The organism is Sunxiuqinia dokdonensis (assembly GCF_001270965.1).
Classification (GTDB): Bacteria; Bacteroidota; Bacteroidia; order Bacteroidales; family Prolixibacteraceae; genus Sunxiuqinia; species Sunxiuqinia dokdonensis.
In genome coordinates, this window is the sequence record NZ_LGIA01000165.1 from 1 (window position 1) to 47,463 (window position 47,463).

General features: G+C 45.5%; 37 protein-coding genes and 1 other RNA gene. 18 read left to right on the plus strand and 20 right to left on the minus strand.

The features are described from left to right. Nucleotides 1-158 precede the first annotated feature (158 nt). From NC99_RS13105 to truA, 5 genes are all read right to left on the minus strand, one after another. A complete protein-coding gene (locus tag NC99_RS13105) occupies nucleotides 159-1,595 on the minus strand; it encodes an arylsulfatase (RefSeq protein WP_053184409.1) in 1,437 nt (478 codons plus the stop codon). A gap of 407 nt (nucleotides 1,596-2,002) precedes the next feature. Then, complete coding sequence (gene ilvD / locus NC99_RS13110) at nucleotides 2,003-3,679, minus strand: dihydroxy-acid dehydratase (protein WP_053184411.1); 1,677 nt, start codon at nucleotides 3,677-3,679, stop codon at nucleotides 2,003-2,005. An 81-nt stretch (nucleotides 3,680-3,760) separates the two neighbouring features. Beyond that, nucleotides 3,761-4,342 (minus strand): indolepyruvate oxidoreductase subunit beta, encoded by a 582-nt coding sequence (locus tag NC99_RS13115; RefSeq protein ID WP_053184413.1) that lies wholly within the window; start codon nucleotides 4,340-4,342, stop codon nucleotides 3,761-3,763. Nucleotides 4,343-4,354: 12 nt separating this feature from the next. Continuing rightward, a complete protein-coding gene (locus NC99_RS13120; protein ID WP_053184415.1) occupies nucleotides 4,355-5,965 on the minus strand; it encodes a thiamine pyrophosphate-dependent enzyme in 1,611 nt (536 codons plus the stop codon). Between the two features lie 492 nt (nucleotides 5,966-6,457). After that, entirely contained in the window at nucleotides 6,458-7,222 is a 765-nt protein-coding gene (gene truA, locus NC99_RS13125; RefSeq protein ID WP_053184417.1) for a tRNA pseudouridine(38-40) synthase TruA, read from the minus strand. A gap of 182 nt (nucleotides 7,223-7,404) precedes the next feature. Here truA and NC99_RS13130 point away from each other — a divergent pair, with 182 nt between their 5' ends. The 9 genes from NC99_RS13130 (at nucleotide 7,405) to NC99_RS13170 (ending at nucleotide 16,809) form a co-directional block, all read left to right on the plus strand. Then, a complete protein-coding gene (locus NC99_RS13130; protein WP_053184421.1) occupies nucleotides 7,405-8,400 on the plus strand; it encodes an AAA family ATPase in 996 nt (331 codons plus the stop codon). Nucleotides 8,401-8,482: 82 nt separating this feature from the next. Then, nucleotides 8,483-9,364 (plus strand): DUF58 domain-containing protein, encoded by an 882-nt coding sequence (locus NC99_RS13135; RefSeq protein ID WP_053184424.1) that lies wholly within the window; start codon nucleotides 8,483-8,485, stop codon nucleotides 9,362-9,364. Between the two features lie 5 nt (nucleotides 9,365-9,369). Continuing rightward, nucleotides 9,370-10,362: a hypothetical protein gene (locus NC99_RS13140; RefSeq protein ID WP_053184426.1), complete on the plus strand. Its 993-nt coding sequence runs from the start codon at nucleotides 9,370-9,372 to the stop codon at nucleotides 10,360-10,362. Nucleotides 10,363-10,369: 7 nt separating this feature from the next. After that, nucleotides 10,370-11,365 (plus strand): vWA domain-containing protein, encoded by a 996-nt coding sequence (locus NC99_RS13145; protein WP_239684453.1) that lies wholly within the window; start codon nucleotides 10,370-10,372, stop codon nucleotides 11,363-11,365. 12 nt (nucleotides 11,366-11,377) lie between these two features. Continuing rightward, on the plus strand, nucleotides 11,378-12,409 hold the full coding sequence (locus NC99_RS13150; protein WP_239684454.1) for a vWA domain-containing protein: 1,032 nt from the start codon (nucleotides 11,378-11,380) through the stop codon (nucleotides 12,407-12,409). After that, entirely contained in the window at nucleotides 12,406-13,218 is an 813-nt protein-coding gene (locus NC99_RS13155) for a tetratricopeptide repeat protein (protein WP_053184428.1), read from the plus strand. The genes NC99_RS13150 and NC99_RS13155 overlap by 4 nt, the downstream gene beginning before the upstream one ends. A gap of 55 nt (nucleotides 13,219-13,273) precedes the next feature. Continuing rightward, nucleotides 13,274-15,088: a BatD family protein gene (locus NC99_RS13160; protein ID WP_053184431.1), complete on the plus strand. Its 1,815-nt coding sequence runs from the start codon at nucleotides 13,274-13,276 to the stop codon at nucleotides 15,086-15,088. A gap of 11 nt (nucleotides 15,089-15,099) precedes the next feature. Continuing rightward, the gene (locus NC99_RS13165; RefSeq protein WP_053184433.1) at nucleotides 15,100-15,849 is read left to right on the plus strand and encodes a tetratricopeptide repeat protein; all 750 of its coding nucleotides are present in this window, start codon (nucleotides 15,100-15,102) and stop codon (nucleotides 15,847-15,849) included. A gap of 90 nt (nucleotides 15,850-15,939) precedes the next feature. Beyond that, entirely contained in the window at nucleotides 15,940-16,809 is an 870-nt protein-coding gene (locus tag NC99_RS13170; protein WP_053184435.1) for an enoyl-ACP reductase FabI, read from the plus strand. Between the two features lie 62 nt (nucleotides 16,810-16,871). On the opposite strand, the gene NC99_RS13175 is transcribed toward NC99_RS13170, so the two are convergent. Then, a complete protein-coding gene (locus NC99_RS13175; RefSeq protein ID WP_053184486.1) occupies nucleotides 16,872-17,348 on the minus strand; it encodes a hypothetical protein in 477 nt (158 codons plus the stop codon). A gap of 16 nt (nucleotides 17,349-17,364) precedes the next feature. Then, a complete protein-coding gene (locus tag NC99_RS13180; protein ID WP_053184437.1) occupies nucleotides 17,365-18,360 on the minus strand; it encodes a metallophosphoesterase family protein in 996 nt (331 codons plus the stop codon). Between the two features lie 139 nt (nucleotides 18,361-18,499). Here NC99_RS13180 and NC99_RS13185 point away from each other — a divergent pair, with 139 nt between their 5' ends. Continuing rightward, complete coding sequence (locus NC99_RS13185) at nucleotides 18,500-18,889, plus strand: VanZ family protein (RefSeq protein WP_053184438.1); 390 nt, start codon at nucleotides 18,500-18,502, stop codon at nucleotides 18,887-18,889. A 19-nt stretch (nucleotides 18,890-18,908) separates the two neighbouring features. On the opposite strand, the gene NC99_RS13190 is transcribed toward NC99_RS13185, so the two are convergent. After that, nucleotides 18,909-19,430, minus strand: coding sequence for a UpxY family transcription antiterminator (locus tag NC99_RS13190; protein ID WP_053184440.1), 522 nt, complete (start codon nucleotides 19,428-19,430; stop codon nucleotides 18,909-18,911). A gap of 338 nt (nucleotides 19,431-19,768) precedes the next feature. Here NC99_RS13190 and NC99_RS13200 point away from each other — a divergent pair, with 338 nt between their 5' ends. After that, nucleotides 19,769-20,938, plus strand: coding sequence for a glycosyltransferase family 4 protein (locus NC99_RS13200; protein ID WP_053184444.1), 1,170 nt, complete (start codon nucleotides 19,769-19,771; stop codon nucleotides 20,936-20,938). Nucleotides 20,939-20,945: 7 nt separating this feature from the next. On the opposite strand, the gene NC99_RS13205 is transcribed toward NC99_RS13200, so the two are convergent. The 3 genes from NC99_RS13205 to NC99_RS13210 all read right to left on the minus strand — a co-directional run bounded on the left by NC99_RS13205 (nucleotide 20,946) and on the right by NC99_RS13210 (nucleotide 23,926). Next, nucleotides 20,946-22,361, minus strand: a complete 1,416-nt coding sequence (locus tag NC99_RS13205) for a capsule assembly Wzi family protein (RefSeq protein WP_053184445.1) — start codon at nucleotides 22,359-22,361, stop codon at nucleotides 20,946-20,948. A 94-nt stretch (nucleotides 22,362-22,455) separates the two neighbouring features. Then, nucleotides 22,456-22,841: RNase P RNA component class A (rnpB, locus tag NC99_RS13295), an RNA gene on the minus strand. 44 nt (nucleotides 22,842-22,885) lie between these two features. Beyond that, the gene (locus NC99_RS13210) at nucleotides 22,886-23,926 is read right to left on the minus strand and encodes a Smr/MutS family protein (RefSeq protein WP_053184447.1); all 1,041 of its coding nucleotides are present in this window, start codon (nucleotides 23,924-23,926) and stop codon (nucleotides 22,886-22,888) included. Between the two features lie 71 nt (nucleotides 23,927-23,997). Between NC99_RS13210 and NC99_RS13215 the strand changes: the two genes are divergently transcribed. Continuing rightward, nucleotides 23,998-25,233, plus strand: a complete 1,236-nt coding sequence (locus NC99_RS13215) for an S-adenosylmethionine:tRNA ribosyltransferase-isomerase (protein WP_053184449.1) — start codon at nucleotides 23,998-24,000, stop codon at nucleotides 25,231-25,233. 459 nt (nucleotides 25,234-25,692) lie between these two features. On the opposite strand, the gene NC99_RS13220 is transcribed toward NC99_RS13215, so the two are convergent. The 3 genes from NC99_RS13220 to glyA form a co-directional block, all read right to left on the minus strand. Beyond that, entirely contained in the window at nucleotides 25,693-26,541 is an 849-nt protein-coding gene (locus tag NC99_RS13220; protein ID WP_053184451.1) for an SDR family oxidoreductase, read from the minus strand. A 34-nt stretch (nucleotides 26,542-26,575) separates the two neighbouring features. Next, a complete protein-coding gene (gene ygiD, locus NC99_RS13225) occupies nucleotides 26,576-27,388 on the minus strand; it encodes a 4,5-DOPA-extradiol-dioxygenase (protein ID WP_204374997.1) in 813 nt (270 codons plus the stop codon). Between the two features lie 325 nt (nucleotides 27,389-27,713). After that, nucleotides 27,714-28,994 (minus strand): serine hydroxymethyltransferase, encoded by a 1,281-nt coding sequence (gene glyA / locus NC99_RS13230; protein ID WP_053184455.1) that lies wholly within the window; start codon nucleotides 28,992-28,994, stop codon nucleotides 27,714-27,716. Between the two features lie 356 nt (nucleotides 28,995-29,350). Between glyA and NC99_RS13235 the strand changes: the two genes are divergently transcribed. The 3 genes from NC99_RS13235 to NC99_RS13245 all read left to right on the plus strand — a co-directional run bounded on the left by NC99_RS13235 (nucleotide 29,351) and on the right by NC99_RS13245 (nucleotide 34,794). Continuing rightward, nucleotides 29,351-29,824, plus strand: coding sequence for an aminoacyl-tRNA deacylase (locus NC99_RS13235; protein ID WP_053184457.1), 474 nt, complete (start codon nucleotides 29,351-29,353; stop codon nucleotides 29,822-29,824). Nucleotides 29,825-29,980: 156 nt separating this feature from the next. Further along, nucleotides 29,981-30,379: a hypothetical protein gene (locus NC99_RS13240; protein WP_157624888.1), complete on the plus strand. Its 399-nt coding sequence runs from the start codon at nucleotides 29,981-29,983 to the stop codon at nucleotides 30,377-30,379. A 266-nt stretch (nucleotides 30,380-30,645) separates the two neighbouring features. Further along, the gene (locus tag NC99_RS13245) at nucleotides 30,646-34,794 is read left to right on the plus strand and encodes a hypothetical protein (protein WP_053184462.1); all 4,149 of its coding nucleotides are present in this window, start codon (nucleotides 30,646-30,648) and stop codon (nucleotides 34,792-34,794) included. Nucleotides 34,795-34,815: 21 nt separating this feature from the next. On the opposite strand, the gene NC99_RS13250 is transcribed toward NC99_RS13245, so the two are convergent. The 3 genes from NC99_RS13250 to NC99_RS13260 are packed head-to-tail and all read right to left on the minus strand — an operon-like array spanning nucleotide 34,816 to nucleotide 40,813. Further along, a complete protein-coding gene (locus tag NC99_RS13250; RefSeq protein ID WP_204374998.1) occupies nucleotides 34,816-36,585 on the minus strand; it encodes a chloride channel protein in 1,770 nt (589 codons plus the stop codon). An 8-nt stretch (nucleotides 36,586-36,593) separates the two neighbouring features. Beyond that, entirely contained in the window at nucleotides 36,594-38,375 is a 1,782-nt protein-coding gene (locus NC99_RS13255; RefSeq protein WP_053184466.1) for a chloride channel protein, read from the minus strand. A gap of 44 nt (nucleotides 38,376-38,419) precedes the next feature. After that, entirely contained in the window at nucleotides 38,420-40,813 is a 2,394-nt protein-coding gene (locus NC99_RS13260) for a penicillin-binding protein 1A (RefSeq protein ID WP_053184468.1), read from the minus strand. Nucleotides 40,814-40,919: 106 nt separating this feature from the next. Here NC99_RS13260 and NC99_RS13265 point away from each other — a divergent pair, with 106 nt between their 5' ends. Further along, on the plus strand, nucleotides 40,920-41,807 hold the full coding sequence (locus tag NC99_RS13265) for a TIGR01777 family oxidoreductase (RefSeq protein ID WP_053184470.1): 888 nt from the start codon (nucleotides 40,920-40,922) through the stop codon (nucleotides 41,805-41,807). Between the two features lie 78 nt (nucleotides 41,808-41,885). Here NC99_RS13265 and pckA read toward each other — a convergent pair whose 3' ends face one another. Together pckA and xerD are read right to left on the minus strand one after the other, a co-directional pair. After that, nucleotides 41,886-43,487, minus strand: a complete 1,602-nt coding sequence (pckA, locus tag NC99_RS13270; RefSeq protein WP_053184472.1) for a phosphoenolpyruvate carboxykinase (ATP) — start codon at nucleotides 43,485-43,487, stop codon at nucleotides 41,886-41,888. A 252-nt stretch (nucleotides 43,488-43,739) separates the two neighbouring features. Continuing rightward, entirely contained in the window at nucleotides 43,740-44,639 is a 900-nt protein-coding gene (gene xerD, locus NC99_RS13275; protein WP_053184474.1) for a site-specific tyrosine recombinase XerD, read from the minus strand. Nucleotides 44,640-44,804: 165 nt separating this feature from the next. Here xerD and aroQ point away from each other — a divergent pair, with 165 nt between their 5' ends. Next, nucleotides 44,805-45,224, plus strand: coding sequence for a type II 3-dehydroquinate dehydratase (gene aroQ, locus NC99_RS13280; protein WP_053184476.1), 420 nt, complete (start codon nucleotides 44,805-44,807; stop codon nucleotides 45,222-45,224). A 92-nt stretch (nucleotides 45,225-45,316) separates the two neighbouring features. After that, nucleotides 45,317-46,738 (plus strand): pyruvate kinase, encoded by a 1,422-nt coding sequence (gene pyk, locus NC99_RS13285; RefSeq protein WP_053184478.1) that lies wholly within the window; start codon nucleotides 45,317-45,319, stop codon nucleotides 46,736-46,738. A gap of 40 nt (nucleotides 46,739-46,778) precedes the next feature. Here the strand turns inward: pyk and NC99_RS13290 are convergent, their stop codons facing one another. Further along, nucleotides 46,779-47,429 carry a LolA family protein gene (locus tag NC99_RS13290; protein ID WP_082326478.1) on the minus strand — a complete coding sequence of 217 codons (651 nt, stop codon included), beginning with the start codon at nucleotides 47,427-47,429 and terminating at the stop codon, nucleotides 46,779-46,781. Between the last annotated feature and the right edge of the window lie 34 nt (nucleotides 47,430-47,463).

A 47,463-nucleotide genomic window follows, 5' to 3' on the forward strand; every position in this document is an offset into this window, starting at 1 on the left:
TTGTTTTTAAGGATTGACTATTTATCGACCGAATTGGTTTTTCGGTAGCGAATTAAGCTAAACAAATTGAAAACTCCTACTATTTTTACATCAAAAATCAACAGGTTACAATTTATTAACAAACCGTTATAAATTCAGGAACCAGTCCCATGGCGTATCTATTGGTCACTAAAAGGAAAGGGCTCTGAAGGTATCCGGGCTTCGGACAGAAGCGCTTTCATTTCTTCAACAACCTCCGGATGCTCGCTGGCCACATTGTTTTCTTCGCCCAAATCAACCGACACATCATACAGCTCTTCAGTTTGTTTTTCAGGATTGAAGACCTGGTAAGTAACAAACTTCCAGTTTCCTTTCCGAATAGCCTGGCGTCCGCCCTGCTCATGAAACTCCCAATACAGCTGATCATGCTGCTCCTGGCCTTCTTCGCCAAGCAAGGCCGGCAGAAATGAAATGCCTTGAATATTTTGAGGCTTTTCAGCATCAACTATTTCAGCAAAAGTTGGCATGACGTCCCAAAAAGCGGAAACATGATCCGATACGCTCCCAGCAACAATATTGGCTGGCCAACGGGCAATCATGGGCACGCGGATTCCCCCTTCGTATAAATCGCGTTTATAACCTTTCAAGGGGCCATTGCTGTTGAAAAAATCCGGATCGGCACCGCCTTCCAGGTGCGGGCCATTGTCCGAAGTAAAAATGACAAGGGTATTGTCTTCAAGACCCAGCTCCGCGAGTTTTGCCATCACATCCCCCACTTGCTGATCCAACAGGGTGACCATGGCCGCAAATGCCGCATGCGATTCTTCCTGGTAGCCATACGATCCTTCACGAAAACGGCTGTCGCCGGGCTTGGCACCGTCATAAACACGTTCGGGTAAAAACTTATTCCTGAATTCGGCCATATACTCCTCCGGAATCAGCAATTCGGCATGCGGAATCACATTGGGATAAAATAAAAAGAACGACGTATCCTTATTATCTTCGATGAAACGCAGGGCCTGCTCATGAATCAAAGTGGGCGCATAGGTTTCAAACTGATCTTCCACATTGCCTTCCAGTTCAATTTTCTCCTGGTTGTGCCACAAATGCCCGGGATAGTAATTGTGCGCCAAACTCTGGCAGTTGTACCCGTAAAACTCATCAATGCCTTGCTTGTTCGGATCGCCTTCGGTACCAACAAAGCCAAGTCCCCACTTACCAAAAGCACCGGTAACATAGCCAGCTTCTTTCAGCATTTCGGGTACCGTGAATGATTCGGCAGGTAATGGCCACTGGCCTTCCGGCTCCCAACCTTTATTCCCGCGGATCGGTGTATGCCCGGTATCCAACCCGGTCATCAGCGATGAACGCGACGGAGCGCAAACCGTACTTCCGGCATAGTGCTGGGTAAACAGCATGCCCTGACTGGCCAGCCGATCGAGATGAGGTGTCTGAAACTTTTGCTGGCCGTAACAACTTAAGTCGCCATAGCCCAAGTCATCGGCCAGAATATAAACAATGTTGGGCTTTGGTGTTTGTTTTTCCTTTTCTGGTGCAGTTTGGCAGGCCGTAAATACAGACAACGCTGCCAACCCACTGAAAATCGATTTATTCATTTTTTTGAGATTGATTTGAGTAGTAGATCTATTTAGCAGGACCAAAATAAACAATAATGCCCCAACAACAAAGCTGCCGGGGCAATATACACCAAAATCTTCACTTGATCTGGACTTTGCTATATGAGTAGAAGACAAAACTCATGCATTAAAATAAGTTTGTTTTGTTTTCAATTCCAGAGGAATTTTATGTTTGTAGAAATTGAATTGGTATCATGAGTTCGACCCCGCGGGGTCGCATCTATACGCCATTATCAATTTCTATAACCATTTGAACCCGCTGGGTTCGTTTTTAAGAGCAAATAAATTCGTGATGATACGAAGTTATAATCGCGGTTCGGAAACCGCGACACCCAATGACTAAGCACGCTGGCGGTGGCTTTTCCTTCCCTTTTATGGCATGCCATTTAAACCGTCACACAGCCTTCAGAAGCAGTCCCTACCAACTGGACGTACTTCTTCAGCATTCCGCCAGTGGCTTTGCTTTCGGGCTTCACCCAGGCTTTTCGGCGTTCGGCAATTTCCGCTTCACTCAAATCAACCGACAACTGGTTTTTAGTGATGTCGATGGTGATTCTATCACCATTTCGAAGCAAGCCGATCAGCCCGCCTTCAACCGCCTCGGGGGTGATGTGCCCTACCACAAATCCGTGTGAGCCGCCTGAGAACCGGCCGTCGGTGATCAGTGCCACATCCTTGCCCAGGCCGGCACCAATCACCGCGCTGGTTGGCTTCAACATCTCCGGCATGCCCGGCCCGCCTTTGGGCCCCGAGTTGCGGATGACAATCACCTCGCCTTTCTGCACTTCAGATAAAATTCCCTTGATGGCTAAAAACTCATCGTCGTACACCCGCGCCGGGCCGGTGAATGATTCGCCTTCCTTACCCGTAATCTTGGCCACCGCGCCATCTTCGGCCAGGTTTCCATACAAGATTTGCAGGTGACCCGTCTTTTTGATGGGGTTGCTCAAGGGCCGGATAATTTTTTGATTCTGATCCAGGTCTCTCACCCGTTCGAGGTTTTCACCCAAAGTTTTCCCGGTTACCGTCAGACAGTTTCCATCCAGAAAACCTTCTTTCAGCATAAATTTCATCACTGCCGGCACACCACCCTGATCATGCAGGTCTTCCATCAGGTATTCGCCACTGGGTTTTAAATCAGCCAAAAACGGCGTTGAATTGCTGAGCCGCTGAAAATCATCAATCTTCAAATCCACTCCAACGGCTTTTGCCATCGCAACCAAATGAATCACCGCATTGGTCGATCCGCCCAAAATCATGATCAGGCGAATGGCATTCTCAAAAGCTTGCTTGGTCATGATATCGCGGGGTTTGATGTCTTTCCGCAGCAATTCGTTGATCGCTTCGCCCAGCTGAACGGTCTCTGATTTTTTCTCCTGGCTCAAAGCCGGATTGGAGGAGGTATAAGGCAAGCTCATGCCCATACATTCAATGGCAGCAGCCATGGTGTTGGCCGTGTACATGCCCCCGCAAGCACCGAACCCCGGAATACAATGCTGAATAATGCCTTTGTAATCGTCGTCGCTCATGTTGCCTTTGATGCGTTCGCCGTAGGCTTCAAAAGCCGACACAATATTCAAGTCCCGGTTTTTCCACCGTCCTTTTTTTACCGTGCCGCCGTACATCAGAATTCCCGGACGATTTAGCCGCCCCAAGGCAATCATGGCTCCGGGCATGTTTTTGTCGCAACCCACAATCGGGATCACGGCGTCGTAAAACTGGGCGCTCACAACGGTTTCTATCGAATCGGCAATGATTTCGCGCGAGGGAAGCGAATATTTCATTCCTTCGGTGCCATTGGTGATACCATCGCTCACGCCAATCGTATGAAAAACCAGTCCATACAACTCTTTCTGAGCATCGACTCCCCGCTTGACCGCGTCGGCCAAACCATTCAAATGCATGTTGCACGGGTTCCCCTGAAAGCCGGTACTTACAATTCCCACTTGGGCTTTCCGGAGATCATTCTCACTCATCCCGATGGCATAAAGCATGGCTTGCGACGCGGGAAGGCTCTCGTCTTGTGTAATTTTTTCGCTATATCGATTCAATTTCTTTTCCATAACAATTTCATTCAGGTCGTTAATACTGATTTGTTAACGTTTCCTGTTGAATATTGTTTGGAAGGATATAGTCGCTAAACCTTACTTGTTTTCCTCTGAGAACTGCCGGCCTGCGCGAATCGCTTTCAAGTTGATTTCCACAATCTGCTCCCCTTTTCGGGCAAATACCTCGCGGATCCCATCTTCCAGTTTCGCAAAATCGATGTCGATAAACGGGCTGGCAGCGCCAAGCATCACCATGTTTGAAGCACGCGCGTTGCCGGCTTCCTTGGCGATCCGGTCCGCATCAATCGCAATAAAGCGAGGAAGCTTATGGATTTCTTCCATCACCTTTTCGTATTCCGGATAATTCGGAATATTGACGAAAGGCGTGGTGTTGGTCACAAGGTAACCCTTTGCTGAAAGAAAAGGCAAGTAACGCAACGATTCCATGGGTTCAACCGACAAAATCAGGTCGGCAGTTCCCATCTGGATTAAATCCGAAGCGATGGGTTTGTCGGAAATACGCATGTGCGAAACCACCGCACCGCCGCGCTGGCTCATACCATGGGTTTCGGCTTGTTTTAGGTACAGGTTGTTTTCGAGGGCGGCGGTTCCCAAGGCGGCGGCAATGGATAAAATTCCTTGTCCGCCAACGCCGGCTAATATGATGTTTGATTTCATTGTTTCAGTTTTTTAATGATTGGCATGACGGCTGATATTTCTCTTGCGGCGGCTGGCCCGCTGAATACATTCGCGGCGCGGAATAATCACCGAAACACCTTCGTATTCGAGCTCTTCGCGGAACAGCTTCACCAATTCAGCATGATTCTTTTTCAAGGGAACAATCACATGAATGTGTGCCGGGTCAACGCCCAATCCTTCGCAAATGCTTTCAATTTTTCCATAGGCCGACGAATCCTGTCCACCGGTCATCGATACGGATTCATTATCAGAAATCACTACGGTGATGTTTGACTTTTCGTTCACTGCGTCGAGCAAGCCGGTAATTCCCGAGTGCGCAAAAGTGGAGTCGCCAATGACGGCCACTGCGGGGATCAAACCCGCGTCAGCCGCGCCCTTCGCCATGGTAATCGACGCCCCCATATCCACACACGAGTTGATCGTTTCGTAAGGCGGAAGCGCCCCCAAAGTATAGCAGCCAATATCCGAAAACACACGGCCCTTGCCATAGTCGGCCAGCACTTCGTTCATGGCTTCGTAAGCATCCTGGTGGCCGCAGCCCTGGCACAAAGCCGGTGGACGGTTAGCAACCACCGAAGGAACCTGAATGCCCACGTAAGTTTCCTTACCCAAAGCTTTCGCTACCAAATCCGGGTTCAACTCACCATCGCGTGGCAAAGTTCCATCGAGCCGCCCTTTGATTGGCGTTCCGCCCGCAAAATAGCCTTTCAGTTGCTCTTCAACCAGCGGATAGCCTTCTTCCAACACCAAAATCGAATCGCATTCCGCCTCCATCTTTTTCAATTGTTTTTCGGGAAGCGGGTATTGCGAAATCTTCAACACCGGATAAGGACAAGCTTCATCGGGATAATTCTCCATCAGGTAGTTGTACGAAATTCCGCAGCAAACAATGCCCATGCTTTTGTCGGCTGCATCGGTATATTGATTGTATTTCGATGCTTCGGAAAGTTTGACAAACGACGCTTGCTTGTCGAGCAAAGACTTATACCGGCGGCGCGCAATGGCCGGAAGCAGCACAAACTGACGTGGATCTTGCGGCATGCTCAGCTGGTTTTCATCCAACACCGGCTTGTACTCCACCCCGGCCCTGGAGTGAGCCAGGCGCGTGGTGATCCGTAACATCACCGGCACTCCGGTTTCTTCGGAAAGGGCAAAACCCTCTCGGGCCATATCGTAGGCTTCCTGCTGGTTTGATGGCTCCAGCACCGGAATCATGGCGAACTGTCCGTAATACCGCGAGTCCTGCTCATTCTGCGACGAATGCATGGACGGGTCGTCAGCAACAGTCAGCACAAAGCCACCATTCACCCCGGTAATAGCCGAATTGATAAAGGCGTCAGCCGCTACGTTCAGCCCCACGTGCTTCATACAGGCCATGGTTCGCTTTCCGGCGTAGCTCATGCCCAAAGCTGTTTCGTAGGCCGTTTTCTCATTGGCCGACCACTTGCTGTGCAGTTGGCGCTCAATAGCCAACTCATTCTCCTGAATATATTCGGTAATTTCTGTTGAAGGTGTTCCCGGATAGGCATATACGCCCGACATTCCTCCGTCGATCGCGCCCTGCCCAATCGCTTCCACTCCAAGTAATAAATGCTTATGCATAGTGTTGATTTATTGATTTCGTTTTGAGACTTCAAAATTAGCAGTCCACACCTTAGAACCAATATAAATTACAAAGCTCGGAAAATGATAAAACCACGGTTTCGATGTACGTCCGGAGCTGGCTAAAAAACATCTAGACTTTTTTGAAAAACATCCGGACTTTTTTTAGAAATATCTAGACTTTTTTGAAAAAGGTCTGGACCTTGCTGAAAAAACATCCAGACTTTTTTGAAAAAGATCAGGACCTTTTTCAAAAACATCGGTACCTTTTTTAAAAAGGTCCGGACATTTTTAGACAGTCGATCCTTCGCCTAAGGTTTGGATACTGGATTCTCGATACTGGATGCTTGATACTTGCAGCCCACTCCTTGGCTTTTCGCGACAAAACGATCGCTATCACTAAACCTGCAGCGTTCCTCAATTTGGAACTTGAAACTCGAAACCCGAAACTCGAAACTTGGAACTTGAAACTTAGAACTTGAAACCTGAAACTCAACCCTCCATCCGTTGAAAAACATTCTCAGGATAACTGATGTCGGCCAGAAACAAGCCCTCGGCAGGAGCTGATGCGCCGGCCAGACCGCGGTCTTTTGCTTCAATGATCTGCCGTACTTCGGAAATTGTCAGCTTACCGCGCCCCACTTCAACCAGCGTACCCACAATGGCCCGCACCATGTTGCGCAAAAAGCGGTCGGCCTTAATGGTAAACACCAACTGCTGACCCTTGCGAGCCCAACTGGCCTCGTAAATCGTACAATTGTTGGTTTTCACGTCAGTGTGCAGTTTGCTAAAGCTGGTAAAATCGATGTAGTCAAACAGAACCGCGCAGGCCGCATTCATTTCATCCACATCGAGCGGGCGGTTCAAATACCAGGAAGTTTCCTGTGCAAACGGATCTTTACGCTTGTTGATGAAATAATGGTAGGTACGCGAGGTAGCATCGAAGCGGGCATGCGCTTCGGAATTCACTTTACTGATGCGAAACAACACCAAATCGGCACCCAGAAAACTGTTCATTTTATAGCTGAAATCCGGATGATCGAGCGCCGTTTTCTCCGAATCGAAATGCGCCACAAAGTAGCTGGCATGTACACCGGTGTCGGTTCGTCCGGCACCAGTCACCGCAATCGGTTCGCGGCAAACCGTGCTCAGCGCTTTTTCCAGCGATTCCTGCACCGTTTTCGCATTGGGCTGAACCTGCCAACCATGAAAGCGGGTGCCATTATACGCTAACTCGATAAAATAACGTTGTTTCAAAATCAGTTAATTTTCGCAAATGTAAAAAAGATATCAGAAAAGGCTGAATGAACAGCTGAAATTGTTAATTTTACAGCTCTTTCAGCGGGAGGTTAACTTAACAACTTTTAACAAAGTTACATCCTTTTTAGTAGATGATTGAAGTATTTTCGTCAACCAAAATCGAAACAAATAATTAAAATATGGATCAAGCAGTTGATATTCGTGAATTGAATGAACGAATCCAAAAGGAAAGCTCTTTTGTGGATTTGATCAGTTTGGAAATGAACAAGGTCATTGTTGGCCAAAAACATTTGGTAGAAAGTTTATTAATTGGCTTGCTTTCCGGCGGTCACATTCTGCTGGAAGGGGTGCCCGGACTGGCAAAAACCCTGGCCATTAACACGCTGGCTCAAACCATCAGTGCCGATTTTGCCCGCATTCAGTTCACCCCCGACTTGTTACCCGCCGACTTGCTGGGTACGTTGATTTACAGTCAGAAAAACGAAGAATTCATCGTTAAGAAAGGGCCCATCTTTACCAACTTTGTATTGGCCGACGAGATTAACCGGGCACCGGCTAAAGTGCAATCCGCCTTGCTGGAAGCCATGCAGGAACGCCAGATCACCATTGGCGACGAAACCTTCAAATTGCAGGAACCTTTCCTGGTGATGGCTACCCAAAACCCGATTGAGCAGGAAGGAACTTACCCACTGCCCGAAGCACAGGTTGACCGTTTCATGCTGAAAGTGGTGATTGACTATCCGAAAAAGGCGGAGGAAAAACTGATCATTCAGCAAAATCTGCTGAAGCAGTTTCCGAAGGCAACTACCATCTTGCAACCACAAGATATTTTGAACGCCCGCGAAGTCGTCAAAGATGTTTACCTGGATGAGAAAATCAGCCAGTACATTGTCGACATTGTGTTTGCCACCCGCGAGCCTGCCGAGTACAAGCTCGAAAAATACGCCGACATGATTTCATACGGAGGTTCGCCCCGGGCAAGTATCAGCCTGGCGCAGGCCGCCAAAGCCTATGCGTTTATTAAACGACGCGGGTATGTTGTGCCGGAAGACGTGCGTGCCGTGTGCTACGACGTGCTGCGCCACCGGATCGGACTAAGCTATGAAGCCGAGGCCAACAACATCACATCCGAAGAAATTATTACCGATATTTTGAACACGGTTGAAGTTCCGTAAAACGAGTTTTGAGTTACGGGTTATGAGTTGCGAGTTGGGCAACTTGAAACTTTAAACTTTGAACTTTTACAAACTTGTAAGTATGGAACACACGGAGTTACTAAAGAAGGTACGGAAGATTGAAATTAAAACGCGGGGTTTGAGCCGGAATATTTTTGCCGGCGAATACCACTCAGCGTTCAAGGGGCGCGGAATGGCCTTCAGCGAAGTGCGCGAATACCAGTTTGGCGACGACATCCGAAACATCGACTGGAATGTGACTGCCCGCTACCACAAGCCGTACATCAAAATATTTGAGGAAGAACGTGAACTGACGGTCATGTTGCTGATTGACGTGAGTGGTTCGCGCGAATTTGGTTCGCTCGAAAAATTCAAAAAAAATGTGATCACCGAGATTTCGGCCATTCTATCGTTTTCTGCTATTCAAAACAACGATAAAATTGGGGTGATTTTCTTTTCTGAAAAGATTGAAAAATTTATCCCGCCAAAAAAAGGAAAATCCCACATCCTGCGGATCATCCGTGAGTTGATTGACTTTGAACCGGAAAACAAAGGCACGAACATTACCGAAGCCATTCGTTACCTGACCAACGCCATTAAAAAGCGATGCACCAGTTTCATTATTTCCGACTTCATTCAAAATGAACCGGATTTTGACAAGGCGCTTTCCATTGCCAACAATAAGCACGACATTGTGGCCCTGCGCATATACGACGAACGAGAAACCGAACTGCCTCCAATTGGTATGGTTAAGCTGAAGGATGCCGAAACCAATGAATACGTTTGGGTGGACAGCAGTAGCAAAAAGGTTCGGGAAAACTATGCCCGCTGGTGGCGCGAAACCAATCAGAAGCTGGACACGGCCTTCAAAAAAAGTGGCGTGGATTATGCCAACATCAACACCAACGAAGACTATGTGAGATCGCTGATGACATTGTTCAAAAAGCGGGGGTTAAAAGCATAAAAAGCATGAGAGGATTTAAAAACATAGCGGTTGTGATCGGACTGATCCTGATTCAGACAACAGCCGTTCAGGCACAACGCATACAGGCCCGGGCCGTCATTGATTCAACCAATGTTTTAATTGGCGATCAATTTAACCTGCGGATTGAGCTGGACCAGCCCAACAATGTGAACATTGAATTTCCGTTGATTGGCGATTCGCTGTCACCGACCGTTGAAGTGATTGAGCAATCGCCGCTGGACACCTTCGAGTTGGATGAAGCCAACCAAATTAAGATCATCCAAAACCTGACCATCACCTCCTTCGACAGCGGAAAACAGGTAGTCCCATCGCTTCAGTTTCGCCTGCAGTACGATGAGTTGGCTGACACCATCGAAACCCTGCCAGCCGAGTTTTTTGTCCACAGTATGCCCATTGACACCACCAAGGGGCCAGTTGACATCAAAAAACCTTACGAGGCGCCGGTGACGCTGAAAGAAGTAACACCCTATATTTTGGGTGCGATTTTAATTGGAGCTTTGCTCTTTTTCTTGTTCTACTACCTGCAGCGGAGACGCAAGAACAAGCCTATTTTTGTAAAGCCGGCCAAGCCCAAAGAACCGCCGCACATTGTTGCGCTTCGTGAGCTGGATCGGATCAAGGAAGAAAAGCTTTGGCAAACCGAAGACATCAAAACCTACTACAGTTTGGTGTCCGACACCCTGCGTACCTACATTGAAGACCGGTTCAATATTCAGGCGATGGAATACACCTCTCACGAAACCATCCGGGCTTTTGAAGAACGCAAAAACCTGATTTCGCAAAAATCATTGGAAGAACTGAAAAACATTCTGAGCCTGTCGGACTTGGTGAAGTTCGCCAAATACAAGCCACTCCCTGACGATCATAACCTGACGCTGATGAACGCTTACTTTTTTGTGAACCAGACCAAGCAAGAAGACAAAAAAGCCAGCCAGCCAAAAGATGAACGCGAAGGCGAAGATGTTGATTTAAAATAACAGAAAGATGATGAACGGAATAACATATAAGAATCCGGAGTTTTTTTACCTCTTGCTGGTATTGATTCCCATGATCGTGTGGTACTTGTTTCAGTATCGCAAGGCGGGAGCCAGCATCCGGTATTCGAGCGTGAAAGGATTTGCCGGCTTATCGAAAAGCTGGAAACACTACTTGCGACACCTACCCTTTTTACTGCAACTGGCTGGCATCGGACTACTCACCGTGGCGCTGGCCCGTCCACAGTCGTCCAACAGCTGGCAGGATGTGACCACCGAAGGAATTGACATTGTGATTGCGCTCGATATTTCCAGCTCCATGCTGGCCCGCGACTTTCAGCCCAACCGGCTGGTGGCCGCCAAAAATGTAGCAACCGAATTTATCTCGGGCCGCCGCGACGACAAAATGGGCCTGGTTGTGTTCGCCGGCGAAAGTTTTACGCAATGTCCGCTAACCACCGACCATGCCGTACTGATCAATCTGTTTAAGGATATTGAAAGTGGCATGATTGAAGATGGGACAGCCATTGGGAACGGATTGGCCACTTCGGTAGCACGGCTAAAAGAAAGCGACGCCATCAGTAAAGTCATTATTTTACTCACCGATGGTGAAAACAACCGGGGCGAAATCGCGCCGGAAACGGCTGCCGAGCTGGCCAGAACCTTTGGTATTCGCGTGTACACGGTTGGCGTGGGAACGATCGGAACAGCGCCCTACCCTGTTCAAACCCCCTTCGGCATACAAATGCAGGATGTGGAAGTGAAGATTGATGAAGAAACCTTGCAGAAAATAGCCGACATTACCGATGGTCAGTACTTCCGCGCCACCAATAACGACAAGCTGGTTCAGATTTACGAAGAAATTGACCAATTGGAAAAATCTAAAATGGATGTGAAAGAATACAGTCGGAAAGATGAAGAGTTTAGCCGCTATGCCTTGCTTGCCGGATTCATTTTACTGACAGGACTATTTCTGAAAACCACCTTATTTAGAAACATTCCTTAAATGGAGCAGACTATGGAAATGTTCAGATTTGCACATATCGAATACTTATACGCACTGGCCATCATCCCCGTGCTCATCATCCTTTTTTGGATGACGCGGAGACAGCGCCGCAAGGCTTTAGAGCGTTTTGGACAAAAGGAAATCATCAGCCAGCTGATGCCCAATGTAAGCCAATCACGCCCGGTTGTTAAGTTTATCATTTGGTTGCTGGCCATCAGCGCCATTATTGTGGGCATCGCCCAGCCCCAATTCGGCAGCAAGCTCAAAACCGTTAAACGCGAAGGCGTTGAACTAATCATCGCGCTGGATGTCTCCAACTCCATGCTGGCTGAAGATATTCAGCCCAACAGGTTGGAACGCTCCAAGCGAGCCATTTCACGTCTGGTCGACAACCTGACGGATGACAAAATCGGGCTGATTGTATTTGCCGGCGATGCCTACACGCAATTACCCATCACCTCGGATTACCCATCGGCGAAATTGTTTCTGAATGCGGTTAGTACAGATATCGTACCCCGCCAGGGAACCGCCATTGGCGCAGCGATTGAAATGGCCTCGGTCTCCTTCAGCCCCCAATTTGAGGGTAATAAAGCCATCATTGTCATTACCGACGGGGAAAACCACGAGGACGATGCCATTGGGGCAGCCACAGCCGCTGCTGAAAACGGAATCATCGTGCATACCATTGGGATGGGATTGCCACAAGGCGGTCCGATTCCCGTTGTCAACAATGGTCAACGTGATTACCGCAGAGACAAAGAAGGCAACGTTGTGGTTACTAAACTGAACGAGGAAATGCTGCAGCAAATCTCTGCGGCCGGAAATGGCATTTACGTGCGGGCCAACAACGCGCAAGTGGGTTTAAATACCCTATTTAATGAGATCAACAAAATGGAAGAAGCAGAAATGGAGTCACTGGTTTATTCCGATTACGAAGACCAATTTCAGTGGTTCCTGGGATTTGCCATCTTGATGCTGCTGTTTGACTTTTTGATTTTAGATCGAAAAAACAAATATTTGAAAAACATCAAATTATTTGGATGATGATGAAAAAGTTAATGACACATACCGGAATAATCCTTCTCCTGCTGGTAATGGGAATAACTGCCCAGGCACAAAACGAACGCAAATTTGTGCGGCAGGGAAACGAAATTTTTGAGCAAGCGCTACAAGACAGCACTAAGCTGGACACCACGGCTTTTAGCCAGGCTGAAACGGCGTACCGTAGAGCATTGGAAAAACGACCCGATGATTTGAAGTGGAACTTTAACCTCGGCGATGCGCTGTACAAGCAAATGAAGTTTGAAGAGGCAACCTCCAAGTTTGAAGAAATTGCCGAAAAGAGTGAGGACAAAATTGAAAAGTCGCGGGCTTATCACAACCTCGGCAATTCGATGATGATGCAGGACAAGCTCGATGAAAGCATTGAAGCTTATAAAAAAGCCTTACGCAACAACCCGGAAGACCTGGAAAGCAAATACAACCTGGTTTACGCCATGAACCTGAAAAAGCAGCAAGAACAGCAACAGCAGCAAAATCAGGATCAGAATAAAGATCAGGACAAAGATCAACAAGATCAAAATCAGGACCAACAGCAAAATCAGGATCAACAAGATCAGAACAAAGATCAGGATCAAAAGGACAAGGACCAGCAGAAACAGGATCAGCAAAATCAAGATCAGAATAAACAAGACCAGCAGCAAAAACAACAACCTCAGGAACAAAAAATTTCGAAGGAAAACGCGGAACGGTTGTTGCAGGCCTTGCAAAACGATGAAGAAAAAATTCAGGAAAAAGTAAAAAAAGCACAAGCAGCCAAAGCACAACAGCGCCAAACCGACAAAGACTGGTAGTGGTTTAATTTCTTACTTTTGCACGAAAATTAAAATTACAGCATAACTGAGTAAAATGGTTAAAAGACTCCTATTTACACTTTTGCTTCTCATTCCGGCCTTTTTTGCCGAGGCCGACGCCGTGAAGTTCACCATGTCGGGCCCAAATGCGGTTTCCGTTGGCGAACAGTTTCGTTTGTCATTCGTCTCAAACGAACGTGGAACAGACCTGAAACTGCCAGACATCTCAAACTTTGATGTATTGATGGGCCCGTCTTCATCCACAAGTTTCAGCAGTCAAACAATCAATGGTGTGGTCACACAGTCTTACACCTATTCCTACATTTATATTCTGCGGGCCAAAGAGGAAGGAACCTTTACCATTCGACCAGCGTCCATCACCATTGACGGCAAAGTTTACGAGTCCAATGAGCTGACCATCGAAGTGGTCAAGGAACAGCGTTCGCAAGGCGCTACAGGCAGCCAGCAACAACAGCAGTCGGCAACGCCAAGTGGAACGATTAGCAAAGAGGACTTGTTTGTGAAAGTCGAACTCGACAAAAGCAACGTTTTTAGGGGAGAGCAAATCATAGCTACCGTTAAAATCTATGTTTCTCCCGAGGTTCCCATCACCAGCTTTGATGATGTCAAAATTCCTTCCTACGCTGGTTTTTGGACACAGGAAATTCAAATTCCCAACCAGATTAGCTTCTCCAGGGAAGTGTACAACAACAAAATTTACCAGGTTGGTGTGCTGAAAAAGACCATCCTCTTTCCGCAGCAAACTGGTCGGATTACCGTCGATCCCTTTGAAATTACCTGCATGGTGCGGCAGCAAATCCGCCAGCAACGCAGCTTTTTCGACGACTTTTTCGACAACTACCGAACCATTCAGGCCAAGGTGGTCAGCGATCCGGTAAACATTAACGTGAAAGAATTGCCATCGCGGCCCGATGGATTTTATGGCGGTGTTGGCAATCTGAATTTTGCGGCCACAATCGATAAGCAGCAGCTCAAATCAAATGAAGCAGCAACCCTGAAAATTACCGTTTCGGGCAGCGGAAACCTTCGTTTAATTGACGCGCCCGAAATCGAATTCCCGGTCGATTTTGAGGTTTACGACCCCAAAACAAACGAGAGCTTAAATGCCACCAACAATGGCTTGAACGGAACAAAAACCTTCGAATACCTCTTTATACCAAGGTTTGCAGGCGACTACACCATTCCACCAATCAAGTTTGCCAGCTTTAATCCGGCCACGGGCCAGTTCAAACAACAGCAATCGCAGGAGTTTGTCCTATCGGTCGAAAAAGGCAGCGACGAACAAAGCGCTACGGTCACCAGCGCCTACTCCAAAGAAAATCTTCGGCTGATTGGTCAGGATATTCGATACATCAAACAAGGCAAATACAAATTGAAGGAGAAAGAAGCCCTTTTCTTCGGAAGCACCGCTTTCTACTTAATTTATCTTGGTGCGTTACTGGCCTTTGCCATCATTGTACTGGTTTACCGTAAGAAACTAAAAGAAAACGCCAATGTACAACTTCTTCGAAATAAAAAAGCCAACAAGGTAGCACGCAAACGCCTGAAAGTGGCTGCCACACACCTGAAAAACAACAAGAAAGAAGAGTTTTACGAGGCTGTTTTAAAAGCTTTCTGGGGCTATTTAAGCGACAAGCTGAGTATTCCGGTAGCCGACCTAAATCGTGTCAATGCCACCGAAGCACTCAAAAAACGCCAGGTTGAAACCGAAGCCATTGAAGAGTTTATTCACATTGTAGATAATTGTGAATACGCCCGTTACGCGCCAAGTGCTGTTGAAGGAACCATTGAGGAGATTTACCAAAAGGCCGTCAAATTGATGGGGAAACTGGAAAAACAAATTCGTTAAAAACTGGAAAAATGAAAACGAGCTTTCAAATCCTATTCATCCTGCTTCTTTCATTGAGTGCGCCGGCACAAGATGCCCTGTTGGAAAAAGCCAACGAGCATTACGCCAATCAGCAATACGAAGAAGCCATTACCGCTTACCAGGAGGTTTTAAACAGCAACCGGGAGTCGGCTGAAGTGTACTACAACCTGGGAAACGCCTACTACAAAAATGGCCAAATTACGCCAGCTATCATCAATTACGAACGGGCCAAACTTCTGGCACCCAACGATGAAGACATTGAGTTTAATCTCGAGCTGGCCAACCAGCATGTGATTGATGCCATTGAACCTTTGCCGCAAGTTTTTTTTGTGCGCTGGTGGAACAACCTGGCCAACAAGTACCCGGCTGACGGCTGGGCAAAGATCAGTGTCATATCCTTTATTCTGTTTCTTGTTTTGGCCGGCTTGTTCTTTTTTACCCGTACAACGGCAGTCAAACGGCTTTCGTTTTGGGTGGGAATTTTAATTGTAGCCATTTCCATATTTAGTTTTAACTTTGCCGCGCGGCAGAAAAAACAGATGATCAGCCATAATTTTGCCATTATTGTTCAACCTAGCGTAACGGTAAAGAGTTCGCCGGCAGAAAGTGGAACCGATCTCTTTTTAATTCATGAAGGACTAAAGGTTGAAATAAAAGATAGCCTGGGAAGTTGGAGACAAATCCGTTTGGCTGATGGAAACCAGGGCTGGTTACCTGAAAACAGTCTGGAAAAAATCTAAAAAACGCCGGCAACAGCCGGTTTTTTTATTGTTCGAAACATTTTTACAACCATTTTTAACGAGCGTTGTTTTACTCATAAATTTAAAATCATGGCTTATAATTTACTTAAAGGTAAAAAGGGAATCATTTTCGGTGCACTAAACGCCGATTCGATTGCCTGGAAAGTTGCAGAACGTGCTTTTGAAGAAGGAGCGACATTTACATTAACGAATACTTCCGTGGCCCTGCGTATGGGCGAAACCGCAAAACTTGCTGAAAAATGTGGTGCTGAATTGATTGCTGCTGATGCAACCAATGTTGAAGACCTCGAAAATCTAGTCAAAAAATCGATGGAAGTTTTGGGTGGAAAAATAGATTTCATTCTACATTCCATCGGCATGTCGCCCAATGTTCGCAAAGGCCGCCACTACAGTGACCTGGATTACAACTATCTCGACAAAACGCTGGATATTTCCGCGATCTCTTTTCACAAAGTCTTGCAGGTTGCGCGCAAGCTCGACGCCATTAACGAATGGGGTTCCGTGGTTGCACTTTCGTATGTTGCCGCTCAGCGCACTTTTTACGGCTACAACGACATGGCCGATGCCAAAGCACTGCTTGAGTCAATCGGACGCAGTTTCGGCTATATCTACGGCCGCGAACGGAACGTTCGAATCAACACGGTTTCGCAGTCACCAACAGTGACTACAGCCGGAAGTGGAGTGAAAGGAATTGATAAATTGCTGGATTTCGGAGAACGCATGTCTCCACTGGGTAATGCCACCGGCGATGAATGTGCCGACTACTGTATCACCTTATTTTCGGATTTGACCCGCAAAGTAACCATGCAGAACCTCTTTCACGATGGTGGATTCTCCTCAATGGGAATGAGCCTGAGAGCGCTGGAACAATACGAAAAGGGATTGGGATGTGATTGTGAATGTGGCGATGCCGGAGATCACGATCATCGTTACGATTAGTAAACCAAAAACGTATAAAACAAAAAACGAAGCCGGGGAAACTGACTTCGTTTTTTTGTGCCTTAAGCTTTTAGAAACCGAAGGTCATCCTGATAGTCAATCTGAATATCCTCATGCAGTTTCGCCAAAACAGACTCTATTTTTGCTACTTGCCGCACATAGATATTTTGCAAGGCCACACTTCGCGATAGAGGAATCTTCGATGTCCTGACTTTGCGGCAAAAATAGATCAGCAGATCTAGCTCGGTGGTTTTTATGCCCGAATATTTGATGTATTTGTTGGTGTCGCGCAAAATTTTACGCAGGCTTTTTTTGATTAAATAAGTGCTTCGCCTGTTTATTGATTCAAAACTTTCATCCATCTCTATTTTCACCGATTCGACATAAGATTGCTCATTATCAGCCTCAAACAACAAATAAGTGAGCAGTTCTTTATTTTCTTTCTTGAATTTTGCCAGGCGAATACACAACGCCTGCAATTGCTCAGGAGGATAAATCTTCAACTCGTCTCGTAATTCTTTCAGGGAGGAAGCTTTCATGTTTTTGATTAAAAAATTATTCTTCAGAAAGAAAATCAGCCGGAAATTCAACGGGCAAAAGTTTGTCGCCGTTTCCAAGCCTGATCCAACTGCTGAATGCGCGTTTTCCTTCCTTCAGCACAATCACCCGCGCGCCATTGGGCAAATCACCATAAGTGGTCTTTCCACCCGTAAAACGTCCGTAGGTCAACGCAATTCCATTCAGGTAAGCCATATAATCATTTACATGGTCGTGGCCGACAAAAGTCCCCATTACATCGCCGGCATGCAGCATGGCAGCGTACATGCCCGTATTAATCTCCGGTGCGCATTCGTCTTCAAATCGAACACCAATGGGCGGATTTTTTTCGTTTCCATACGCTTGCCGGTACTCGGGGAGCGGAATATGGAAAAAAGCCAAAGCCGGCAGAATCTTGCCATGTCTCTGTTGCTGAATCTGGCTTTGCTCAAGATACCAATTCACCTGGTCGATATGAAACCATCCATAGCCTTCAATCCCTTCCATGGTGCTGTAGGCGTTTGAATCCATGCAATAAAGTAATGCCGCATTCCCATCGCTTTTGGCCGACTTAATTTCCAACACATAATTGCCATAGCCATTTACTCCGTCCACTTTGGGCTGCAACAAGCTATAAGGCATCCGGGTTATCAGTTCCGTCAACTGCGCCCGCGAAACCCCATCTTCATCATCATGATTTCCAAATACTACCGCAAACGGAATGTCACGTTCGATACAAAGCGCTGTTGCCAGATTCCACCCTTTTTCCACCGGCTTTCCCGTGACGATGTCACCAGTATAAACAACCAGATCGGGCTGTTCAAGATCGAGCACTGCCGCCATGGTTGCAAACGCTGCCTTCGATGCGGGATCATTGGCTTTGATGTGCGCATCGGTAAACTGAACAATTTTAAACGATTGGTCAGCACGAAATTTCAAGTTAATTTCCTGTGCCTGAATCAGATTGGTCATGGTCAGGAAAAACAGGAGGGTAAAACTTAATCTTTTATTCATTATCCTTATTTTTGAAGTTTCAAAATACGAAAATCCTTGCGAACCAAACAAGCTATCGTACAATCAAATTGAGAATATCATTATCAAAAGTGTTATTCTGAAATAACAACAAAAACGAACGTGACACGTTAAGAAAATCATGAAAAAATTATTCAATCATGTTCCATTTCGAATAAAAATTGCAACAACTGGCTTCTATGTCTTTCTGGTTGCAACTTTGTCGCTCATTCCGGCCAACGACTTACCCAACGTTCCATTTTTTCCGGGTGCCGACAAACTAGTGCACGCCGGGATGTATTTTGTACTTTCAATTCTGATTTTATGGACCTTTCATGCTAAGAAAATTGCCCGCTGGAAATTGTACAGCTTTGTTATTGGCTGGGGATTATTGATGGAGTGGTTGCAAATTCTAATGAATGCCGGCCGTCACTTTTCGGTTTTTGATATTGTGGCCAATATTACTGGAGTTGCCCTGGGAATTGCGCTTTATAATTTCATGAATAAGCATATGCGATTACAACATACCTAGCTGCAAATCGGTCAATCGGTCAATCGTCAATCGGTTCAACTGTTTCAATAAACTCAATGGCCACATCGGCAAAAATGGAACATCCCAATTTATCGAAACGCAAAACGATTCTTTTCTTTCCCCTGATTTCGGAAATTTCCCCCTCAATTCCAGCTAAAGCCCCGACAACGATCCGCACTTTTTGCCCTTTGGCAACAGTCTCATTGGTCACCTGAACTGATGAGTTCACTTTTTCAAGAAAAAGTTTCAAATCGCTAATTTGCTTCTCAGGTATTTCTGCCAATTCGTCGCCAAACGAGATAAAAGCCATCACCCCGCTGGGCTTAAGCACCTCAACATATTCGCGAAAGCTGACCCGCACAAACATGTAGCCACGCAACAACGGCTCTTCAACCATTTTCACACGATCGCTCCACTGTTTTTTTGTAATTCGAAGGGGCAAATAAGCCTCGATGCCTCTGCGTGTCAGTTCATCAAGTGACTTCTTCTCTGTTCTCGATTTTACATATACGGCATGCCATTTGTATTCGCCTTTTTCCATCGTATGAAAATATTTTGTCGAACAACGCAACTGTTTTTGAAATATTTCATCTAAAAATAAGTTGAACAGGGGTTACCATTTTGGCTTTTTCGGAATTCATTAGAAGATGCCTTCCATGACTAACCAGTCCACAAAGGTATGCAATTTGGAGTTTGCGCTGATGCGGAATCTTGAAAATACGATGACAGACAAGGGAAATCAGAAAATATCGAGACGTATTGATCATCGGGAAATAAATAGCGAACCCCTTGAAAATGAAAAAGAAAACATTTTAATAACATTAAAACCTGTTAAAAAACATAGGGTAATTTTATCTTTGCCGAATCAAACCATTTTTTATGACTGAATACTTATTAATAATCTTCGCAGCGGTTACAGCCAGTTTTTTGTTTACATACATAACCATTCCGCCAATCGTGCGGATCTCAAACGAAAAACACCTGTTTGATGTTCCAAATTCAAGAAAACTGAACAAGACTGTGGTTCCCACCCTGGGCGGAGTCGCCATTTTTATTGGTATTTGCCTGGGCTCCACCCTCTTCATGGGAAATCTTGAATTCACAGAACTGCGATACATTTTTGCTGCACTTTTAATGCTCTTTTTTATTGGTTTGAAAGATGACATCTTAATTATTTCAGCACGTAAAAAGTTATTCGTTCAGATGGCCGCGGCGGCCATTTTAGTGGGTTTAGGCAATGTCCAGATTACAAGTCTTGCCAATTTATTCTTTTTCAATCAAATTAGTATTTGGCTCAGTGCCCCACTTTCTTTCATGATTTTGCTACTGCTAATCAATGCGATGAATTTAATTGACGGCATTGACGGATTGGCCGCGGGAATTTCGTTTTTCGCATCGGGTGTGCTGGGAATCTGGTTTTTCATCACCGGACATTTTGAATATGCTATATTGAGTTTTGCGGTGAGCGGCAGCTTGCTGGCATTCCTGCGGTTCAACTTATGGGGCGGCGACAATAAAGTTTTCATGGGCGATACAGGCTCCTTAATTCTGGGTGGCTTACTGGGAATTCTGGTGATAAAGTTTCTCAGTTTTAACGTAACTGCCCCGGCGCTCTTAAAGGTTCAAAATGCACCAGCTTTTGCCTTGGCGCTATTTATCGTACCGGTAACGGATACCCTGCGGGTATTTATTATCCGCCTATACCAAAAACGATCACCTTTTTCGCCCGATATGAATCATATTCACCATCTGCTGATTCAATCGGGGATGAAGCATATCCAGGCCAGTGCTTTCTTGGTTTTGTACACAGGATTTTTTGTTTCGTTTACCCTGGCCACTTCAGCTTATTTATCAGCGACTTCAAGTTTTCTGATCCTTTTAGGCCTAAGTTTTGCGGCCATTGGCCTCCTTAAAAGACGGAGTGACCAAATCAAGCTTAGCAGAGATCATCAAATCAAGCTGACTCGAAAAATTCTTTCAACAGGAATCCCAATTCAGGAAGACCCTTTCCGGTTTACGGAGGCAAAAAAGAAAATCTATCAGAATTAATTGGAAATCAATTTAGCTCGAACAAGATTCGAAATTCAGCGCCAAAGCCTGAATCCATCAGTGAGCCTTGGTCGTAAGCCAGTTTTAATGTGAATGCCAGTGGCTTTTTCGGAAGTGAATAGGCAAGCTGGGTACCGAGCGACAAAAATTCTTTGGGAGCGTCATACTCTGCCCCATGTTGCCCGTAGTGTTTCGAATAAGTGAGCAAAGTTTTCCAGCTTAAATCATCCGACAGCCAGCCCCTCATGCCTTGATGAATGGCCCACATGCGGGTGTTTGCAAAACCAACAGAAACCCCATCCTCATTGATTACCGGCATAAATAACGGAAGTCCCATCATCCGATCATAGGAAACAAAACCCGAGCGATACACGCTGTTGTTGAAGTAATTGTCACGGCCATTGCCAAACACTTCACCCGGGCGATCAGGATCGGGCGCTTTGTGAAACCGCCCGCTTTGATGCCGGGTGTTGACGTATTCAACCACAGCAGACTCCAGCAAGCGATCTTGTTCTTTTTGTTTCCAATGAATTCCCCACAAGCCATCAGGCGCATTCTCAAAACGCGTGCCCGAGCCGTCTTCCCAAAGGTGTTGCCAGTATAAGTTTAGATGATGTCTTTGATTGTCGTGTTGCAAGGAAACGAGATATTGCCCCAACTGGTCGCCGGCAACATTATTGCGGTCGGTTTCCGGAGCAGTGTCACTGCCAACTTTTCCAAACACATATCGCAAATAATCTTCAAAACCCGGCAACTGGCCATACTCAGGCGAGTTGCCGCCCCAATAAACCCAATGATCCAATCCGGCAGAAAAAGTCCATTCAGAAGAAATCGAATACTGAATATCCAATCGTTTATGATGCAATTTGGCATCCTCTACCACCCGATCATCCAGTAAAAAATACTCGTTGTACTCCAAGTCAAAAGCAAACCGATTCGACCAGCCCTGGTTAAACGGGTGCCAACCAGTTACTCCAAACCCAACGCGCGGCATGGGGCGGGCATTGTTCGACAAAAACAAATTCCCGTTGGTGAGTGAAAGTCCATCCGCAAAAACAGGTTCTGATTTGGCCCCCACATGCAGATACCATTGCTTCAAATGCATGCGTCCCCAATATTCGATCGGCTGAAATGCGGCTTGCTCGGAAAGACGGCCCAACAGATTTAATCCGTAGGAAACCATCGGTTGATCCGTTGATTCCATAGGATTTCGGGACAATTGAAATAAAAAGAGTTGCTGGAACGGGTCTTCCGAATCAATCACTCCAAGCTGATTGCTTTGCAACCAAAAGGGAATTTGTCCTCCAGACGAAATCAAGCTTCGGGCGTGAAGGTTAATGGAAGGCTTTTCATCATCTAACTGGGCCAGCAAACTGCATGACATCAGAACGGCGGTGAAGAGCGAGAATAGTTTTTTTATCATGGGTTTGAAACACTTTCAAGCTTGCTCTTGCCTTATCATCAAAACCACACAAACAATTTTGGTATTCACGTCAATCGTTTGTGTGGATTAAAAAAAAAAACGCAGACCTGTAAGCCGGGTTCTGTACTCTCCGTAAAAAACGAAGAGCCTCTATCATTTATCTGGCCACAGCATCACTGCTACGATCTAGCAACCTACCCCTCACGACTTCCGACTAAGTCGGAATGGGACGGGCCGCCCCTGGTCGTGATATATTTGGTCTTGCAACCCAAGAGGTGTACGGCTTCCGAAGTCACCCCCGGAACCGGTGAGCTCTTACCTCACCTTTTCACCCTTACCCCGAGTACTCGGGGCGGTTATTTTCTGCTACACTACTGCAAGCTTTCGCCCGCCTTCCCATTAAGAAACTTGGTGCCCTGCGTTGCCCGGACTTTCCTCCTTCCCCGACGAATCGGGAAAAGCGATAGAGCGGTCTGCGCTGCAAAATTATGAAAATCAATGAAATTCCAATTCTTCCAGATGATTTATTTTCGTAGAATAACCATGGTTGCGCCATAGCCGTATTCCTGGAAACTGGCATCCTGAAAAGCGTATTTCTTATAGCGATGTGAGAGCTCGCGACGCAGCTCCTGCTTTAAGGTTCCATTGCCCAAACCATGAATGAATACCACTTTCTTCACCTGCTTTTTGATGGCTTCATCCATTTTCCCATGAAAATGAGTCAACTGCAAATCCAACATTTCCTTGTTGGATAAGCCGGTCGTGTCGTCGAGTAGCTCATGAATGTGCAAGTCCACTTCCAGCAAATCGGTATTTTCAAGCACCGGCTTTGGTTTTCGGGCTGGTTCTTTCTGACGAACCGCCTGCTTCACATCCTTCTCCGTCAGCGCTTCCACCGCCTGCTCCATGACATTCTGATTCAGCTTGATCAACATGGCTTTTTCGCTGAAAAAGTCATTGGCCACAAAACTTCCGGACTTATAAAACTTCACCGGGTTGACTTTCACCGACGCCTCCACCGGACGCTCCAATCGACTGGATTTTTCGCGGTAGCAAATCAACTGAAAGAAATACTCCGGCAGTCCGGCAATGTCAACCTGCGCAATGGAGTCCAGCCACAGCTTGGTATTGGGTTCCAGCTCACCTGCTTCTTTTGTTTCATATTCCACGCCATCAAACTGCGAAAAATGATACAAAACCGAGAAATTACTATCGTTGATCAGGTAAAGCTTAATCGATCCATCCAGTGGATTTCGGCTGTCGTCGGGTACAAAGGCCAATTGAAAATTAGGCTCATCATTGCCCTCAATCAGCACGGCTTCTTCCTTTGCCGGGGCTTTCTCCGGTTCCTTTTTGCCCGGTTGGGCCTGCGCAACAAAATCCTGAACGGAAGGTTTTTTCGTGGCTGCCAATTCTTCACTGACCACAACCAACTCCGAAACCAAGGTGGGAATCTCAAAGCCATCGTCATTCTCCACATTCACCAACGACTTACTCACTACTTTGGTCACGATGCCGCCGCCGACATCATTCATAAATTTAACCCGATCGCCTACTTTTATCATGACATTCTAATTTTATCCCAAAATTAAGAACAATTTCTACCGAAAATAATTATTCCGTACTTTTGCGCCCCATGAGTGAAAAATCATCCATAAAACCGGTATTTGACCAAAGTGCGCAAGCTTTGAACTATGAGCTACCCGACGAGCGGGTTGCAAAATATCCACTGGCTGAGCGCGATGCTTCAAAGCTGTTGGTTTGGAAGAATGGCCAAATTGAAGATGCGAGCTTCCAAAGCCTTGCTGATTTTTTGCCCGAATCAAGCTTGCTGGTTTTCAACAATACGAAAGTGATTCGCGCCAGGATGCCGTTTCAGAAAAAAACCGGTGCTCAAATTGAAATCTTCTGTCTCGACCCGGCTCATCCGGCCGACTACCAATTGGCTTTTCAGCAAACCCGCCGCTGTAGCTGGAATTGTATGGTAGGCAACCTGAAGAAATGGAAACACGAACCCCTGGAGCGGTTGGTTGACGTGGATGGAAAAGCAGTAACGCTGGTGGCCGAAAAGCTAAGCCAGTCGCGCGAGCATGTGCTGGTTGAGTTTAGCTGGAATGATGATTCGGTTGATTTTGCGTCGCTGATTGAAGCCAGCGGAATTTTGCCCATTCCACCCTACTTGCACCGTGACACCGAAGCCAGCGACCTGGAGCGCTACCAAACCATTTATTCGAAAATCAAAGGCTCGGTTGCCGCACCTACGGCCGGACTGCATTTTACGGATTCGGTTTTTGCTTCGCTGAAAAAGAAAAACATCAGCTGCACCGAAGTGACCCTGCATGTGGGGGCCGGAACATTCAAACCTGTAAAGGCAGCCACCATTGCCGATCATGAGATGCATGCGGAACAGTTTGTGGTTTCGCGCCAGCTGATTGAACAGCTTCTTCGGAAAGAAGGGAAGCTCATTGCCGTGGGAACGACCTCCATTCGCACGCTGGAAAGCCTGTATTGGCTGGGAGTTTCAGTGATGAACGATGCCAACCAGTCACCCGCCAATCTGCATGTCGAACAGTGGGCGCCCTACGAAAATGCCGATCAACAGCCAGTCAAAATCGTTTTGCAAGCACTAATCAACTACATGGATCGCCACCAACTTACCGTCCTGATTGCTTCTACGCAAATCATCATCGTTCCCGGCTATCAATTCCAAATTGTTGATGGGATGATCACCAACTTTCACCAACCACAAAGCACGCTGCTGCTGCTCATTTCTGCTTATGTGGGCAACGACTGGCAGCGCATTTACCAGCATGCGCTCGACAACAACTACCGCTTTCTGAGTTACGGCGACAGCAATTTGTATTTGAAGTAGCCGGCCAGCGAGGGCTTCACCCGAAGTGAACGGCACTATGCTCCGCGAAAGCTTTAACAACGTTTAAAAACTTGTCCGGCCGAAAAATGGGGCTTGAATGTTTGTACACGACCGTCTTACAAAAATGAGGCGTGTACGTTCGTACATCGCTTCCCCGCCAAGAAGTGGAGGCATGTAGGTTTGTACAAAGCTTCCCCGGTGAAAAGTGAACGCGTGTACATTTGTACAAAGCTTCCCCGCCAAGAAGTGAACGCGTGTAGGTTCGTACATGGCTTCCCCGCCAAGAAGTGGACGCGTGTAGGTTTATACACGGCTTCCCCGCCAGGAAGTGGACGCGTGTAGGTTTATACACGGCTTCCCCGCCAGGAAGTGAGCACGTGTAGGTTTGTACATGAGTCTTTCCATCGACGAACCCGTGTAGGAAAACACGACCACATGACCAACCAGGCCACGCTGGCTTTAGCTGCTTAAAGCTGATTTCACGGATTCTGCCATTGGCGTGGTTGGTCTGCCAATTAGTTTTGAAAGCTGTTGAGAATCATCAAATAAGTCTCCTTTCGACGCGCTGACATCCCAGCTGGCTATCCCATCGGCAAAAACTTTCGGAATACTAAAACTCTCCAGTATTTTGGCATATTCCTTTTCCGGTAAATTCTTGTACGGAATATCCTTTCCTGTTTGCTTTGATATTTCAGCCGCTAAATCGTGAAGCGTATAAGCCTCGTCGCCAGCCAATTCAAACACTTTTCCTTTATAGCTTTCGTCAGTTAAAACAATTGCCGCGGCCTCGGCGTAGTCCAGTCTTGCTGCTGAGGATATTTTCCCAGACCCAGCACTGCCAATAAATGCACCGCCAGCCAATGCTCCGCCAATCGATCCCGTATAATTTTCAGTGTACCATCCATTTCGAAGGATGGTATGATCAATACCTGAGTCCTTCAAGAGCTTTTCGGTTTCCAGGTGTTCGCCTGCAAGGTTAATTGTTGTCGAATCGGCATGTAACAAACTCGTATAAACAAGCCATTTAATTCCTGCGTTTTTTGCTGCGTCAATTACATTTTTGTGTTGCCTTGCACGTTGGCCGAGTTCGTTGGCCGAAATAAGCAACAGCCGGTCAATCCCTTTTAGCTGTTCAGCTAAGCCATCCGGCTTGTCGTAGTCGAAAGGCCGCGATTCCACGCCAAGCTCTTTGGCCTTTTCAGGGTTACGCACGAAAGCGACTAAGCGATCTTTACCAACTTTTCCTTTTAATTGGTCAACCACCAGTTGTCCTAACTGGCCTGTTGCTCCTGTTATTCCGATTTTCATTTTTGAAAGTTTTAAATTGTTATCAATTAGGTGCTCACGCCCCGATTTTAACCGAGGTCATGGTTAATGACCCGGCAACCGGTTCGTCATTAAATATTTTTATTTCTTCCTTGTTATCCTGCAGCGCAAGTGCATACAGCAACGGCAGGTAATGTTCGGGAGTAGGTATCGACAATTCAAATGCCTTACCGAGTTTTGAATAGTTTATCAACGCCTGGTGATTGCCATCTAAAATCAATTGCTTCATTTTGTCGTTGGCCTCATTTGCCCAATCATAACCATAGTTTTCGTTTAGCTTTTGCCAATGAACCATTCTGAGATTATGAACTAAATTCCCACTGCCAACGATTAAAATGCCTTTATGCCGCAACTCATAAAGCTCCTTTGCCAGCTCGTAATGTTGTTGCGGCTTCTTATAATAATCCAGGCTTAGCTGGATGACAGGAATATTGGCCTGGGGGTACATGTGCCGGATGACCGTCCATGCACCGTGGTCCAAACCCCATTTTTCATCCAAAGAAACCTCCGTATTTTTTGCCATACTTTTCACCTCTCTGGCCAATTGAGGCATCCCCGGAGCAGGATACTGAATGTCGTACAGCGCTTTGGGGAAGCCTCCAAAATCATGAATGGTAGCAGGATTCTCCATAGCCGTGACCTGAGTGCCTTTCGTTTCCCAATGGGCTGAAATAACGAGAATAGCCTTAGGAATTTCAATTTCCGAAGAAATGTGCCTGAAGCCCTGCACAAACTCATTTTCTTCAATGGCATTCATTGGGCTACCATGCCCTAAAAAAAGTACCGGCATTTTGGGCGTATTTTCCATGGTTTCGTTAATCATCTTCATTGCATTAAGTTTTGTACCGATTATTATTCCGGAAGCTGTTGCTGAAAGCGCTTTTATAAATGTGTTCCTATCCATTACCAATAAATAACCGTTTAACCCCACAAAAAGATTAAAAGATCACCTGGCCGTTATTGGTATGCAATAAATTACGGGTTGTAAAACAGCTGCAAAGAAAAAAACTGAATAGCAAGAACAAAGATGTCGGCCATCGCCTTATCAACAAATTGACAAACATCGACTTAAACCCAGATAAGCAATTGAGAATACGCCAAAAAAAAGGCGCCCACATGGAGCGCCTTGAAACTATTATAAGGATAAAAAACTTCTACCAGGCAAACAATGGCAGGTCTTTCATCATTTTATTGACTTTTTCACGTACGGCTTTGATCACTGCTTCGTTTTCCACATCGCTCAGAACCTCGTCAATTAAATCAACAATCAGGGCCATTTGGTCTTCTTTCAACCCACGCGTGGTAATGGCAGGTGTTCCAACCCGCAAACCGGAAGTAGTAAATGGCGATCGGCTGTCGAACGGAACCATGTTCTTGTTGATGGTAATATCGGCCTTCACCAGCGTATTTTCGGCTACTTTACCCGTCAAATCAGGGAATTTGGTCCGCAAGTCAATCAGCATGCTGTGGTTGTCGGTTCCACCCGAAATCACCTTGTAGCCTTTGTCAACAAAAGCCTGCGCCATTACTGATGCATTCTTTTTCACCTGGGCTTGGTATTCCTTGTACGAAGGGTCGAGCGCCTCGCCAAACGAAATGGCTTTCGAAGCAATCACATGCTCCAGCGGTCCGCCTTGTTGTCCTGGGAATACCGCAAAATCCAACACTGCCGACATCATTTTGGTCTCCCCTTTTGGCGTTTTAAAACCAAACGGATTTTCAAAATCTTCACCCATCAAGATGATTCCGCCACGTGGGCCGCGCAAGGTTTTGTGGGTGGTTGAAGTGACAATGTGCGCATGTTTCACCGGGTTTTCCAGAAGGCCGGCAGCAATTAAACCGGCCGGGTGAGCCATGTCAACCATAAACATGGCGCCTACTTCGTCGGCAATTTTCCGCATGCGGGCGTAATCCCACTCGCGCGAGTAAGCCGACGCACCACCAATAATCAGCTTCGGCTGATGTTCGCGTGCCAAAGCTTCCATTTCGTCGTAATCAACCAAGCCGGTTTCTTCCTTAACGTGATAAGCGATGGGCTGATATAAGATGCCTGATGAATTGACCGGCGAACCGTGTGAGAGGTGGCCGCCGTGCGAGAGATCAAGCCCCAGAAACTTATCGCCGGGATTGAGGATCACGCTCAATACCGCCGCGTTGGCTTGTGCACCGGAGTGCGGTTGTACGTTGGCATAAACGGCGCCGAAGAGTTCCTTCAGGCGGTCAATCGCCAGTTGTTCGGTTAAATCTACAAACTGGCACCCGCCGTAGTAACGTTTTCCCGGGTAGCCTTCGGCATATTTGTTCGTCATGACAGAGCCCATTGCTTCCATGACCTGCTCGCTCACAAAGTTTTCCGAAGCAATCAATTCAATTCCGCCCAACTGACGCTGGCGTTCTTTTTCGATAATGTCAAATACAAGTTGATCTCTTTTCATCTCTGGTGGTTGTTTCAATAATGAATTAAAGCCCAAAGGTAAAACATTTTATACCGAACGTGAACGAATAGAAATCAACAAAAGCGAGTTTTTTTAAACGTTTAACATTCCACTGGTTTCAATCGGTCCGTGCGCCTACCTCCATTCAAATAGATTTTCAAACATCAACACAACAAGTAACCAAAACGGAAATGATCAGTAATAATAATTAAACATCAAGTTTGTTGTTGCCGTTTTCTCTGTCTGCCGATTTGATCTGTAGCCGTTTCGCTTCCATCTCCAAGGGTTACCGGTTAAATAATACGCGATGTGATTGTCACATCTGCTACTTAAAATCAATAAAAAACGATACCGTTATGCCAATCAAAAAATTGAAAGACTACCTGGACAAAAACAACATTGAGTACATTACCATTCGCCATTCGCTGGCCTTTAATGCACAGCAAATTGCTGCTACCACCCACATTCCCGGCAAAGAACTGGCCAAAACGGTGATGGTCAAGATTGACGGAAAGATGGCGATGGCGGTTTTGCCGGCATCGTACCTGGTGAATCTAAATCGACTAAAAGAACTGACTGGAGCAAAAACGCTGGAGCTGGCCAACGAAATGGAATTTAAGCACTTGTTCCCCGAATGCGAAATTGGCGCCATGCCTCCCTTCGGAAATTTGTACGACATGGAAGTTTTTGTGGCACAAAGCCTTGCTGAAGATGAAGAAATCGCTTTCAACGCCGGAACGCATGTTGAACTGATCAGAATGGCCTATGCTGATTTTGAACGTTTGGTTCAACCTGTTGTGCTGGCATTTTCGACTGCAAGGACAGCCTAAATTTGCCATTCCGAAAATTGCTTTTAAAAGAAACCTCCGGCATGCGGAGGTTTCTTTTTTAGTTTTAATTTTGCAGGAATTCATGAAGTACTGGGGTTTCAGTTTATCAAATCCATGAGAGCAAACCGGTCCTTCTGAGCTAAAAAGGCAGATTCCATGCGACAGACTAAAGAAAATCAACCCCTATTATTTGTGTCGGCCACCACACTTAGCCTGCTTGGCAGCGGTATTGGCCTGGTGCTTTTTGGCCTGGCGGCCCTGTTTTTCACTCCGGCAAAAGCCTGGGTGATCGGCATCACCAACTCGACCAGCATGGATCGGATAACACCTCTGTATTTTCTGCTATTTATGGCGCTTTGTTTGCTTTCGTTCGTGGGGGTCATCAAGATCAGAAAATGGCAAAAATCCGGATTGTTCTTCTACCTCGGCGCTCAGTTGGTCATGCTATTTCTTCCGGTTATTTGGCTCGACTGGAACGCATTTTCAGTCAATAACCTCATTTTCACCACGATCTTCGTTTTTATTTATTTTTCCTTTTTCAACCGGATGGCCTAATTCAACAGTTAAACCAATACCATACTTACGTTCAATTCATTATTTCTTCCAGCTTTGTCTGCCTCAATCATCAAGGATTGACACGGCTATACATTCCAATCTTTTGTGCGGTTTTTCGGCATTCGACTCCCTTTTTCGAGCTGGCCATTCAACTGAACACAAACCAGATAAGCTTCAAAACCATTGACTTTCGCCCGCTATTGCCGTATATTTATACATGTCGGGCTATACATAGCACGCGTTAAACTAAATAACCGGTGAACTCAATGAAAAATAAAGGGTTTCAACATATCAATTACATCAGCTGGATCGTCATTGTACTATCCATTTCCGCACTTTACCTGTCCTATTTTTTCTTCTACATCCCTCAGCAAGAGTCGGTTCTTCAAGAACGCGCGTTTCGGATTCTCAAAGAATATGGGAATAACCTGTACGGAAAATTTGATTACTACCAGACCCATCTTAAAAACTACGGCGGCTACTACACCATCCGGGAGGAACTGAGAAGTGAATCGGCTTTGCAAGCCCACGACCGACTCAGACAGAAAGCGTTAAAAACGACCAAGGAGCCATCGGGTCGAACAAAGGAAATCTTGAATATTTACCGGGTGATTGGTAGTTTGGACGCCAGCATCGAAGCCGAGAAAATTTTGGAATCGCAAATGCCTGAAAATCCGGTTTTATCAGACGACAGAAAATACCTGATTATCCCGCATCGTCCTGAATTTAACATGATTCTGCCCAAAACGATTGACAACATCAATCAACAGCTCGACCAGAATTTTGATGCGCCCGGCCAGAATTTCATTTACAAGGTGCCTGTTGAAACCCTGATGGAGGGACTCAAATTTGACGGGCTTCTGGACAACATTATCCTATTTGACAAGACGATGGTGATTCACAATTCCCGACAAGATGTTATTCATGACATCACCAACCCGGAAGCCCTGAGCGACAGCGCAGAAAATCATCAGGGTGGTGTAGTCGAAACCATGATGATTCAGGGAGAACGGCAACGAATGATGATTCTTCCCATTGAATTTGCCAATGCAAAAATTTACTTGGCCGGGGCGATGCCCGCCACCGAGTTCAAGAAAAAAACACGCACAATTAACAGCCAGCTGTTGACGGTGATTTCGGCGGTTTTATTGCTTTTGCTGGTCAGCATTCCTGAACTGAAAATCATCATGATCAACCGACAGGAGCGCCTAAAAGTGTTCGATGCCTACGGCACAATTATCTCGGTACTGATGAGCACTGCCCTGCTCATTCTGATCGCCATCAGCCTGTTGAAGCACCAGATTGAAGATAAAACGATTCAGCATAAGCGCGTTGAAATGGTTTCAGACACGCTCTACCAGAATGTAAGCTCCGACTTTCGTGCCCTTGTTGATCTTTACAAGGGAATCACCAACAAGGCGAATGCAGACTCCAGCAGTTTCTCGTTCTTTGTCCGCGAGTGCTTCAACTCAGAGGAAAATTTCGCCCAAATACCAGATCATTTTATTGGAAAACCGGTCCCCATCAACGAAATCATTTTAATCGACTCTGCCGGAATTGTTTCGAAAGCAGTGACCAAAACTGTTTTTTCAGATGCCGTAACGGTTGACCTCAGCCAACGTGGTTACTTTAAAAATGTGATTGCCCCCGAACGCAGCTGGCTGAATGCCGATCACGACCACTATTTTATCGAATCCATCAAGTCGTACAATACGGGTTACCAGGAAACCGCGATTTCCTTTTTACTAAATGAACCGATCGAACCCAGTCGGGCCTCCGTGCTCGCCATCACCTCTCCTATTCCATCGCTCTATCATCAGATTTTACCCAAAGACGTGAAGTTTTTAGTGATTGACGCGCAAGGCAATGTTTTATTCCATTCGACTCAATCGAAAAACCTGCATGAGAATTTTCTGGAGGAATGCGATTTGGACGCCAAGCTGCTCAGCGCCATCAGGCTGCGGATAGCCGAAACCCTGCACTTGAGCTACAATGAAAAAGAATGGCTGGCCCGAATTAAACCCATGGCCGATTCGCCACTGTATCACATTACCTTGCTGGATCATGATCGGATAGACAACCAAAACGCACGCATTTTTCTCTTCACCTTCTATTTTCTGATCATTACGCTGCTTTGCACCGGCGTTGGGCTGTTGATTATGCGCTGGGCAAATGCCAAAAGCGACTTTCTGCAAATGCGCTGCTGGTCGCTGAGCTGGCTGCTGTTGCAAACTCAAAACTACCTGAAATACAAAGCGCTTATTTTAATTATGGGCGCCATACTCTTGTTTCAGGTGCTTGGCAGCTTTGCGATAGAAAAGCCTGTGACCATGCTGATTTATCAACTCATTTATATTAGCTATACCGGTTTTGTAGCGATGACCATTTTGGGGCGCAACAGCTCAAAATCCAAACAAGCCGACATCAAATCATTCCGTGCCGCAGCCCTGGCCCTTGCCATCACAGGCTTGTTAATCATCCTGCTGCTTTGGAAGCTCGATCCGCAGCCCATTGTTATTCTTCCAATCATGCTTACCATCCTGCTTTCCGGGTTTACGTTTTACGTCACCAACGAGCGCTTTGCCAGCTTGCCGCAGCCCAAACGGCTTTTTGACAAACTTCCGCTAATTCCCTTTCGGTTGGGAGAAAGTCAGTCCATCAGGCAAATGGGCGGCGAACTTGCCTTTAGTCCTTCGTCACGCGCGGTTAAAAAAGTGTACAGCGCCTTTATGATTCTCTGGCTCACCTCCTTGTCGGTTGTGCCAGTCATTCAATATTACTGGGTAATTCAGAAACAAGAGGAACGAATTGCCAAATGGGAACAAATGCAACACATCGCCTTCCAAAATCTAATCCTCTCCAAAGATTTCAAGGCGTTTAAACAGGAACCGTGGTATAAGAGAATTCAGGGCAACGGAATTGACAAACTTCAGGTTACCAGCCTCGACTCCAGCCGGGTAATAATTGATACCCAAGAAACAGACGAACACGAACATCTGCTGAACAGCGACCAAATCTACTCGCGGCTACCCGATTTAATTTCGAACGATGCCTACCTGATGACCTATCTGAAGGACCAGCATGCCATTGGACAACTGACCTCACCCGATGAACTGGAATATTCCTACAGCGGTTTTGAAGGGATTATTCATACGAAACTTCCTGCTTACATCAAGTTAAGTTCAAACTATTGGCTTTTGTATCTCATATTGGCTACTTTGCTGGTTTCGCTGGTCATTTGGCAATTGTACCAATACATGGCCGAGAATATCCTCAATACCAATCCCGCCATTCGCATTGTGCCTGAAACCCATGGACTAAAAAGCCTTCTATTCAATTCAAAAATTAGACGCATTCTTCTGGATTCGTATGATGGCGAACATTGCCTTCGGCTTGTCAGCGAACTGATTGAAAAATCGGATGCCCCTGATGACGGACAAAAACCATCGCTGGAAGTCATTCACACAGATAAACTGATTGAAGACAACTTTCAGCTCGATGATCTGCTGACAGGCCGTTCAAAAATTATTTGGATCAGCGATATCGACCAATGTATTCAGCACATCAAAAAACATGAGCTCATTCTGGGCAGGTTGATGCGATTGAACCAGCATGCTGAAGGAAAAGTAATCGTTGTGTTGCCGTTTGAGTTTGATTTCATCAACGAATATTACGACGATTATCTGACAGAAAATGAGCTGGAAAACGATGAAAGAACACAAATTTTTACCTGGCGAAGAACTTGGAAAAGTATTTTTAAGAGTTTCAGCAAATACTCGGGCTACTTTGTACCTGACAGCGAAACCGAGAATCTCAAAACGACTATAGCAGACGATTCAAAAACGACCGCTGCAGCTCTCCCGAAGAAAGAGCCAGAAGACTACGGAAATTCTTTGTTCAACCAATCGGCTATTGAAAAACAGTCGATTATGGATGGTAAAGATGAAAAGGGCCTGGAAGAACGGATTCTGGACATTGAATACAAAATGGAACCGCGCTATCATCACATTTGGAATAATCTGTGTCATATTGAAAAACTCATCCTGTTTGATTTGGCCGACGACGGAATTACCAACCTGAAAAACAAACACGTCATCAAGCGACTGGTAATAAAAGGCTTAATCATTGCAGAACCGTATCCCCGGCTTTACACGCAAAGTTTTAAATACTTCATCAACAATGCCATCACCCCCGATGAGATTAAAAGTCTGGAGAGCAAACTAAACCGCAAAGGCAGCTGGCATAACATGCGCTACCTGATTCTGCTGATTTTCATTATGCTTGCAGGCTTCGTGCTCATCTCTCAGGGAATTTCCATTGAAAAGGTGCTCGGAATTTTTGCAGGAATACTGGCCTTACTCTCCGGCGTGGTCCGGTTGTTCGATAGTGGCATGTTTCGATCAGCTGTCAAGTAAAGCTCTCTGAAAAATCGGTCATCACTCGTGCGAGAAGGTACGAACAGTTTTTCTGTAGTCGGTAAATACGGTTGCCCTCGAAATAAAACCGATGTATTTTCCATCGTCGATCACCGCCAGATTGTATCGGCCGCTGGTCTCAAATTTTTCGGCCACGGTATGCATGGTATCATTCGGCGAAATAAAAAACTCGGGCATATACATCAAATCCTTAACAAAAACGGTATCGTAAAGCTCCTGCTTAAAAACAATATCGCGAATGTCATTCATTTTCACCATCCCTTTCAGCATGCCATCCTGATCGACCACCGGAAACAGGTCGCGTTTTGAGCGGGAAATCGCCTGTACCAGATCGCCCAGTGTCGCTGCCGGATCAATAATTTCCAGGTCGGTTTCAATCAGTTCACCCACTTCCATAAAGTGCAACACGGCTTTGTCCTTATGATGCGTAACCAATTGTCCCTCTTCGGCCAGGCGTTTGGTATAAATTGAATGCGGCTCAAACCGCATGATGGTGATGTAGGCCGCCAAAGCCGAAATTATCAACGGGAAGAAAAGCTCGTAACCGCCTGTAATCTCCGCCGTCAGAAAGATCCCAAGCAATGGCGCATGCATCACACCGGCCATCATGGCACTCATTCCGGCCAATGCGAAATTATCCAGGGGCAAATTCAATCCAAAAAGCAAGTTCAGGAAAAAAGCGATGAAGTATCCGCCTATGGCGCCAACAAACAAAGTGGGTGCAAAAATACCACCAATTCCACCGCTAGCCGTAGTTACCGACATGGCAATAACCTTGAAAAAGAGCAACGAGAGCAAAAACACCACAAAAAACCAGGGATTATCGCGAAATCCGTAAAACATGGAATTGTCCAGCAAGCTCAATCCCATGTCGTTGAACACTTTGTTGATGGAAGAATATCCTTCACCCCAAAGCGGCGGAAATACAAAAATAAGTACGCCAAGCGCTATTCCGCCATACAACAACCTTGAAATCTGTCGTTTAACGCCTTTCATTCGTCGCTCAATCCACATGGTCACCCGGGTAAAGTAGAGCGAAAACAAGCCGGCAAAAATGCCCAGCAAAATGTAAAAAGGAATATTGGAAGCATCGAAAGAATGAATGACGTTGAATTTAAACAAAACGGCATCGCCCATGAAATAGACGGCAATGACCGCGGCGGTAATTCCGGAAATCAAAAGTGGCACCAATGAGGCCATGGTCAGGTCAAGCATCAGCACTTCGAGCGTAAAAACAATACCTGCAATGGGAGCCTTGAAAATGCCCGCAATCGCACCCGTTGCTCCACAACCAATCATCAGCATAATATCAGCTTGCCCAAGCTTGAAAAAACGCCCCAGGTTTGAACCAATTGCCGCACCGGTTAATACGACAGGCGCCTCGGCCCCTACCGAACCGCCGAAACCAATGGTAAAGCTACTGGTGATCATGGACGAGAATGAGTTATGCGGCTTAATTTTCCCCTTGTCCAGCGAGATCGATTTCAAGATTTTGGAAACACCGTGCCCAATATCATCTTTCACAAAAAACCGGATAATTAAAAGGGTAATGATGATGCCAATCACGGGAAGTGCTAGATACCAATAATTTTCGGTTGTAATTACCGAATGCCCGACCAGCCGCGTATCAATAAAATGGATTAGATTTTTAAGGGTCAGCGCAGCCAAACCGCTAACCACACCAATGATAAAACTGATCCAGTACAACTTTTTTGCACCCATCAACTGCTTAGCCAATGTATCCAGCTTCAACTTTTTTATACTCAACATGCTCATCTTTATTCGTGTGAAAAGTCAGCCATTTTTTTCCGGTAGAAAGAAAAAACCCGGGCTCTCGAAATAAAACCAATGTATATACCCTGATCGATGACAGCCAAATTATACCGACCGCTCGATTCAAATTTTTCCACGACCTGTTCCATCGAATCGGTTGTAGAAATTGAATGTTCGGGCAGGTACATTAAGTGGCTTACGTGCACCTTATCGTACAATTCCTGCCTGAATATCAGATGCCTCACATCGTCCATCTTCACCATTCCCTTGAGGTAACCATCTTCGTCAACAATTGGAAACAGGTTCCGGTGCGCTTTTGAAATGGCGTCCGTAAGATCTCTCAAAGTAGAATCAGACCGTAAAACAACAAAGTCTGTCTCAACAAGCTTTTTTACTTCCATCATCCGGATGATATTTAAATCTTTATCATGAGTCATGAGCTCCTTGCGCTTAGCCAACTGAATATGATAAACCGAATTGGGTGTAAACGCCTTCACTGTAAGGTAGGCAAAAGTAGCCACAATCATCAGCGGTACAAATAACTTGTAGCCACCCGAAATATCAGCAATCAAAAAAATTCCGGTTAAAGGTGCCTGCAGCACACCGGCAATTAGTCCGGCCATGCCTATTAAAGCAAAATTATTGATGCTCAACTGCTTCACTCCGGTCATGTTGATAAATTGGGCGAATAACATCCCGGTATTCACGCCCATAAACAAGGTTGGCGCAAAGATACCACCGATACCGCCCGCTCCAAATGTCAGGGTGGTGGCAATAATTTTCAAAAGAACAACTGCAGCCAGAAGCATAAATACGCTCCAATACTGATCTTTCAACTCAAAAAACAGCGAGTTATCATACAGGTAAGTCAAATCGCCTTCCAAGCACTTATTAATAGCTTCGTAGCCTTCACCGTAAAGCGATGGGAAAAAGAAAATCAGAGCGCCAAGCCCGATACCGCCAACAGCGAGGCGATTCCATTTGCTTTGAATGCCTTCGAAAATATTTTCAACACTCAAATACATTTTGGTGAAATAGGCCGAAACAAGGCCGGCAAAAATGCCCAGCAAAATGTAGTAGGGCAAATCGCTCATTTCGAAACTGGTCTCAACCGAAAAGGGATACAGCACGTCTTGCCCCATGAAAAAGTACGAAGTGAGCACGGCAGCCGACGAAGCCAGCAGCAGCGGAACCAGTGAAAAAACGGTCAAGTCGATCATGATGACCTCAACGGCAAAAACGATGGCGGCAATGGGTGCTTTAAAAATGGCAGCCATGGCGCCTGCTGCAGCACAAGCCAACATCAGAATGGTATTCTTGTAGTTCAAACGAGCCACCCGCGAAATCCACGATCCGTAAGCCGCGCCGGTAGCCACAGTTGGCCCCTCCAACCCAACAGAACCGCCAAAGCCAACCGTAAATGCCGAGGTTAACACCGATGAGAACAAATTATGTCGGCTCAGTTCGCCACGCCGTCGGGATAGGCTGTGCAAAACGTTGGGAATTCCGTGCCTGACCGGACTTTTTATGAGGTAATTGACGATTAAAACAGCTACGAAGATTCCAATGATCGGAAGAATGAAATAGCTGTAGTGCTCCACATTATTTCCTGTGGTCAGGGTATGCACCAACCGCTCGGTAAGCCACACCGCATTTTTGATAAGCGTAGCAGCAAGCCCGGCAATAATACCAATTACCACACTTAAAATCACCACAAAACGACGTTCGCTCAAATGTCGTAAACGCCAACGGTGAAAACGCACAATCAAGGGCAACTTGTTTTCCATTTGAGCGCAAAAGTAATAAAAGGCGAATTAAATAAGGATCGAAACTATTTTTTCTTTTTGAAAATTCCTTTGATCACTTCCCAAACTTTTGGCTTGTCTTTCGCTGCATCCGACTCTCTGATTTCCTGCAACTTATCTTCTTTTGACTGTCCGGCAAACAGTCGCTCAATGAAGTTATCCTCCCCTTCCAGTTCAAATAACTCCTTGTAGGGTGGAATATCCAAATCGGCAAGCAACTCCTGGTCCAGCGGCGGGAACGAGGCATATTGCATATTTTTGTAGCGGGAATCGCGATATAGCTTATGAAAGAATTTGCCCACAATGGGCAATGCCATGTAGGCGCCTTGTCCAAATCGAATGGTTCGAAAGTGAACACCGGGATCCTCAGCCCCAACCCAGCAACCGGTTACCAAATCGGGCGTTATGCCCACAAACCAGCCATCCGAATGATTCTGGGTGGTCCCGGTTTTGCCGGCAAAATCGCCCGGAATGTGATAAACCGAACGAATGGAAGTCCCGGTTCCATTGTTGACCGCCGTCTGCATCATTCGAGTAACAATCTGGCAATTGACCGCATTCAGGCTGGTTGGTTCGCCAAGCTCAGGCACAAACTCCTCGAGCATTTCACCTTGATTGTTGGCTATCGAAACCAGATAATTGGGCTGCACCCGAATGCCGCGATTTGAAATGGTGGCATAAGCAAACAACAATTCTTTCAAACTCATTGATGCGACGCCCAAAGCCAGCGATGGAAATTTGGGCAGGTCGCTTGAAATACCCAATTCTCTGGAGATTGAAACGGTTTCCTCAATCCCCGTTTTCATCATCACATCAACCGCCACCGTATTAAGCGATTGCGACAAGGCACCTTCCATCGAATAAAACCCTTGATACTCATCGTGCGAATTGCTGGGCGACCAATCCTGGTAATCTTCGTAAACCTTTTTCTCGTTTGGATAATACTCAAACGGGCTTAATCCATTCTCCAATGCCGCCAAATAAACAAAGGGCTTGAAAGTCGATCCAACCTGTCGTTTTGATATCACATGATCGTATTTAAAAAAACGGAAATCAATACCACCAACCCAGGCTTTCAACGCACCGGAAGACGGCTCAACAGCCAAAAAGCCCGAATTCAAGTAGCGCAGGTAATGCTTCACCGAATCGAGCGGGGTAGTTTCCACTTGTTTCAGCCCATCCCAGGTAAACAAGGTCGTATTTATTTTTTGCTGAAATGCCGCGTCAATTTGCTCGTTTGTTTTTCCACTGGCCTTCATAGCCTGATAGCGCTCCGAGCGCTTGACTGCCCGTTGCAAAATGCTGGCATCGCCACGCCACGGGTCAGCACCACTCCAATGATCGTCGAATACATTTTGAAGATTCTGCATGTACTCCTGAACCGACTGCGTGGCGAAATACTGCAAATCGTAGTTGATGGTCGTTTCAATTCGAAGTCCGTCGGTGTACAAATTGTAGGGTTCGCCGTTGTCCTTGGTGTGATTGGCACACCAATCGAGCAGCTCGGGTTTAAGCATTTCCAAAAAGTATGGAGCCGGCCCCTCGTTGTAAGAGATTCGACGATATTTCAAGCTCAGGGGTTTAGCCTGAAAAATATCTCCCTCCGCTTCAGTTAAAAAATCATTGGCCACCATTTGACTAATCACCACATTGCGCCTTGCTTTCGAGCGCTCAGGATTGATCCTCGGATTGTAGGTGTAATTTGCCTTGAGCATGCCAACCAATACGGCGGCCTCATCCACCGTCAGGTTTCGTGGGCTTTTGCTGAAAAACCTTTCCGAAGCCACCTCAATACCAAAAATATTTTCGCCAAACGGAACTGTATTTAGGTACAAGGTGAGAATCTCTTCTTTGGAATAAATCCGCTCCAAACGATAGGCGATAATGGCTTCGCGCAACTTATTGACCGGCATGCTAAAAATCCACAAATCGTTTCGCGGAAACAGATTTTTTGCGATCTGCTGACTCAAGGTGCTACCGCCGCCCGAACTGCGATTCTGCAATAAAATGGTTTTAAAAAACACCCGCATCAAGGCAATCTCGTCCACTCCGCGATGCTCATAAAAACGGGCATCCTCCGTTGCAATCAGGGCATTGATCACATTGGGCGAAATTTCATCAAACCGGACATTGCTTCGATTTTCAACATAGTAACGCCCCAGCAATTTTCCATCTTCTGAGAAAACTTCAGAGGCCTGCGGATTCTTTATTTCGTTGAGCTGTCTGGAACTGGGCACATGACCTGTAAAACCCAGATACACCAGCATAAAAAAGGTAAAAAACAAAACCAAACCAACAACAGCCAGTTGCAGCAGAATCAGCCAAATCCTGCGCTTTCCGCGTTTCGATTTGCTTTTCCTCGGTTTAGTAGCTGGCTTTTGTTTCTTTGTTTGTATCTTATTCAATTTCTTTGAAGTCATTTTTATCAGGGTTAGAAAAAACAAAATTAGATAAATAAAACGGAAGGACTGGCCCAAATTAGTACTTACAGTTAAGAACTTTTCAATTGCCAAGTTTGTCTTTAGAATGAATATTAAGATTGATACCGGAATGAAAGTAGTGATGACAGGGGCGAGTGGCTTTCTTGGCCAGAACATAATCGAAGAACTTCAGAAAAAACAGATTGAAATTAATGGCCTTGACCGGAAACTTTTATATGGTGATCCGAATAAGCTGGCTGAAAAACTGGCCGGTGCCGACGCGGTGATAAATCTTGCCGGAGCACCGATCATCAAACGCTGGACATCAAAAAATAAAGCCATCATTTATAACAGCCGTGTTTTGACCACTAAAAACCTCACGAGGGCCATCAACAGCCTGCCGAAAGCCATGCAGCCTAATACCTTCGTTTCGGCATCAGCTGTGGGCATTTATCGCGAAGGAATGGTTCACGATGAATCCAGCTCGAGGTTTGCCAACCATTTTGCTGCACGCGTAACCGACGACTGGGAAGACGCTTTGGTTGACTTACCAGACACGATTCGCCAGGTGATTTTTCGAATTGGAGTGGTCTTAGGCAAAGATTCGCAGTTTATTCAGCAAGTTTTACCCGTTTTCAAAATGGGTTTGGGAGGAAAGATTGGCACGGGAAAACAAGCCTTTCCCTTTATTCATCTTCATGATTTAGTTCAGGCATTTGTACAATCCGTAACCGACGAGGGCTACCTTGGGATTTATAACTTGGTAGCTCCACAGCAAATCGACAACAAAACCTTCACCCAGATTCTTGCGAAAAAACTTAATCGTCCGGCTATACTTCCGGTTCCCGCTTTCGCACTAAAATTGCTTTATGGAAAAGCTTCAACCTTAATTTTAAAAAACCCGGTGGTTCTTCCAAAACGCCTTGAAATGCAGAACTTTGCTCACCAGTTTCCGACAATGGAATCCTGTCTGGATCAAATTCTTGACCAGTAATACATTGACTACGCATTTGCGTCAAGCAAAAAGCCCTGCACCAAAGTGCAAGGCTTTCCATTAATCATACCCGTTAAATTACAACTGAGGACCGGCAGCAACCAATGCTTTACCAGCTTCGTTATCAGTATATTTTTCGAAATTTTTGATAAAACGGGCTCCCAGGTCTTTTGCTTTTGCGTCCCATTCCGCCGCATCGGCATAAGTATCGCGGGGATCCAACACTTTCGTATCCACACCTTTCAATTCGGTAGGAATTTCCAAGTTGAATACCGGCAAGTTCTTGGTCGGTGCGCCTTCGATAGAACCATCAAGAATTGCCGTAATAATTCCACGGGTATCTTTAATAGAAATTCGCTTTCCGGTACCATTCCATCCGGTATTTACCAGGTAAGCCTCGGCACCATGCTCTTCCATTTTTTTCACCAATTCCTCACCATATCTTGTTGGGTGAAGTGACAGGAAAGCAGCACCAAAACAAGCTGAGAAAGTAGGCTGCGGAGTAGTTACACCGCGCTCAGTTCCAGCTAATTTAGCAGTAAATCCACTCAAGAAATGATACTGAGTTTGCTCAGGGGTCAACTTTGCAACCGGAGGTAGCACGCCAAATGCATCGGCAGTCAGGAAAATGACTTTGTTTGCATGGCCCGCTTTTGAAACTGGCTTGACAATGTTCTCGATGTGGTAAATTGGGTACGAAACACGTGTGTTTGCGGTCACCGAACTATCATTGAAATCGATTTTACCAGCTGCATCAACCGTGACGTTTTCCAACAGCGCGTTGCGCTTGATTGCACCATAGATCTCTGGTTCAGCATCTTTGTCCAGGTTAATCGTTTTGGCATAACAGCCACCTTCAAAGTTGAAGATACCATCATCATCCCAACCATGCTCATCATCACCAATCAGTTTGCGATTCGGATCGGTTGAAAGTGTTGTTTTACCCGTGCCTGAAAGGCCAAAAAAGATAGCGACATCACCTTTATCGCCTACGTTGGCCGAACAGTGCATCGAAGCGATTCCGGCTTTTGGCAAATAGTAGTTCATCATGGCGAACATCCCTTTTTTCATCTCACCACCATACCAACTTCCGCCAATAACCTGCATCTTTTCTTTCAGGTTGAAAACTGTGTAAACTTCCGAGTTCATGCCAAATTCCTGCCACCTAGCGTTTGTTGTTTTCGACGCATTCATGACCACAAAATCGGGCTCTCCGAAAGTTTCCAATTCTTCGGCAGTTGGACGGATAAACATGTTTTTAACAAAGTGCGCCTGCCAGGCCACCTCCATGATGAACCGAATTTTCAAACGCGAGTTTTCATTCGCACCAAGAAAAGTATCAACAACATACAACCGCTTGTTTGAAAGTTGCTTCGTTGTAATTTCCTTTAAGTGCGACCAAGCTTCTTCAGAAACTTTTTTGTTGTCGTTTGGAGACTCCGGCGATGTCCACCAAATATCACGCGATTCATCGTTCTCCACAATGAACTTGTCTTTTGGCGAACGGCCGGTAAACACTCCGGTCATCACGTTTACAGCGTCTAACTCTGTTAACTGACCTTTCTCGAAGCCATTCAGCCCAGGCTTCATTTCCTCTTCAAATAATTGCTCGTAAGAAGGGTTATGTACAATTTCCTTAACATCAACAATGCCGTACTTCGACAAATCTAAATTTTTCATATCCAACAATTAAAAATTAATAGTTCCAACAAAGATTGAATAGCTCCAACAAACTATTTTTTATCTCTAAAGACAAAAATAATTGATTTTCCCGACGAGCTCCGGTCCGGATTTTGAAATAACGATAAGTTCAGAACAAAATATAAAAAAAAAGGCAGCGCATTTACTAATGCGCTGCCTTGCAGTCTTATATCGACAAAAAATCGACAAATGTAAAGTGTTAAGAAATTGTTAACAGAACCAATTAATTTCTTAAGATCTTGGATGAAATTGACTGATGGTTGATTTCAGGTAGTCGCGATCCAAATGGGTATAAATTTCTGTTGTCAAAATTGACTCATGCCCTAACATTTCCTGAACAGCACGCAGGTCGGCTCCTCCCGAAATCAAATGAGTAGCGAACGAATGGCGGAAAGTGTGCGGACTGATTTTTTTGTCCATGCCCACTTTTTGCGCTAAATTTTTGATGATGGTAAAAATCATCACACGGCTTAATTTTTTACCCCTGCGGTTCAGGAATAAAACATTTTCGCTTTCCGGACTAATTCTCAAGGTTTTCCGATAACCGTTGAGATATTTGTTGATTTCAACCACTGCCTTTTCACTGACAGGTACTAAGCGCTCTTTCTCCGATTTTCCTTCGACCTTAACAAAGCCTTGTTCAAAGAATAAATTGGTAACCTTCAGGTTGACCAATTCTGACACGCGTAATCCACAGCTGTACAAAGTTTCAAGCATTGCCTTGTTTCGCTGTCCTTCCGGTTTTTCCAGATCAACAGCGTCAATAATGGTGTCAATTTCTTCCATGGTTAAAACATCCGGAAGCTTGCGACCAATTTTCGGCGATTCCAGTAATGTGGTTGGGTCGCCTTGAATTTTACCTTCAATCAACAAATACTTAAAGAATGATTTAATCCCTGAGATTGTGCGCGCCTGGGTTCTTGGCGATACGCCTCGATCATTCAGATGCTCCACAAAACTTCTTAAGTGATTTAGTTTCACTTTTTCAGGTGCCAGCTTTTTAAAATTTCCTTCCAAAAAAACCATCAGCTTGTTAATGTCATTCACATAAGCCGCGATGGAATTCTGTGATAAAGATTTCTCCAGCCTCAAGAAATTCTCAAAACCTTTTTTGCTATCTTCCCATTTCATAATTAAAAGAATTTAAATTTGTTCTCAAATCAATTTTAGTAATTTTGGTTCTGTAGTTTTCAAGCGTATTCTAATTAAATAGTTTCTTCCCCAAGAATACATAATTATCACTACGCCCTTCGACTTGGGAAAGTTACTAAAATTTTAAATAAAAGCACAATAAAAATGAAAATATTGTTAATCAATGGTCCAAATTTAAATCTTTTAGGGAAAAGAGAAAAGAATATTTATGGTGATTTATCTTTCGAAGAATACTTTAAAACACTCAAAAACAACTATCAACAACACGAATTAAGCTATTTTCAATCGAATATTGAAGGAGAAATTGTTAATAAAATTCATGAATTTGGATTTGATCATGATGGAATCGTCATTAATGCCGGCGCCTACACGCACACTTCTATTGCCATTCGCGATGCCATTGCCGGTGTTACTACGCCTGTTGTTGAGGTGCATATCTCAAACATTCTGACTCGAGAAAGTTTCAGACACGAATCGATAATCGGCCCGGTTTGTGTGGGAAGCATTATGGGATTTGGACTGAACTCCTACCGCTTGGGGATTGAAAGTTTTTGTCAAGGTTAACTTTAGAATCATTTAACGGAGATGCAAGCTTAAATTTCCATGCAGTCAATAAAAAAGTCTATTTTTGCCGCCCTTAATTTTAAGTAACAGTTATGAAACACACCAAAATTGTCGCTACGATTTCGGATAAAAGGTGCGAACCCGAGTTCATAAAAGCCTTATATCATGCGGGGATGAATGTTGCCCGGCTGAATACAGCCCACATTACCGAAGAGACAGCATTAATGATGATCAATAATATTCGGTCTGTGTCAGACTCAATTGCAATCCTGGTAGACACCAAAGGCCCGGAGATCAGAACGACGCATATCGACCTTCCGCTGGAAGTAGAGCAAGGAGAATTGGTTGAAGTATCAGGCATTGTCCGAACAAGCCAAAAAGGCAGAAAAGTATTGACCGTATCCTACAATCAATTTCATGCAGACATCCCGGAAGATGGGACCATTTTGATTGACGACGGCGAACTGGAACTTTCAGTTCAGGAAAAATTTGACGATCATGTTCTGTGCCGGGTTGAAAATTCGGGTGAAATAAAAAACATGAAAAGTGTAAATACGCCTGGACACAGTGTAAATCTGCCTTCCGTATCAGAAAAAGATAAATCGTTTATCGAATTTGCAGCCAAGCACCGGCTGGATTTTATTGCCCACTCTTTTGTACGAAACAAGGAGGATGTACTGAAAGTCCAGGAACAGTTGGACGAATACAACAGTCCGATTGAAATTATTGCGAAAATTGAAAACCTCGATGGGGTCAACAACATCAACGAGATTCTGGATTACGCATACGGCATTATGGTTGCCCGTGGCGATTTGGGTATTGAAATTGCAGCGGAGAAAATTCCGGGCATTCAACGTCAACTCATCAAAAAAGCTGTTCAGCGCAAAAAGCCAGTAATTATTGCGACCCAGATGTTGCACACCATGATTGAAAATCCGCGCCCTACAAGAGCAGAAGTCAGTGATGTGGCAAACGCGATTTACTCCAGAACCGACGCCGTGATGTTGAGTGGTGAAACAGCTTACGGCGATTACCCGGTTGAAGCCGTGGAATACATGAGCCGCATTGCCAACCAGGTAGAAGGAAGTAAGGATAAACGAAATGACATCACTCTCCCGGCAGTGAACAACGAAGTTGTTGCCTATTTGGCTGAAGCGGCCATTCTGGCATCGGACCAACTGCAAACCAAAGCCATTGTAACCAATACGCTAACCGGAAAAACCGCTCGTTACCTGGCTGCATTTCGCGGAAAAACACCGGTGTATGCCAGCTGCTACGACATGAGTATTGCACGAAAACTGGCCTTGTCCTACGGCGTTGATGCTATGTTGATTGAACCCAAAAAAGACAAATTCAAAATTGTCCGCAACTCTCTTAAAACATTTGAAAAGGCAGGCAAGCTTGATAAAAACGACTTGGTCGTATACGTTGGCGGGAGCTTTGGAATAGGAGGCGGATCGACCTTTATGGAAATTTCAACGGTTGATCGATTAACCTATAAAGAGAAAAAATAGCAATATAAAAAAAGGAGCTTAAAGCTCCTTTTTTTATTTATCATCGTAAGTCAATCACTTCCACACCTTTATGCTTTCCTGGGTCAAACTCAAAATCGGCAGCCGAAGCCGGAACATTGGTTTTCAAATCTTCAACCACAACAATATAGTTGCTCCCTTCGTGCCCAATCATATCAGCCTGGCGAATCAACATTCGGTTCTTATCCACCTGAATCCGGATTCTGGAATACTCAATTTGTTGGTCTTCAGGAATTAAATCGATTACGTACACCGGGGTTCCGTCAATTGTTTTTTCTTCAACAAACTGATAATCGAAGCCTTCTTCGTAAATCGTAAACAACTTCGACGGATCCATCATCTCGTTCATTTCGTCATCGGCTTCAGCAACGGTCACCTCACCGGCATCCTTCATGTAAGTCCAAACGGTTTGGCCATTGTTAAAAACCTCCATGCCCAACTGCGAAAGATCCAGATGAAACTGATTGCCTTTCATCAAGATTTTACCATTATTTTCTTCGAGAATGCCTTCGGCCTTGTTTTCCATCACGTATTTAAACGACGCACTTATCGTGGAATATCCCCGGGTGGTACTGGTTACCTGCTCTAAAATGCCTTTGGCTTTTTCGTCTTGCTGAGCCATGCCCATGGTCCAGCAAAGAACCACGACCATTAAAAATGTCAATTTCTTCATTGTGATATTTAAAAATTTCTACAAGCTATTCAAT

What these genes read in the sequence shown, in the direction of transcription:
- NC99_RS13140 (WP_053184426.1), top strand. Translation starts at nt 9,370, where the DNA reads ATGAGAGGATTTAAAAACATAGCGGTTGTGATCGGACTGATCCTGATT.
- NC99_RS13245 (WP_053184462.1), top strand. Translation starts at nt 30,646, where the DNA reads ATGAAAAATAAAGGGTTTCAACATATCAATTACATCAGCTGGATCGTC.
- NC99_RS13200 (WP_053184444.1), top strand. Translation starts at nt 19,769, where the DNA reads ATGACTGAATACTTATTAATAATCTTCGCAGCGGTTACAGCCAGTTTT.
- NC99_RS13260 (WP_053184468.1), bottom strand. Translation starts at nt 40,813, where the DNA reads ATGACTTCAAAGAAATTGAATAAGATACAAACAAAGAAACAAAAGCCA.
- NC99_RS13240 (WP_157624888.1), top strand. Translation starts at nt 29,981, where the DNA reads ATGCGACAGACTAAAGAAAATCAACCCCTATTATTTGTGTCGGCCACC.
- NC99_RS13180 (WP_053184437.1), bottom strand. Translation starts at nt 18,360, where the DNA reads ATGAATAAAAGATTAAGTTTTACCCTCCTGTTTTTCCTGACCATGACC.
- NC99_RS13165 (WP_053184433.1), top strand. Translation starts at nt 15,100, where the DNA reads ATGAAAACGAGCTTTCAAATCCTATTCATCCTGCTTCTTTCATTGAGT.
- pyk (WP_053184478.1), top strand. Translation starts at nt 45,317, where the DNA reads ATGAAACACACCAAAATTGTCGCTACGATTTCGGATAAAAGGTGCGAA.
- NC99_RS13265 (WP_053184470.1), top strand. Translation starts at nt 40,920, where the DNA reads ATGAATATTAAGATTGATACCGGAATGAAAGTAGTGATGACAGGGGCG.
- NC99_RS13135 (WP_053184424.1), top strand. Translation starts at nt 8,483, where the DNA reads ATGGAACACACGGAGTTACTAAAGAAGGTACGGAAGATTGAAATTAAA.
- NC99_RS13160 (WP_053184431.1), top strand. Translation starts at nt 13,274, where the DNA reads ATGGTTAAAAGACTCCTATTTACACTTTTGCTTCTCATTCCGGCCTTT.
- ilvD (WP_053184411.1), bottom strand. Translation starts at nt 3,679, where the DNA reads ATGGAAAAGAAATTGAATCGATATAGCGAAAAAATTACACAAGACGAG.
- xerD (WP_053184474.1), bottom strand. Translation starts at nt 44,639, where the DNA reads ATGAAATGGGAAGATAGCAAAAAAGGTTTTGAGAATTTCTTGAGGCTG.
- NC99_RS13250 (WP_204374998.1), bottom strand. Translation starts at nt 36,585, where the DNA reads ATGTTGAGTATAAAAAAGTTGAAGCTGGATACATTGGCTAAGCAGTTG.
- NC99_RS13190 (WP_053184440.1), bottom strand. Translation starts at nt 19,430, where the DNA reads ATGGAAAAAGGCGAATACAAATGGCATGCCGTATATGTAAAATCGAGA.
- NC99_RS13130 (WP_053184421.1), top strand. Translation starts at nt 7,405, where the DNA reads ATGGATCAAGCAGTTGATATTCGTGAATTGAATGAACGAATCCAAAAG.
- glyA (WP_053184455.1), bottom strand. Translation starts at nt 28,994, where the DNA reads ATGAAAAGAGATCAACTTGTATTTGACATTATCGAAAAAGAACGCCAG.
- NC99_RS13205 (WP_053184445.1), bottom strand. Translation starts at nt 22,361, where the DNA reads ATGATAAAAAAACTATTCTCGCTCTTCACCGCCGTTCTGATGTCATGC.
- NC99_RS13145 (WP_239684453.1), top strand. Translation starts at nt 10,370, where the DNA reads ATGATGAACGGAATAACATATAAGAATCCGGAGTTTTTTTACCTCTTG.
- ygiD (WP_204374997.1), bottom strand. Translation starts at nt 27,388, where the DNA reads ATGAAGATGATTAACGAAACCATGGAAAATACGCCCAAAATGCCGGTA.
- pckA (WP_053184472.1), bottom strand. Translation starts at nt 43,487, where the DNA reads ATGAAAAATTTAGATTTGTCGAAGTACGGCATTGTTGATGTTAAGGAA.
- NC99_RS13170 (WP_053184435.1), top strand. Translation starts at nt 15,940, where the DNA reads ATGGCTTATAATTTACTTAAAGGTAAAAAGGGAATCATTTTCGGTGCA.
- NC99_RS13255 (WP_053184466.1), bottom strand. Translation starts at nt 38,375, where the DNA reads ATGGAAAACAAGTTGCCCTTGATTGTGCGTTTTCACCGTTGGCGTTTA.
- NC99_RS13290 (WP_082326478.1), bottom strand. Translation starts at nt 47,429, where the DNA reads ATGAAGAAATTGACATTTTTAATGGTCGTGGTTCTTTGCTGGACCATG.
- NC99_RS13210 (WP_053184447.1), bottom strand. Translation starts at nt 23,926, where the DNA reads ATGATAAAAGTAGGCGATCGGGTTAAATTTATGAATGATGTCGGCGGC.
- NC99_RS13115 (WP_053184413.1), bottom strand. Translation starts at nt 4,342, where the DNA reads ATGAAATCAAACATCATATTAGCCGGCGTTGGCGGACAAGGAATTTTA.
- NC99_RS13105 (WP_053184409.1), bottom strand. Translation starts at nt 1,595, where the DNA reads ATGAATAAATCGATTTTCAGTGGGTTGGCAGCGTTGTCTGTATTTACG.
- NC99_RS13185 (WP_053184438.1), top strand. Translation starts at nt 18,500, where the DNA reads ATGAAAAAATTATTCAATCATGTTCCATTTCGAATAAAAATTGCAACA.
- NC99_RS13235 (WP_053184457.1), top strand. Translation starts at nt 29,351, where the DNA reads ATGCCAATCAAAAAATTGAAAGACTACCTGGACAAAAACAACATTGAG.
- NC99_RS13150 (WP_239684454.1), top strand. Translation starts at nt 11,378, where the DNA reads ATGGAAATGTTCAGATTTGCACATATCGAATACTTATACGCACTGGCC.
- aroQ (WP_053184476.1), top strand. Translation starts at nt 44,805, where the DNA reads ATGAAAATATTGTTAATCAATGGTCCAAATTTAAATCTTTTAGGGAAA.
- NC99_RS13220 (WP_053184451.1), bottom strand. Translation starts at nt 26,541, where the DNA reads ATGAAAATCGGAATAACAGGAGCAACAGGCCAGTTAGGACAACTGGTG.
- NC99_RS13155 (WP_053184428.1), top strand. Translation starts at nt 12,406, where the DNA reads ATGATGATGAAAAAGTTAATGACACATACCGGAATAATCCTTCTCCTG.
- NC99_RS13215 (WP_053184449.1), top strand. Translation starts at nt 23,998, where the DNA reads ATGAGTGAAAAATCATCCATAAAACCGGTATTTGACCAAAGTGCGCAA.
- NC99_RS13175 (WP_053184486.1), bottom strand. Translation starts at nt 17,348, where the DNA reads ATGAAAGCTTCCTCCCTGAAAGAATTACGAGACGAGTTGAAGATTTAT.
- NC99_RS13120 (WP_053184415.1), bottom strand. Translation starts at nt 5,965, where the DNA reads ATGCATAAGCATTTATTACTTGGAGTGGAAGCGATTGGGCAGGGCGCG.